This window comes from Paenibacillus algorifonticola, assembly GCF_050481745.1.
Taxonomy (GTDB): domain Bacteria; phylum Bacillota; class Bacilli; order Paenibacillales; family Paenibacillaceae; genus Pristimantibacillus; species Pristimantibacillus algorifonticola_A.
The window spans coordinates 1-57,671 of sequence record NZ_JBCNGR010000043.1 but is presented as its reverse complement, the minus strand read 5'-3'; the positions used below and the strand labels follow the sequence as shown (position 1 = coordinate 57,671).

Genomic DNA, 57,671 nt, shown 5'->3' with positions numbered 1-57,671 from the left:
TCTAGCACCCTTGGCGGCTCGCAGGAATTTGCAGACTATCGTCCTTATGCGCCAGGCGATGACATTCGCCGCCTGGATTGGAATGTATACGGCCGAACAGGCAGAGCGTATATGCGGCAATATTGGGATGAGCAGGAGCTTACGCTGCATGTGTACGTTGATGTATCTCCATCGATGAACTTTGGCGGCGAACAAGCAAACAAGCTGCGCTGCGCCTTGCAGCTGGCGGCCAGCGGCGGATACGCTGCGCTGTCAGGCGAGGACCGCGTTGCGGTCAAGCTGTTTGGCGGCACAGCTCCCGCAGAGCTTCCCTCGCTTCGCGGCAGGGGCTCCACTGCGCGTTTATTTCATTTTTTGGCGGCGGCACTGGAACGGGGAACGGAGAAGCCGTCTTTTCAACAGGGCGACGGGCTTAACCCTTCTATGACGGGTCTAGGAAGAGCAATGGAACAGCAGCCGGCAGCCCTGTCTATGAGGGAAGCTATTCAGCAGGCTGGTCAGCTTCCGCATCGTACAGGCGTCACTTGGGTCGTATCCGATGCGATGTATGAAGCGGGCATTGAGGAGATGCTGCTCAGCCTGCTTGCTGCTCGGCAGCAGGTTGTTTTTCTCCATTTATTGAGCCCAGAGGAGCTAAACCCAGCTTTGACAGGTGAACTGAATTTGCTCGACAGTGAACTCGGCACGGGCAAGGAGGTTGCTTTAGGCAGCCGTTTGCTCGAGCAATATCGCGTTACGGTCAATGATTACTGCAATCATCTTAAGAAGCTTTGCGCAGAGCGCGGAGCGCTTTATATTTTTATTGATACGAGCAAGCCGATGGAGCAAACGGTTCAGCATACGCTGCTGCGCGCTGGTGTGCTGCACAGTCATAGTTAAGATAGTTAAGTTTGAACGGGAACTGATGTGAGGAGAAACTTGCAACTTGGGTGAAAGGAGGAGGAGAAATGCAGCTGTTATCGCCGCTATCTGCCTTATTCGGCTTGGCGCTTCCAGCCATCGTTTTAATGTATTTATTCAAGCGCACGTATATGGACACCGAAATTGCGAGCCATATGCTGTGGAATCGCATGCTGCGCGAGCAGGAGGCGAATCGTCCATGGCAAAAGCTGCGTACCCGCCCGCTTATGCTGCTGCAGCTGCTCGCAGCTGCCGTATTAGTGCTGGCGCTCATGCAGCCGTATCTTACCGCCGATAGCCGCAGCGGCAGTCATACCGTCATCGTACTTGACCGCTCCGCAAGCATGACAGCGGCTATGCCCGGAGGAAGCTCGCAAGGCAGCATGCTGCACGCCGCTGTACAGCAGGCGGAGCTGTGGCTGAGCGAGCAGCCGAAAGGCGAGCTCATTACTTTGCTTGTAACAGGCGAGCAGCCTCGCATTATTTTGTCCAAGGAAACGGACCATGAGCTCGTGCTGCAGCAGTTGAAAGCCATAACCCCAGATTTCAGTACTCAGGACAACGTAGCGGCTTTATCACTAGCCGACTCGCTGCTTGCGAATGAACAAGGCGGACAGATTTTGCTTTTGTCCGATGGCAGGTGGCAGGATGCGGACTCCGTTAATCTGCTGACGCTTCATGCTAATCTTGAGCAATTCAAGCCTTCTGCCCCACAAGCTGGTAGCAATAATAGTGCTATTTCGTATTTTGGCATTCATGCGGCAGTTGGGGAGGATGGCAAGCGGGCAGGCGTAGTGACGCTACGCAACGACAGCGCTGCTTCCAAGCAGATTCAGCTTGCCGTATATGCGGATCGGGAAACGGAGCCCGCGGCGGCGAAGTCGGTCAAGCTTGAGGCTGGAGGCTGGATGAGTGTAGATATGAATGGCCTGCCGGAAGAGGCAAGCTATTATACGGCCAAAATCAGCGGAGCGACCGATGATTATGCGGCGGACAATATCGCCTATCAGTTTCCGCTTGTATCTAAAGCTCAGCAGGTGCTTTTGGCAACATCCGGCAACTTGTTTTTGGAAAAAGCGCTCCAGCTCGCTGGCGTAAAAACGATAAAGGTCGATCCAGCACAATACGTTCCTTCCAAGGAGCATGTTATGGATTTCGACTGGGTCATTATGGATGGAGACACAGCGAAGCTTCGTACGGACAAAAGCTGGCAGGAGTTATTTTCCTCCAAGCCCGTCTGGTATATTGATCATCCAGAAGCGACCGGGGAAGAGACGGCTTCGCCTGCGAATAGCAGGGTGGCGATAGCCGACCATCCCGTTACCGCCTACCTTTCATTTGAAGATACCCATATCGGACGGATGGTGAAGGTGAAGGATGCCGGGACTTGGGGAGAAGCTATCGTCACCTATGGCGGCATGCCTGCTATTTATGCAGGCTCGGTGCAAGGCAGGCCGCAGCTGCGCTTTGCTTTTGATATGCAAAGCAGCGATTTGCCGCTGCGGCCCGAGTTTCCCGTGCTAATTGTACAGGCTGCGGACTGGATGAGCGGTGGCAGTCAGGCTCAGCTAGGGACGGCGGATGCCGGAAGTGCGCTCGAGCTTGCTTTTTTAAATGAAACAGTAAGTGCCAAGTGGGAAATGATTGAAATTTTAGGCGGCTATAGCGAAAAATCGCTGCCTGACCGCAATCTGTCTGCGGCGCTTGCTTCGCAAGAACCAGCTATCGCCCCAGCGGTTCCGGGCTTGTACCGTTTAATGGAGCAAAACTTAGAAGGGGAAACGATCGGCCAGAGGATGCTTGCTGTAACAGCGGCTTCCTCCGAAAGTGCATCGATGTCTGCAACTGCCGATATTAAGCCGATTGCAGCTGCTTCCTCTGAGACAAGTCAAAATCAAGCTGATGCGAGAATCGCTGCGGGCAGCGTGGAGACGGCAAATGCTGCAAATGCTTTTGCCGCATGGCTCGCGCTGGCACTGCTGGCGCTGATGCTGGTGGAATGGGAGGTGTATAGGCGTGGGAATGCAGGCTGATTCACCTTGGGCGCTCCTTCTTCTCATCCCGTGGGCAGTGGCGGTGTGGTGGATGATTCAAGGTACGCTGCGGCTGCAGGGCAATCGTAAAAAGATAGCCATTGCGCTGCGCGCACTCATTCTGCTGCTGGTCATTGCGATTGCTGCTGGCGTGCAGCCATACTGGCGTGTCGAGCAGCGAAACGTTATTTTTGTAGCGGATCGTTCCGCATCCGTCAATGCCGATGCCTCTTTAGGCGAGTGGATTGCCAAAGCCTCGGCGGCGAAAGACGAAGGGGATCGGAGCGGAATTGTGTCCATCGGACTGGATGCGGTCATTGATAAGGTGCTCTCGACTGATGAGCTTCCAAGTGCGGAACGATATACGTTTCGATCAGGTGTGAATGAAAATTTCACGGATCTGTCTCAGGCGCTGCGGCTTGCGTCTGGCATGCTGCATGAAGCCGGTGGCGGAAAAATCGTGCTGCTCTCCGATGGCGCTGAAAACGCCGGAAGCATGCTGCGCCAAGCGGAGCTGCTAAAGCATGCTGGCATTGAGGTGGATGTCGTTCCGATAGCTGCCCCGCAGCGGGTGGACGCTTCGCTCGAAGCGATGGACGTTCCGCAAACACTGCGTCAGGGCGAGAAGTTTACGTTTGAGTTTACAATTAACAGCACATCATCTGGTACGGCCAAGCTGAGGCTCTATGAAGATAACCGTGAGCTTTCGACAAGTGATATCGTGCTGGAGCCGGGCGAAAATCGTTTTGCCCTGCAAAGCGCTGCGCTTGAACCGGGCTTTCACCGTTTCCGGGCCGAGCTGTATGCCGAAGGGGATGAACAGGGGCAGAACAATACGGCTTATGCTTTCAGCAGAGTTAGCGGCCCGCCCGCTGTGCTTATTGTCGAAGGCGTGCCGGACTCATCGGGCAATGTGGAGGCGGCTTTGAAAGCCTCACTCATTCGTTACGAGACGATTCCTCCTGAGCGGCTGTCTGTGCAGCTGGCTTCATATGCCGCCTATGACAGCATTATTTTAAATAATGTTCCGGCAACCCGCATTGCGGCAAAACCGATGGAGTGGCTAGGCAAAGCGGTCAGCGATTATGGCATTGGATTAGTCATGCTAGGTGGAGACAACAGCTTTGGCTTGGGCGGCTATTTTCAAACAACTATCGAGAAGGCGCTGCCGGTTTACATGGATTTGAAGGGCAAGCGTCAGCTTCCGTCGCTCGGCTTGATATTAGTAATTGACCGTTCTGGCAGTATGTCTGGCGGCAAGCTGGAGCTCGCGAAGGAAGCGGCGATGCGAACGATTGAGCTAATGCGTCCCGAGGATTCGGTAGGCGTAGTCGCCTTCGACTCGGCGCCGTGGTGGATCGTGGAGCCGACCAAGCTGACGAATCGGGACGATGTTTTGGGTAAAATCCAGGGGATTCAGGCTGATGGGGGCACGGAGATCTTCCCGGCTCTGGATACCGCTTACAACAAGCTGCTGGAAATGGATGCCCAGCGCAAGCATATTATTTTGCTCACCGATGGCCAATCGGCTTCTAATCCGGGATATGCTGCGCTGACACAAGGCATGGTCGACAATAAAATGACAATGTCTACAGTTGCAGTCGGAGATGGTGCGGATCAGGTGATGCTGGAGCAGCTTGCGAAGCAGGCAAAGGGACGGTTTTATTTTACAAATGATGAAAGCACGCTTCCGGCTATTTTCAGCCGTGAGACGGTGTTAATGTCACGAACCTATATTGTGGAGCAAAATGCTCCGCCGCTCATCGGGCAAGCCGGCAGTTGGGCGACGATGTGGCAAAATGGCTTGCCGGATTTGCAGGCGTACATTGCAACGACAGCGAAGGAAACGGCAGAGGTCGCGCTGCTATCCCCACAAGGCGATCCGATTTTGGCACGCTGGGCTTATGGCTCAGGACGAACGGTAGCCTGGACGAGCGACTTGACTGGAAAATGGTCACGGGACTGGGTGCAGTGGTCCGCCTTGCCTAATGTGCTCGCTGAGTGGATTAAATGGACGTTTCCCCAGTTCGAGAGCACGCCGTATTCCGCAACAGCGGAGCTGGACGGCCGCGAGGCGATGCTGCGCTTGCGCACCGAAGGCACTGATACGGCAGCGAAGCTGTCGGCTGTGGTCACGGACGAAACGGGCACTAGCACGACGTTGTCTCCGCTTCCCGCGGCTCCGGGCGAATATGCGGCAAGCCTTCCGGTGTCTGAGCCGGGCGTGTATTTAATGCAAGTGAGTGAACAGACCGCTGCAGCGGGAGCGGCAACGCCGAATACGGGCAGTGGCACGACGACAGGTTTTGTCATCCCCTATTCGCCTGAGTATCGATTGACGGGTGAAAATGGAGCAGAAGCACTTCAGCAGCTCGCGACCGCTACCGGCGGACGCCTGCTGTCGCTAGACGCGCCGCAGGAGGTTTACCGCTTCAATCCGGTAGAGTCAGGGCAGCCTTATGATTGGACGCGTGAGCTGCTCCTATTGATTTTGGCGCTGTGGCTGCTCGACATTTTGCTGCGCCGGCTGTCGCTGCCTTGGCAGCGAATCGGGCGAATGCTTTTGGCGAGGCTTGGATTAGCGGGCGGACGTTTGCAGAGGAAAGAGCCAGCCGCCGCAGTGCCGTCAGGTGCAATGAGCAGGCTGCAGCAGCGTAAAAGCCGCACCGCAGGCTTTTATGGTGAGCAAGCAGGCACAAGTGACGTGGCTTCCGCCTCGCCAGCATCTGGTCAGGCGAAGGGGGCTGGTGCAGACCTTGCTGGCGTGCAGCGAGCCGCGATCCATTCGTCGCAGACTGCTAGTGGCTCAAATCGAGACCAGGCTGTGCAGCCGGAAGGACAAGGCCAGGCTGGCAAGCAACATGACCGGCAGCATAAATTTGTAGGCACAAGCAGTCAGCCATCAGCTCCGCCTGCGAATCCAGAGACAAACCCAGCTGACGGCCAGGCGACGGTCAATCGTTTGCTTGCCGCGAAGAAGCGCGGCAAGCGGTAGCATTTTTGAAAGGCTGCTAGGCTAGAATGTTGGTTTTGTTTAGAGGAATGGACAATGGCGGCGTCGAAAGTTACAATGCACATAAACGATTTTTTTTGAGGAGCTGACGTAACGATGTATAACGAAATCACGCCGGAGCAAGTAGAGGCGCGTCTGAATAATAAGGAAAAGTTTCATTTAATCGACGTTCGTGAGCTTGAGGAGTGGGAAGAGGGACATATTGCCGAAGCAGCGCATTTGCCATTGTCTGAAATTCAGGAGCGTTTGGATGAGCTGCCTAAGGATGAAAATATTATTTTCGTCTGCCGCAGCGGCGGACGCAGTGGCAAAGTATGCGGCTTTCTCGCGCCACAGGGCTACTCCGTCACTAATATGACGGGCGGCATGCTCGCTTGGCCGGGAGCCATTGTGACTGGAGCGTAGCATAAACATTAAAATCAAAAGCAGCTCTGTAATCCGCCAACAAGCGGTTGCAAAGTTGCTTTTCTTTTTGGGTTGGTTTTCACTTTCTGCAATTCGGAAAAAAGGCATTAATCATGATATAATAAATCTTAAACGGAGCTGATCCTTCATGAATCTGCTAAATCCAAGAAATGATTTTTTGTTCAAACGTATTTTTGGAAGTGAAGAGAATCGGGATGTCCTGCTAACCTTTTTAAACCGAACATTTGATGAGGCTGGAAGGCCCCCCATTGAAAGAGATTATTTTGCTCAACCCCTATACAGATAAGGATTCTCCTCGCGACAAGCAGTCCATTCTAGACATTCGAGCCAGGACAACTGAGGGCGAAATAATTAATGTTGAAATGCAGCTTTTTAATAAATATGATACGGAGAAAAGAACGCTTTTCTATTGGAGTAAGCAATACTCTGGGCAATTGCAGGAAGGGCAGCCTTATAGCCAACTGAAACGGTGCGTGACTATTAATATTTTGAACTACGCCTTGCTGTCGAATGATTTGTATCATAACGTATTTCATCTACGGGAAGATCGAACTGGCATTTCACTAATTGACGATATTGAAATTCACTTTCTGGAACTACCGAAGCTAGACGAACAGGCCATTTCAATTGAGGAAGGCGGACTTGTGAACTGGCTGTTATTCCTGAAAGGTGCAGATCAATCCAAATGGGAGGTGCTAACGATGAATGAACCGGTACTAAAAAAGGCCATGGATACGCTGGAATTTTTGAGTCAGGATTTAGAAGCACGAAGACAGTATGAAGATCGCCAGAAGTTTTTGCATGATGAGGCGTCGATGTACGAAGCAGCTAACTCAAGAGGAAAGGCGGAGGCGAAAAAGGAAATTGCCACAAAGCTCCTTGCTCTTGGTGTTGAGCTTTCCGTGATCATCGAGGCATCCGGACTATCTGAGAAAGAAATAATTGATTTAAAGTCGTTGTAGTAAAAAATAGCGACGAGCCGACCCATTACGGTCGGCTCGTTTTGTCTTTTAAGGGAATGTTTTTACAAATAAAATCGTCAATTGATCTTTGTTTTATTTCCGACCTCATCCATCTCAATCAACTCACTCTTTTAGAGTGTGACAAGTTAGAGTGCAGGATCATCATCATCCAGTATCCGAAGGGTTTTAAACCACGCACTCCGTATGGAGTGCGACGTGGGCGCATGGCTACAATCACGATACACCGTGGTTTCAATCCACGCACTCCGTATGGAGTGCGACCATAAAAAATACGGAGGTGCCGGAATGGCAAACAGTTTCAATCCACGCACTCCGTATGGAGTGCGACGCTGCTATATGAGGTATTTGGCTACTATGATGACGTTTCAATCCACGCACTCCGTATGGAGTGCGACGCTGAAGCTTTTTGCTGTGCTGCTAGTGCATCCGTTTCAATCCACGCACTCCGTATGGAGTGCGACATTGTTTGATATACCGGCGAATAGCCCGTTGATGTTTCAATCCACGCACTCCGTATGGAGTGCGACTTGAGGCTCGTGAAGCTTTGCATAGGCTGGTTATGGTTTCAATCCACGCACTCCGTATGGAGTGCGACTAAGGAGCTACGTAAAAAGAAGGGCTTCACACAAGTTTCAATCCACGCACTCCGTATGGAGTGCGACATCACCACGGGCGACGAAATGCAGGTTTACATTGGTTTCAATCCACGCACTCCGTATGGAGTGCGACAGCGAATAATTACATAATTAATTCCATAATGGCATTAATGCTGCAATTTTTCAATAAAAATAATGCAATAAAAAAGGGATAAGGTATTGACTTTTACTGAAAGAGCAATTATTCGACTTAAATCGACAAAATCTGAGGTGCGAGTGACCTAGGGTTTTTATGTTAGCTTCACATTCGCACCAAAAATACGGTCTAGGTTTATGAGGTTTATCGAAATAAAAACGTATACGTATTCTGCTTACAAATGCGCTTCTATCTCTACTTGAAATAAGAGCTGCCATCAAAAATCAGCAACGCCTGCTCAACCCTGCTCACACCCTCTTTACGCTTGATCCATATGGTTAACCTCTGCCTGTACACATGTCAGCCCCCTACCGAACATATGATGATACAAAGGCTATAAATCAATATGAATTGATCTTCAAATATTGCGGGGCTGGTGTAATTGAATGGCGAAAGGGCGGGTGTGTCATTGGAACAGCGGCATAATGAGAGTAAAAAAAGCGTGACTTTGCAATATGCAGTGGGCGGCATGAGCTGTACAGCATGCGCGGCTCGAATCGAGAAAGCCGTGGGCAAAATGGAAGGCGTACAGTCGGTCGCCGTCAGCTATCCCGCAAGATCGGCATGGGTACAGTTTTTGCCTGAAAGCTTGCGCTCTGAGGAGATTATGGCGAAAATCGATCACATCGGTTTTCAAGCTTCAACAGCTGAGCACAGCAAAGAGCAGTGGAAGCAGGAGCGCAGCGCCCTCGGCATTCGGCTTATGATCTCGCTGCTGCTTACGCTGCCACTGCTTGCCGGGATGACCCAGCATCTCCCGCTGCTAAGCGGCCTTCCCATTCCGGCTTGGCTGCTGCATCCATGGCTTCAACTTGCGCTCGCTACAATCGTTCAATTTGTTATTGGGCTGCCTTTTTATATCGGCGCTTACCATGCGCTGCGTTCGCGGGCGGCGAATATGGACGTGCTGGTAGCGGTAGGGACGTCTACCGCCTATTTATACAGCCATTTTATTGTTTTTTCCCGCCTTCCGACTGGAGAAACGTTTACTGCTGAACATACGCTGCCGCTTTATTTTGAAACCTCTGCTGTCGTTATTAGCGCGGTGCTGCTTGGCAAATACTTGGAGATGACAGCTGCATCACGGGCGCAGGATGAGGCGGGCGGGTACAGTCAATTGGAGGTGCAATCCGCAACTGTAGAACGGGCAGGCCAGTGGGTCAGTGTACAGACCGCTTTCGTACGGGAAGGCGAGATTGTGCGCATTGCGCCGGGTGAGACGGTCCCGGTTGACGGCGTTTTAACGAGCGGGGAAACTGAATTGGATGAATCGCTGCTGACAGGAGAAAGCTTGCCGGTCGTTAAAAGGGCGGGAGACCGAATTTGGGCAGGAACAACGAATGTGGGAGCGATGCAACGAATCCGTACAACCGCTGCGGGGCATGCGACGTTGCTCAGCCGCATTAGCGAGCTGCTTCGTCAGGCGCAGCGCTCCAAATCTGCGATTCAGCAGCAGGTGGATCGGGTGGCCGCTTGGTTCGTTCCGGCGATGCTCGCCCTTTCGGCTTGCACCTTCGTGCTTTGGCTGGTGCTGCTGGACCCCGGCAATTGGCATCAAGCTTTCCGCTGCGGGGTCGCTGTTATGCTCGCCGCCTGTCCTTGTGCTCTGGGGCTTGCCGCGCCTATTTCACTCGTTATTGCTTCTGGCCGCCTGGCGCAGCAGGGCATTGTGCTGAAACAAGCCGGGGCGCTGGAGCGGCTCGCCCGGCTTAATACGCTGCTGCTGGATAAAACCGGTACGCTCACCGAGGGAACTCCACAAGTTAGCGCCTTGTGGGCTGCGCCAAATCAGACTCGCTCGGCTGTACTGCGTTTGGCCGCTGCCGCCGAAGCGGGTTCCACTCATCCGCTAGGGCAAGCGATAGGGCGTGAAGCGGGGCGAGTCGGTTTGACGCCGCCAAGCGCGTCGGAAACGGTTTATTTTCCCGGCAAAGGCGTTCAAGCGGTAGTGGAGCGAAGACGAGTTGCCGTCGGAAATGCAACCTTTGCCAAATCCGAGCAGTGGATAGCGAATGCAAAGGTCGCCGCAGCTTTAGCTGCTTTTTGCGCAGAACGGGAAAAAAGAGGAGAAACACTGTTATATGTAGCGGCAAATGGCCTGCTCATCGGGGCTATTTCACTTGCGGACCGGGTTAAACCTCATTCTTTTGCTGCTGTTCAGCAGCTTCAACGTCATGGACTGCAGGTGATGCTCGCAACAGGCGACCACCAAATTCCTGCCCTAAATGCCGCCCGCCAAGCAGGCATTACGCAAGTGTTCGCCGGATTGCTGCCAGAGCAGAAGCTGGAGCTGGTAGAGCAGCTTAAACGTTCGGGCAAGCGGGTCGGCATGGCTGGCGACGGCTGGAATGATGCACCTGCGCTTGCTGCTGCCGACGTTGGCATTGCGATGGGCAATGGTACGGAAGCGGCACTCGCCGCCGGACATTTAACACTGCTTCAGCCGCGCATGACTGCGATTGTTGATGCACTTGGCATAAGCCGGTTGACGGTGCGCAATATTAAGCAGAACTTGCTGCTTGCCTTCCTATATAACAGCAGTATTGTGCCGTTTGCCGCCGTCGGTCTGCTGGAGCCATGGATGGCAGGGGCAGCGATGGCGCTGAGCTCCGTGTCTGTCGTTGGAAATGCGATGCGGCTGAGTTATATTTTGCGGCGGCACAAGCATCTCGCTGCTTAGCGCAAGGTGGACAAATACGGAAAAACGATGGTATAGTTACTACGTCTAACCTACATAATGATGAGGGCCAGCGCCAAGCAGGGATACCGCATTTTCGGCACAGCTGCCGCGAATGCTTTTTTTATGCCTGATTAGCCTGAACGAGCCCTCCACATGGAGAGAACAAACCATTTTAGAGGAGTGTACACGATTAATGAAAGTTAAAATGAACCATATGCTGAAAACAAGCCTTGCCATTTGGCTGATTGCAACTCTAACGCTGCTTGCCGCTTGCGGCGGTACAGTAAACAATAACAAGGAATCTGCTGCACCATCTGTCGCACCTTCTGCATCTCCATCCGCCGAGACAGGCGCCGCATATCCGCTCACCGTAACCGATGCAATGGATACCAAGCTGACCTTTGAGCAGGCACCAGAAAAAATTGTAACGCTTGTGCCTAGCGAAACGGAAGTTGTGTTTGCTGTAGGAGCCGGCAAGCAAGTAGTCGGCGTGGATCAGTACAGCAACTATCCGGAAGAAGCGAATGATATTGAGAAAATTGGCGATATGACGACGAATATAGAAGCTGTCGTGAAGCTGAACCCGGACCTTGTGCTGGCATCCTCCAGCATGAATGGCGATGCGATTGCCAAGCTGCGCGAATTGAATATTCCGGTATTTGCCTCTGATCCGAAAACGTATGGCGAAACGATTGCCCATATTGAGGCGGTCGGCCAAATTTTGAACCGGGTGAAGGATGCCGAGACCGTTGCGGGACATATGCGCGACGTCATGAATCATGTCATGAATGCGGTAAAGGATGCGCCTGCGAAAAAGGTGTATTTGGAGTTCAGCCCTGGCTATACAGCAGGATCGGGTACGTTTTTGGATGAGCTGCTGACGATGGCGGGCGGTACCAATGTGGCCGGCTCGAAAGAAGGCTGGTATGAAGTCAGCGCCGAAGAGATCGTTAAGCAAAATCCGGAAATTATCATATATCCGGATATGAAGGTAAAACCGAACCCCATCGTTGCGGCGATTGACAGCCGGGCAGGCTGGAACGTTATTGACGCAGTGAAAAACAAGCAGGTTATCGCGGTTGTGGAAGATCCGCTCGTGCGTGTAGGACCGCGGCTTGCCGACGGTTTGCTTGAGCTGGCGAAGGCTGTTCATCCAGACCTCGTTAAATAGCGGATGAGACATCAATGGTTAGGCTATGGAGGAGCAGCAGTGCTCCTTCTTGCTGTTTCTATTATCGCGAGCTTGTCGATTGGCTCCGCAGGCATTTCCTTTACCGATGTGTGGGGCATTTTGCTGCACCAGCTGCCATGGCTTAGAGATCAGCCCGTTAGCTGGAGCGAAGGAGAAATTGCAATTGTGACCCAGGTCAGGCTATCCCGTGTGCTGCTGGCGGTGCTTGTAGGCGCATGTCTGGCACTGGCAGGCAGCGGTTTTCAAGGCGTGCTGCGCAATCCGCTGGCCGATCCTTATACGCTCGGGGTTGCTTCCGGCAGCTCGGTTGGCGCTGCGGCATTGATTTTATTCGGCTATCAGGCGGCAGTTGGCATTTGGACCATTCCAATCGTCGCTTTCATAACCGGAATTACGACCTTATTGGTTGTTTTCTGGCTGGCGCGCAGCTCGGCGGGGCTGCAGTTGGAAACGCTTATATTATCCGGGGTTATTATCCAAGCCTTTCTCGGAGCCTTCGTATCCTTTATGGTCTCGTTGTCCAACAGCGTAGTGAATCAGATTTTGTTTTGGCTAATGGGCTCGTTGGCGATGAAAAGCTGGGCGAACGTCTATATGCTTATTCCTTTTCTTATTATTGGGGTTATTGTGCTGATTGCCTATGCGCAGCATTTGAATGTTTTTCTGCTTGGCGAGGGGCAGGCGGCGCATTTGGGCATTCGGGTAGAGCGTACGAAGCTGATCGTGCTGGCTTGCTCGACGCTGCTCACAGCGGCTGCCGTATCAGTGGCGGGCGTGATTGGCTTCGTCGGCCTCGTCGTACCGCATGTGATTCGCTTGATCGTTGGGCCGGATTACCGCTTGCTCATTCCCCTATCTGCATTTGGTGGCGGCATATTTGTGCTCTGGGCCGATACGCTTGCTCGTATGGCACTTAGTCCAAAGGAGATTCCGCTAGGCGTAGTAACGGCGCTGATCGGTGCGCCATTTTTCGCATATTTGCTGCACCGGCGCAAGCGGCTGGAAGGAGGGGGATGATGGCTATCATGCTTGAAGCGCGTCAACTTGGCGCGACGATTCGCGGGAGAAATGTGCTGAATGACTTAACCTTTTCCTTTCAAAAAGGGTATACATACGGCATTATCGGCCCCAATGGCGTCGGAAAATCCACTTTACTGCGGCTGCTTTCCGGCGTATTGCCTCCTTCACAAGGTGATATTTTTCTGGCGGGGCGCAGCATGGCCGCCTATTCACGCAAGGAGGCAGCGCGCAAGCTTGCGGTGCTCCAGCAGGGCGTGCTCCCGCCGGTAGGATTTACGGTGCGTGAAGTGATTGAAATGGGACGCTTTCCATATCAAAATTGGTTCGGCAATGAGCAAGGCGACAGCTCGCCGATTATTAATGAGGCGATTGCTGCAATGGGGCTTGAGAAGCTGGAGCAGCGTACAATGGCTGAGCTAAGCGGCGGTGAACGGCAGCGCGTGGCGCTGGCAAAAGTGATCGTGCAGCAGGCGGAGGTTATTTTGCTTGACGAACCAACGACCTATTTGGATATTGGCTACCAAATTCAATTGCTGGATACGGTAAAGAGCTGGCAGCGTGAGCAGGGTATTACCGTTGTAACCGTGCTGCATGATTTAAATTTAGCCGCTTTATATTGCGATGAAGTGCTGGTGCTGCATAAGGGGAGTATTGCAGCTCTGGGCAAGCCGCAGCATATTTATACGACGGAGCTTATTCGCGAGGTATACGGCGCTGAAGCTTCAATTATGAATCATCCGTTAACAGGGGTGCCGCAAATTTTGCTTGCGCCCAATGTAAGAATAAACAATGGGGAGCTGGAATGAAGAGATGAAAGAAGAATTATGCATGCTGCTGGCGAAAGCAATTGGGAGAATCCCGGCATTTAATGAACAGGAAGCGGAGGCGGCAAGACGTCATTCCGACCAATTGACGAAGCCGCCGGGCAGTTTGGGCAAGCTTGAAGATGTTGCCTGCCAGCTTGCGGGAATTTCGGGTGAGCGCTGGCCAGATATGGAGCGCAAAGCGGTCATTATTATGGCTGGCGACCACGGTGTGTGCGAGGAGGGGGTCAGTGCATTTCCACAAGCGGTAACCCCTCAGATGGTGCTGAATTTCTTGAATGGCGGCGCAGCGGTCAACGTCCTTGCCCGCCAGGCGGGAGCTGACGTGTATTGCGTCGATATAGGGGTGAACGCAGAGCTTGCGCATCCGAAGCTTCTAAGCCGCAAGGTCATGTACGGAACTGCCAATATGGCGAAAGGGGCTGCGATGACGAAAGAGCAGTCCATTCGAGCTATATTGACGGGGGTAGAAGTCGTGGATGAGCTTTACGAAAAAGGCTACCGCGTCTTTGCAATAGGAGAAATGGGCATCGGCAACACGACGGCTAGCGCTGCCATTACGACCGTGTTGACAGGGCTTCCGCCCGAAGAAACGGTTGGCAGAGGAACAGGCATTAATGATGAGGCTTGGAAAAATAAAGTCGAGGTTGTTAAACGGGCTATCGCGGTTAATGCACCTGATGAACTGGATCCCTTCGACGTACTGATGAAGCTGGGCGGAGTTGAAATCGCTGGATTAGTAGGCGTTATTATTGGAGCAGCAGCGAACAGCTGTCCGGTCGTTATAGACGGCTACATTTCCTCTGTCGCAGCGCTAGTAGCTTCGCGTATTTCTGATAAGGCAAAACCAAGCATGATCGCGTCCCATCTTTCCTATGAGCAGGGTCATGCGAAGCTATTGAAGGCCGTTGGCTTAAGCCCAATGATTCATATGGATATGCGGCTTGGAGAAGGCACAGGCGCGGTATTATGCTTCCATTTTATCGATGCCGCATTAAAGCTCATGCAGGAAATGGCCACTTTTGAAAGTGCAGGGGTATCGAAAGCGTAGGTGAAGCTGAAATGGCAATGTTAGTAACAGGCGGTACGCGCAGCGGCAAAAGCTTATTCGCCGAGCAGCTCGCGATGAGGCTTGGCAAAAAAGGCATTTATATAGCAACAAGCCGCATTTGGGATGAAGAAATGGCTGAGCGCGTAAATAAGCACCAGCAGAGTCGCAGCTCGGGAGTTTTTGAATGGAATACGGTCGAGGAGCCGCTTGACCTTGCCAAATTGCTGGCGCAGCAGGCACAGGCAGCGGCAGCTATGGCGTCAGCCGGAGAACAGCCGCCGATCGTGCTCGTAGATTGTCTAACCCTTTGGTTGACGAACGTTTTAATGGCGGCGGAGGAGCAGGCGGGACAACCCGGCAAAGAAGCTGACGAGCAGCTGCATCGCCAGACGGAAACGCTCATTGAAGCGATTGCTGCCTATCCATATCCGCTCGTATTAGTAACAAATGAGGTAGGGGCGGGTATTGTGCCTGCTTATCCAATGGGTCGGAAGTTTCGCGATGAGGCAGGACGGTTGAATCAGCGGGTGGCTGCGGTTTGCGATAAAGTGTTTCTCGTAACGGCGGGCATTCCCATTGAGCTCAAGGCAGCGGCTTTCCGCTGGGAGCAGCTATGATCTTCTATTCCTTGCCGGACATGCTGTGGCTGATCGCTGCAGCTATTATCGTCGATTGGATCGTTGGCGATCCACAATGGCCTACGCATCCTGTCATTTGGATCGGCAGGCTTATTGCTTGGCTGGAGCAGAGGCTGCGAAGGAGCGATAAGATAGAGTCCTCCAAGCGCCTCAAGCTAAAGGGCGTCTTGTTAATGCTCATTACGTTGGCCGTTTCATATGGCGTCATGTGGGCAGTCGTCGCGGCCGCTTCGCTTATTCATTCTTGGCTCGGCTATGCAGTGACCATATGGTTTATATCGACGACTATCGCGGTCAAAGGGTTAAAACAGGCAGCGATGCTCGTTTATACCCCGCTTGCAGCTGGAAACCTTGAGGAAGCACGCAAATACGTCGGCTACATTGTCGGACGGGACACGGACAAGCTGGGTGAATCAGAGGCTGCCCGTGCTGCTGTGGAAACGGTGGCGGAAAATACAGTCGATGCGCTCGTATCGCCTATTTTTTTCGCATTAATAGGCGGAGCGCCGCTTGCTATGCTGTATCGGGCGACAAACACGCTTGACTCTATGGTCGGTTACCGCAATGATAAGTATATTGATTTTGGCTGGTGCTCGGCACGAACCGATGATGTGCTCAACTATATACCAGCGCGGTTGACGGGAGCTCTGCTCGCGTTCTCGGCGTGGCTGCTGCCGGGCATGTCTGCCGGCCGTTCGGTCGCAGCGATTCGCAAATTTGCCCATCGCCATCCGAGCCCAAACAGCGGCATTCCCGAATCGGCCGTTGCTGGTGCGCTCGGTATTGAACTGGGCGGACTCAATTATTATTTTGGAGAGCCTGGCGAACGTGCACGTATGGGAGAGCCCTTGCGTCCATTGTCCGCGCGGGATATCATTTTCACAACTAGATTATTGTATCTGGTAAGTCTATTACTTGTAGTTGGGGTGCTGGCACTATGGCTGTTCGTTCATTGAAGCTGCATGCTCAGGCGCTGGTCGCCGCTTTTCAATTTTTGACGAGAATTCCGGTGCCGTTAACCGTTCCGTTTGAGCCGCAAGTGTTATCGCGCAGCACAACTTATTTTTCGATTGCGGGCAGCATGATTGGCGGAATGATTACACTAGGCTTTGCTGCTGTGCAGAGCTGGCTGCCTGCTGGGCCGGGAGCTGTATTGCTGCTTGCATTGTGGCTCTCGCTTAGTGGCGCGCTTCATATGGACGGCTGGATGGACACGGCAGACGGTGTGCTGAGCCATCGCTCGCGGGAGCGGATGCTGGAAATTATGAAGGATAGCCGGGTAGGCGCTATGGGTGTCCTTGCTGCGGTTTTGCTGGTGCTGTTTAAATTCACCGTGTTATATGAGCTTCTTTATAATACAGAGTCTATATATGTGCTTCCATTGCTGGTCACTATACCGGCGTGGAGCCGCTGGTGGATGGCGGCGGCGATTGTCATTTGGCCGAGTGCCCGTGAGGGAGAAGGGATCGGTGCTTTATTCCAAGCGGCCTCGCTGCGGCATGTATGGTCGGGTTTTGTGCTGACCTTCCTGCTAGCCTGTGGGATCGGCCTGGCATTCGGGTTGCCGCTCAGCACATCAGCTTTCACAGCTGCTGGTGCTGCTGCTGTGACGATGGTGACAGGGACCGTCATTTCATTCTGGCTCGTCCGTAAGCTGGGAGGCTTGACTGGAGACACTTACGGCGCCCTGAATGAAGCGATTGAAGCTATATTATTGCTTGCACTGCTATTATTGACAATTCATTAGAAGAGGGGAATACGCACCATGCTTGAAAGATACGGACATGGCGGTGACCTGCGAACGGCAGAGGAAAATTTCGGACGGCCAGCTGATCAATTTGTCGATTTCAGCTCCAATATGAATCCGTTAGGCCCGCCCCCCATTGTACATAGGGCACTGCTTTCTTATTCGCAGCAGATTGGCAAGTATCCTGACCCTGCGGTACGCGGATTACGGGCGAAGCTTGCGAAGCTGCACGGCATTGACGAGCAGTGCATTTTAATTGGAAATGGTGCGGCAGAGCTGATCGATCTGACCGTTCGTGCTGTAAATCCTATTATTACTAGCCTTGCGTTTCCATGTTTCAGCGAATATGGCGACGCCGTTCATAAAATTAGCAGCGGCATTGCCCCGATCATGCTGAAGCCGGAAAATGGCTTTGAGCTGACGGAAGAGGCGATCCAAAGCATGACGACCGAGATGGAAGAGCCTTTTTATATGCTGGGCTCCCCCAATAATCCGACGGGCCGGCTTGTTCAACCCGCACTGATCAGGAAGCTGCTGGCTGGCGGCGCTACGGTGGTCGTGGATGAAGCCTTCATGGATTTTGTGCCTGAAGAAGCGGATTATTCGCTGGTGAAGGAAGCTGCCAGCAATGACAGGCTGTATGTCATTCGTTCTATGACAAAATTTTATGCGATTCCTGGCATTCGGCTCGGGTATGTGATCAGTACGCCAGAGCGGATTGCAGCGCTGCGGATGCTGCAGGTTCCATGGAGCGTCAACTCGCTCGCGCAGCTCATTGGAGAGGGCGTATTGGAGGATGCGGAATATGCAGAAAAGACGCTCAAGTGGCTTGATGAAGAGCGGCCGTGGCTCATTTCGCAGCTGGAGGGGCTCGGCTTTTCCGTAACGCCAAGCGAAACCAACTATGTGCTCGTAAGGATGCCGTCGCTGCCTCATCTAACGGCTGCTGCTTTGCAGCAGGAAATGGGCAGCCGCGGCGTGCTTATTCGCGATGCCTCCCATTTTGTCGGGCTTGATGACCGGTACTGCCGCTTTGCCATTAAGCTGCGCAGTGATAACGAAAAGCTGCTGAAGGCGCTGGAAGAATGCCTGGATGATTTTAAAGAAGATAGTAGGGATCAAGCATGAGTAAGCAATCAGAAAACAAGGCCGGGCTGACGATCATGGTGCAGGGCACCGCTTCCGATGTTGGGAAAAGCTTGGTGACAGCCGCATTGTGCCGGATTTTTAGACAGGATGGTTATGCCGTCGCTCCCTTCAAATCACAAAATATGTCGCTTAATTCCTACGTTACCTGGGATGGCAAGGAAATAGGACGGGCACAGGGGATGCAGGCTGATGCTTGCGGCGTGCTGGCGACGACGGATATGAACCCAATTTTGCTTAAGCCGACGAAGGAGATGTCTTCACAGGTCGTCGTTCATGGGAAGCCGCTGCGGGATTTCAGCGCGCGTGAATATCGGGAGAGCTACTTGCCGCAGGCTGGCGTTATCGTGCGTGAAGCGCTCGCCCGTCTGCGCAGCAGTCATGATATTGTCGTGCTGGAAGGCGCGGGCAGCCCTGCGGAAATTAATTTGAAAGATCGCGACATTGTCAATATGCGCATGGCCGCTTGGGCTGATGCGCCCGTTATTCTTGTGGCTGATATCGACCGGGGCGGTGTTTTTGCTTCGATTGTCGGTACGCTTGAGCTGCTGGAACCGCACGAGCGCGAGCGCGTATGCGGCTTCGTTATTAATAAATTCCGCGGCGATGTGGGACTGCTGCAGCCCGGAGTCGATTGGCTGGAGGAGCGGACGGGCAAGCCAGTGCTTGGCGTATTGCCTTTTTTGCCGGGACTTGCACTGGAGGATGAGGATTCGCTGTCGCTGGACCGCAAGCTGGAAGAGCAAGTAAAACAGCGGCCGGATACACTTGATATTGTCGTGCTGCGTCTGCCGCGCATATCCAATTTTACCGATGCTGATCCGCTTTACTTTGAAGCGGATGTCTCGCTGCGTTTTGTGGATAGGCCTGAGCAATGGGGCACTCCTGATGCGGTTATTTTGCCAGGCAGCAAAAATACGGTTGAGGATTTGCTGTGGCTTCGCGAAATGGGCCTTGCCCAGCAAATTACCGCGTTCGCTGAGAAGGGCGGATATCTCGTTGGCATTTGCGGGGGCTATGAAATGCTTGGCACGATGCTGCTTGATCCAGCAGGTGTGGAATCTGAGCATAAGGAAACACCGGGCTTTGGCTTTTTTCCTTTTGACGTAAAGTTTGCTGGGGAGAAGAAAACGGTTCGTGTAGAGGGGCATGCCCGTGCTGCCGCAGCTTGGCTGACCGAACAGCTGCCCGTTGAAGGCTATGAAATTCATATGGGAGAAATTTTCCGGCATGGCGTGCTGCGCCAGCCGTTTGCCATTCGCAGCCAATTGGCTGGTATAGAACCGCTGCAAGATGGCGAGCTTGCCTATGAAGGCGAAGGGGCATGCTCGGCGGATGGCACGCTTTGGGGCACGTTTATTCATGGCATTTTACATAATGATGATTTGCGTCGGTCGTGGCTGAATGACATTCGTATAGCGCGCGGCTGGGAGCCGCTTGCGGCAGAGCTTCGGTTTCGTGAAAACCGCGAAGAGGCGTTTGATCGTCTTGCAGAGCATACACGCCAGCATTTGAATATGCCGCTCGTTTATAAGGTGCTTGCTGCGGGCGGGGAACGGGGTAGTTAGCTTAAGTTTCAGAACTAGTAGGATGGAATCTATAGACAAAGAGCGGAAAAGGGAGTGGGAGAGGTCATGGAGGAGCAAGCTGCGCAGCGTTTGGGAAAGAAAAAAAGCTGGATCATTGCAGGCATTATGCTGGCATTTCTTGCCTTTTGCGCGCTGCTGCTTTACGGAATGATTCAGTCGATGCAGCAAAAGGGCGGAGCGGCAAGCGACGGCACCCAGCAGCCTGTTAATTACAGCTATGCGGCTGTGGAAGCGGCCAATGGCTTCATGCTGCATGTTCTGAAAACCCGGCCAGCCAACGTAAAGCCTCAATTGGTGCAAAATAATGTGGCGCTAACGCCGTATTATGGCATCAATGGCGGATTTTTTTATGAAAATTCGCTGCTCAGCATTGCCGTGGTCAACAGCCTTGCAGTCAATGAAGAGCAGGGCGAATATGGCTCCGGCAGCGAAAATGCCAAATATGCCCGCGGTACGCTCGTTTGGGATGGCGTGAAGGATCAGCTAAGCGTCCAAATCGCGAGCAAAGCATCCAAGCTAAAAGTTCAGGATCATACACGCTTCTGGGCACAGGGCGGCATTAGCATGAGCATCGGAAATGATGCGGGCTGGCTGGCGCAGGCACAGCAGGAAAATGCTCCTTTTCCCGATGACGCGCGGTTAAGGTCTGCTGCGGTATACGATCAGCTGGGCAATATTTATTTGGTAGTCAGCAGCACGAAGGGAAGTTTGGCTGCTTTTCGCGAAGCTGTTATCGAAAAGATTGGCGATAACAAGCTTGCTGGCGGCATCTTTCTCGATGGTGACGGCTCCTCGCAGCTGCGCAGCGCGGAGGCGACGCTTCAAGGCGATAGCCGTCCCGTTGTGCAAATGCTGCGCATTATGAAATAAGACGGTTTATTGAGGAGAAAAAGATGAATCAACTTCCGATTGATGCGGTTTTGCCGAAGCTGCTTGAGGCGCTGGCTGCTGGAAGCGGCGCCGTGCTGGTCGCCGAGCCAGGAGCCGGAAAGACGACGCGCGTGCCGCTTGCCCTGCTGAATGAGGCCTGGCTGGACGGCCGTAAAATTATGATGCTGGAGCCGCGAAGGCTTGCAGCCCGCTCTGCCGCCAAATATATGGCGGAGATGCTTGGAGAACAGGTAGGCGACACGGTCGGCTACCGCGTTCGTCTGGATACGAGGGTGAGCGCTCGGACCCGCATTGAAGTGGTGACGGAAGGCGTGCTGACCCGCATGCTTCAGGAAGATCCGGCTTTGCTGGACGTTGGCGTTATTGTGTTTGACGAGTTTCATGAGCGCCATTTGCATGGCGATCTTGGGCTCGCGCTTAGTCTGCAGTCGCAGGCGCTGCTGCGCAGTGATCTGAGGCTGCTGGTGATGTCGGCGACGCTTGCAGCAGGCCCTGTTGCAGAACTGCTCGGCGGAGCGCCGATCATTGAGAGCGCCGGAAGAGTATTTCCGGTACAGACGATCTATCGTTCCTCCAAAGTGGAAGGGCGCATCGAGCCGAGTGTTGCAAGTACGATCTTGCAGGCGCTTTCGGCAAATGAAGGGAATATGCTCGTCTTTCTGCCAGGCGTTGGCGAAATTCGGCGCGTTGCCTCTCTGCTGGCAAGAGAGGAGCGGATGAAGGGCGTAAAGGTGGCGGAGCTTTATGGCACGATGCCGCTGGAAGCGCAGGATCAGGCGATTGCGCCATCCGCTGCTGGCGAGCGCAAAGTTGTGCTGGCAACGGCAATTGCCGAATCCAGCTTGACGGTCGAAGGCGTGCGTATCGTCGTCGATGCAGGCCTGATGCGGGTGTCGCGGTTTTCACCGCGCACGGGCATGACGCGGCTGGAGACGGCTCTGGTGTCTGGGGCGTCAGCCGACCAGCGCCGGGGGCGCGCCGGAAGGCTTGCTCCTGGCGTCTGCTACCGGCTGTGGACGGAGCAGGAGCAAATGCATTTGCAGCCCTTCAGCCAGCCGGAAATGCTGGAGGCCGATCTTGCGCCGCTCGCGCTGGAGCTTGCGGTATGGGGCATCCAGCAGCCGGAGGAGCTCGGCTGGCTGGACCCGCCGCCGATCGGCGCGTATCAGCAGGCGCTGCAGCTGCTTGAGCTGCTGCAGGCTGTTGATTCATTAGGCCGGCCTACGGAGTCGGGCCGGCGAATGGCGAGGCTCGGGCTTCATCCGAGGCTCGGGTATATGCTGCTCCGCGCGCAGCAGTATGGCGCGGTGGAGCGTGCTTGCGAGCTGGCCGCGCTGCTTAGCGAGCGCGACCTGCTGCCGCAGCAGCGCAGCGCGGATGTGCAGCTGCGGCTGGATGCTCTGCACCGTGGCGCCGGTGCTGAGGTGGATCGCGGCGCCGTGCAGCGAATTCGCTCGCAGGCGCAGCAATGGAGCCGGCTGCTGGCTAGCGCAGCAGCCGGCGAAGCAGGAGCGGCCGCGCGCGGAGCAGCGGCTGCCGTGGCGGGCCAGCAGGACGCCGCGATGTCCTGCGGCGCGCTGCTGGCGCTCGCTTATCCCGATCGCATTGCGCAGCGGCGCAGCGATGGCAGGTATTTGCTGGCGAACGGCCGCGGCGCGGCGTTGCCGGAAGCCCAGCCCTTGTCGCGTGCAGCCTACCTTGTTGCGGCGGAGCTTGACGACGCCGGAACGGAAAGCCGTATCCGGCTGGCGGCTGAACTGACAGAGAGCGAGCTGGCATCGGCAGCTCGCGAGCAAATTCGGCAGGAGCGCGTCGTCGAGTGGGACGCGTCCGCCCAAGCGGTAAGGGCGCGTGAGCGCGTCCGGCTTGGCGCACTCCTATTGCAGGAAAAACCGCTGCCGAAGCCGGAAGCCGAGCTCGTCGCTGCGGCGCTGGCACAGGGAGTGCAGCAGGAAGGCTTGGCCTTGCTGCCGATGTCGAAGCAGGCAGCCCAGTTACTCGCCCGTATGCGGCTGATGAGGCACTATGACAGCAGCTGGCCGGATGTATCTGATGAGGGACTGCTGTCCACATCGTCACTCGCCGAATGGCTGCTGCCGCATATTCAAGGGATGAAGAGCAAAGCCGATCTGCAGCGCCTCAGCATGCAGCAGCTTCTGGAAGGCATGCTCACCTGGACCCAGCGGCAGGAGCTGGACAAGCAGGTTCCGACGCATATAACGGTGCCAAGCGGCTCGCGCATTCCGGTCGATTACAATGACCCGGAAGCGCCGTTCATCGCCGTCCGGCTTCAGGAGCTGTTCGGCATGAAGGACACGCCTCTGCTCGCAGGCGGCAAACTGCCGCTAACGCTCCAGCTGCTTTCCCCTTCGCAGCGTCCGGTTCAAGTGACGCGCGATTTGGGCAGCTTTTGGAGCCACGCTTATTTTGAAGTGAAGAAGGATTTAAAAGGACGCTATCCGAAGCATTATTGGCCGGATGACCCTTACGCGGCACAGCCGACGAATCGGGTCAAGCCGCGCAAGTAGCATGCAGGATTCATAACAATAGCAACAAGGAAAAGAGGGCTAGAAAATGTCGATGCAGCTTTTTATTTTATTTATACTCGCGATTAACTGCTGGACGTTTACGCTCATGTATCTCGACAAGCAGAGCGCCCGCCGCCAGCAAAGGCGCATCCCGGAGAAACGGCTGTTTACTTTGAGCGCTTTCGGAGGCGCGATTGGCGCCTATGCCGGAATGCGGGCATGGCGCCACAAGACGAAGCATCGCTCCTTCGTTATTGGCATACCGCTGCTTGTGATGTTGAATTTGCTTCTATTTGCAGCGGTATTCCACTATGTGCTTGACATCTCGATTTTTAAATAGCGCAACGGGCGCAGCTAGCTTTTTCAAAAATATAGGAAAGGATATGATTTTGTTATCCTTTCTCTATATTTCTCGGACTGAAACGCGCCGCGCCGCCAGAGGACGGCTTTCGGCCGTTTCACCTTGAAATATAGGAAAGCATGATTTCGCCATCCTTTCTCTATATTTCTCGGACTGAAACGCGCCGCGCCGCCAGAGGACGGCTTTCGGCCGTTTCACCTTGATTGGAAATAAGAAGTTGATTCCCGCTATTCTCCTATGGTATATTGACAGTTCGTTTTCCCACTATATTCTTAGGAGGTAACTGGCTGATATGACGGTTCAAAGTGCCTATCAAGAAGAGCAAGAGCGTTTAGCGCGCTCGCTTGAAGAAATACAATCACAGCTAAGCGCAATAGGCCCGCGCTACACAGGCGATGATTTTACGGAGCAAATGCTCGATTTGCAGCGAGAGGAACGGAAGCGGGGGCTGGAAATTGCTTTCCGCGAGCCGTATTTTGGACGAATTGATTTTCAGGAGCTGCCGGGTGACGCTAAGCAGGCGCTCTATATTGGCAAGGCAGGTGTAGCTAGAGAGGGCGGCAAGGAGCTAATCGTTATTGACTGGCGTGCGCCAATTGCCAGCTTGTTTTATTCTTTTACAGGCGGTGACGCGGCGGTTACCTATGATTCTCCTGATGGCGAAATCGAAGGTATCGTCTATTTAAAACGCAATCTGATGGTTCGCCAGGGCGAGCTTGTAAGGATGGTAGACAGCTTCACGCGTGGTCAGGAAGAAGAAGCGGTCACCGACGAGTTTTTGCTCTATCGACTGGGTGAAAATAAAGACAATCGGCTCAGAGATATCGTCTCGACGATCCAGCAGGAGCAGGATGCGATCATTCGTTCAGGACGGAGCAAGGCGCTGTTTATTCAGGGCGTGGCGGGAAGCGGCAAGACGACGGTAGCGCTGCACCGGCTCGCTTTTTTGCTCTATCAATATGCCGATCGGATGCGGGCGGAGCGTATGGTTATTTTTGCGCCTAACCGCATGTTTCTCGAATATATTTCCGGCGTGCTGCCAGAGCTGGGCGTAGGCGATATTCAGCAAACGACGTTTGCCGACTGGGCGCTGGATCTACTGGAGCTTGAAGTGCGAATGGATGATAAAACCGATACACTAGAATATTGGTTTGAGCATTATCGCAGCGCGGAGGAAATTGCAGAGGCGCCGGGACGCTTGAAAGGCTCGCTTGATTTTAAGCAGGCGATTGATGAGCGGCTCGAGCAGCTTGAACAAAGCATCGTGCCTTTGCAGCCATTTGAGCCTGTAGACAAGCTGGTGCTTATGCCGGAGCAAATGCTTGAATGGTATCGCACCGATTATGGCGAGGAGCCGCTGATGCGCAAGCGCGAGCGATTCGTCAGCCGGATTCGCCGATGGCTGGAATCCGAGCTGAAAATGCGCGGCATTCATGATAAAAAAGTTCGGGCCAAGGCGTTAACCCGCTTAAATGCATTAGCGAAAAAAATTCCGGCCTACACCGCGCCGAAGCTATATGCGTCTTTCTTCCAAGGCAAGCAGGCGATGGGCCTGGTGCCAAAAGCAATAGCGGCAGCAACGGCTGCCCGCCTGAAAGCGGGAACGATTGCGCCGGAGGATTTGGCGCCGCTCGCCTATATTCATTTGCGCCTGTTTGGGCTGCAAACAACGTCTTATGACCATATCGTCATTGACGAGGCGCAGGATTATTCGCCGTTCCAGCTGGAAGCGCTGCGTCTATGCCAGCAAACGCCGTCATTGACCGTACTGGGCGACCTGCAGCAGGGCATCCACGCCTATGCAGGCATTCATAGCTGGCAGGAGCTTACGGCGCTGTATGACGAAGAACAGACCGGATTTTTTGAGCTCAACCGCAGCTACCGCTCTACGATGGAAATTATCGCTTTCGCCAATCGGATTCTTGGTGCAATGGGGGCGGGCGTCAAGGCGGCAGTGCCTGTATTCCGGAGCGGAGATGCCGTGGAGCTTGCGCCAGCACAGCCAAGCGAGTGGATGGACATGCTGGAGCAAACGGTTCGGGAATGGCAGGCAGACGGCAGCTATCAGACGATCGCGGTAATTGGAAGAACGACGGAGGAATGTGCCATTATCCATGCGGCTTTGAATGCTGCGGGGGTAGAAGCTTCGCTCGTAGAACGGGGACAGCCTGAATACAGCGGCGGCTTGTCCGTCGTGCCCGCTTACTTGTCCAAAGGGCTGGAATTTGATGCGGTGCTCATTGCTGATGCCGGTGAGCTTGCTTATACCGATCAGGACGCCAAGCTGCTATATGTTGGTTGTACGAGAGCGCTTCATAAGCTAAAATTAGTTTATCAAGGCTCGTTTACCACGTTAGTAGCGGATGTTGCGGAAGGCGTGCAAGAATTATGACAGTATTAAGGCTTTTTCCGCAAATTCTTGACTTTAGCAGGCCTTGTAACTAAAATTGCTACAAGATGTATATACCTGTATTTTTTGAGGAGGACTAGAGCGGTAGTGACGAAAACAAAGAAAAAAGGTTCAAGCAGCAATCAGCAGCAAAGGCAGCAGCCGAAGAAAAATTCGAGCAGCTCGCTTATTTTTTTGACGATCGGTATTTTGGCGGTAATCGTCGTCATCGTACTCGGCATTAACAACCAGAACAAGCCGTTTGAATTTGACTATGCCGCGATGCCTGTGCAGGGCAGTGTAGATGCACCTGTCAAAATCGTTGAATTTGGCGATTACAAGTGTCCGGTTTGCCGTGATTTTTCGCAACAAATCAAACCTCAGCTGGAGAAAGATTACATTGAAACAGGTAAAGCCTCCTTTTATTTTGCGAACTATTCGTTTATCGGCAAAGATTCCGTGACAGCTGCACTCGCGGCGGAAGCGGTCTATCAGCAAAATAATGACGCCTTCTGGACTTATAACCAAGCGATTTATGATAATCAACAGAATGAAAATATCGAATGGGCAACGCCGGAACATTTGGTGCAGCTTGCAAAGGATGCCAAACTTCCAATCGATTTTGATTTGCTGAAAAGCGACATCGAGAATAAAACCTATCAAAAGCAGGTAGACCGCGATAACTCGCTCGTTCGTCCGCTTAATATCGGAGGAACGCCGACCGTCTTTGTTAATGGCAAGGCGGTTTCAAGTCTCGATTACGCAACGATCAAATCAACAATCGAGGCAGCTCTAAAATAAGGGGCCTTGATTAAAAAGGAGCCCGGTCAAAAATGACAACGCCACCCTATGAATCGTGGTTGAAACGTTATGCTTTATATTTCGCCTGGATCGTTACATTAGTAGCAACAGGCGGCAGCTTGTATTTTAGTGAAATTAAAGGGTTTATACCTTGTGATTTATGCTGGTATCAGCGCATCTTCATGTATCCGCAGGTCATTATTTTAGGTATTGCGACGTATCGCGGGGACCGGAATATCATTAAATACTTACTGCCGATTAATATAATCGGGCTTGCGATTTCCATTTTCCATAACTTCGAGATTTGGTTTCCGAAGGTAGGCGAGCTGGTGCCCTGCCGCTCCGGTATCCCGTGCAATTTTGACTATTTGAACTGGTTTGGCTTTCTGACGATTCCGATGATGGCCATGATCGCTTTTGTGCTTGTTATCGTGTTTCTGCTGCTGGCTCGCCAAAGCAATGAAGACGAAGAAGCAAACGAAAACTAACGCTATTCCGAAGCAAAGCCCCGAGGCGGAAGTCGCCATGCGGGGCTTTGCTTTTGCATATTGGGGATGCAGCATAAAGTGACAAGGCAGTGAACAAACGCCTATGGTTTGCTTCCCCTAATGTCTAATCCCTTAGTAATCGGCTAGCGAATGAAGGAAAAATGGGTTATCTTAAAAGTAGCAGGTGTGAAAGTATAAAGAGAGTAGGGAACACCATGATTGAAGTGGAGCAGCAGCTATATAAAGAAGCAGAGCAGTTCATCTTTACCTGTTATGCCGAGCTTGGCAAAAGTGAAGCGGAGGCTGAGCATCGTCTGGATGAAATCCGCTCTGAAGTTGAGCGTACAGGTTATTATGAGCATACATATGAAGAGCTCCAGCATGGGGCGAAAATGGCGTGGCGCAACAGCAATCGCTGTATTGGCCGTCTTTTTTGGCATACGATGGAGGTGTTTGACGCCCGTCAGCTCCACGAGGAAGACGATATCGCAGAGGCAATCTTTTCGCATATAAGCTATGCGACGAATGGAGGCAAAGTCCGCCCGGCGATTACGATTTTTGCAGCGAAGCAGGAGAAGAACCAAATCAGGCTGTGGAACCATCAGCTTGTTCGTTATGCGGGCTATGAGGATGGAAGCGGTGGTGTCATTGGCGATCCTGCATCGCTCTCATTTACGAAGGCTTGCGAGGCATTGGGCTGGAAAGGTGCGGGAACCAGATTCGATGTGCTGCCGCTTGTAATTCAGAAGCAGGGAGAAGAACCGAAGCTGTACGAGCTTCCGGAAGGGCTGGCGCTGGAAATTCCACTGTCGCACCCGGAGCTGGAGTCGTTTGCAGAGCTGGGTCTTCGTTGGTATGCGGTACCTTTCATTGCAGATATGCAGCTGGAAATCGGCGGTATTTCTTACACAGCAGCGCCATTTAATGGCTGGTATATGGGCACGGAAATCGGGGCGCGCAATTTGGCAGATACGGACCGTTACAATCAGCTGCCCATCGTAGCCAGGTTAATGGGACTGGATATGACGACGAATACGTCCCTATGGAAAGATCGGGCGTTAGTAGAGCTGAACACGGCTGTCATTCATTCGTTCAAAAAGCATGGCGCCAGCATCGTCGACCATCATACGGCTGCCGAGCAGTTCACTCGCTTCGAGAAGCAGGAGAAGCAGCAGGGACGTGCGGTTACCGGCCGCTGGTCATGGCTTATACCGCCGATGTCTCCAGCAACGACAGCGGTATGGCATCGGAGCTATGAGGATACGGAATTAAAGCCAGCTTATTTATATCAGGAAAAGGCGTATACAAGCGGAGGGTCATAAACGTGGATTTTATAATGGAATATTTATCCTTTTTCGTCATTGTTACCGAGGGAGAGGACAGCAGCTCCTCCAAGCGATACAAGCATTATCAGACGCTGGAGGAAGAGGACTATGAAGATAGTGAGATTAAGCGATTTTTGGACGGGGAATTTGCCCGCATCGTCAAACGCAAAGTAGAGCGCAACCCGAATTCGGAAAATGCGCCGACTAAAATCGGACGGTTCATGGTCGAGCCTGGCTATGAGCTGGGCAGCAATCAGAACTATAATTTGTTCCAGCGGCTGCGTGATGCGGACAACAAGGAGCGTTACATAGGCATTGCTGACGAGCTGGTGCATATTTATATGGATACGAGCGCGGTGCGCGGCGGTGCTTTTATTATTGCAAGAGCGAAGCTGAACACTTATTTTGATGAGCCCTTTTTATTCCTTTTAAAATGTGACTTTGAGCCGAAAATCGCCCGTATTTCCGATGAGCGCAATTTGATCTCTCAGGTGGAAATGGCGATTAGCGCCCGCAGTATCAAATCGATTCAATATCCGCATATGCCCGAGGAGGGGATACTTGAGCATTGGGAGCTGAAAATTCATCAGGCATCGCATGCCCGATACTTTGAAGATTTTCTGAAATATGTATCCTATGAGAAGCCGCTGCCGGAAGTGATGAGCGACCAACTGCTAGACATGGTGCAGCAATATATGGATGACAAGTGGGAGGGCGTGACGGAGAGCACCGAACGCCACGAGGAAGAAAATGCAATTGAAGTATGGGCCCACAGCGAGAAACGCGATATTCATGAATACTGGTCACAGGAGCAGGTGACATTGGCATCGTCAGCGCTTGTGGAGCAAAAGCCGGATTTGCCATTTACGTTCAAGCTGGACAGCGTAACGGTCAAGGGCCTTCTGGCCGAATTCGGTACAGCGCTGCATTTTGCCAAGCATAATGGCCGTTATGTTGTCGTCATTGAAGGGGATTCATTCCAGTTTGATAAAGGGATGTCGCCAATCGAGCTGCTGCAGCCGCCGGATTTGGTGGAGCTGCTGCCTGATATCGGGACGCACAAGCAAGAGAGCAGCGCCATTGAGGATTTGCAGCGTTATGCAGATGATCTGGCGAATGACCCGAATTACGAAGGCGAATAACAGCTGTAGTTGTATGTGCAAGCTATTTGGAACGCAATAAGGAATAAAAAGGAGGAGCAAGGATGGAAAAGCTGCTGTTTATTGAAATCGGCATGGGCTGCGACCTGCATGGTCAAGACGTTACGAAAGCGGCGGTACGGGCTGTGCAAAATGCGATTTATCGCAATTCGATGCCGGGTCTGCTTGAAATTTTGCCTGGCGGAACGCTGGATGCGATGAAGGTCAGAGTGCGCCTTGCTGTTCCATGCGACAAGGATCTGCTGGATATCGAGCAAGTGAAAGCGGTGCTTCCTTATGGAGCGGTGACCGTGGAGCTTGTGGACGGCGGCATGCTGACTACAAGCGGCATTGTGCTGCCGGATAAGGCGGATCGCAATGATTTGATTTATATTGTCAATGCTTCGGTCGAGGTAGGATATTAGGCAGTTTGCAAGCCAAAGGAACCAAAAGGACGCTAACGATAGTTGTTAGCGTCCTTTTGGTTATCATTGTTTAGAGAATAATGCGTTTAAATGGTAGCGATTGCATTGCAGCATTGAACTTCTAAAGCCGAACAATGTTATTGAACATATAGATTAATATGTCTCGTGCTAGTTCTTTTGTAGCTAATAAAATATGTTCTCGATGTTTGGTTTCATCAGCTTCATTTCTCATTATAGAATACTTAGCTGTGAAATTAACAATTTTGTTGAAGGTAGCACTCTTGAATGTTTGCTGTTGATATGCAATTAGTTGGGATAAGCTAGGGTAAATATCGAGCGGTGTACCGGTATCATGCAATAAAGCGTTAAGAATACATTTTTCAGCTATTAACCGTATTTCTATACGGCTTTCACTTTGTTCTACTCGATTTAGCTCAAAGGATAATGCCTTGAAGAGATCAATAAAATTATCTATATTTGTTTGGGTAAACGGAACAACCAAATAATGTTCCTGCTTCATAAAGCGAAATTTTGAGCGGCTATAAATGATGCGCAGATCTCGCTGTTGATTAATGCCTTCCCCATCAACGGCTTGCGTTAATTTTACAGCAAGTCCCTTATATGTTTCAAGAGCAGGCAGTACATAATATTCATGATTGAAGGGAAGCCAATCACGATCCTCCACATCAATATATTCCCAGCGGATAATTTCAGAGAAAAGATAGTTATTCGCCGAACCTACTAGTTCTATCCCATAAGCTTGTGTGTCTAGGAGATGCAGTGCCGTCTGATAATTATAAAAATCATTCTCATTGTAAGAGTAAACTCTTAATTTTTGAATGGGTTTGAAGGAAATAATATTTTGATCTTCCGAATCTAATGGAAAACATAATTGGTTCCTAAGAAGCACGACCTCTGTCCCGAAAAAAGCCTCCCTAATGACAGACTCTAGCTTGATAAACAGCAAAGGCGCTGTCGACTCATTTTGATGATAATTACTATAGTGACCGTAATTATCATCATGGATATAACAGTCAGATAAGGCTGCCAATATATTGAGATAGTCCTCACTGAATGAAATGGAATGACCAAACCTTACATGATAAAGGAACATTTTCGCTGCATTAGTTGATTGTAAGAAGAGTTTGAGATTCGATTTCAAAGAACTTTGCTTCCTGCGAATATATTGTGATGGATAAATGGCAGATCCGCCAGCCATATAATGCAAAATATCTATATAAGATGATTTAAATTCCGCATAGGTTAAATCTCCTCCTATTAGAGAAAAAATAACTTCACTGTATTTTTCGAAAAAAAGGTGAATGGAACTTTCTGTATCATATATACTAATAAACCAAGGTTCAAGCTTATTTTTCGCTAAATGTAACCAATGATACATTCTTTTTGTTAATATAATATAAATTAATTCTGAAGGTAAGTTGGCAAGTTTTTCTGTAATCAATTCTTTGAGTTTTTCTGAGTTAATGTCTAAACAATGTAAAAGTGTGTTGAGGTAAGGTTCTAGTTGGCTTATATTCCGATCTCTCTCATTTTCCAATTGAGCATAAGCTTGTTCGATGATTGTAAATAGCTCGGAGTTTAGTTCGTTATAGGGCTTAAACATAGCAGCTTGATCAAAGGATTTATTTACGAGAAATTGTTGATATTGACGAACAGCAGCTTCGAGCATTCGATAGACGGTATCTACAAGCTGGTCATGCTTTTCTACCAAGAATGTATTTCTATCTATATTTAAGTATTCCCGTGTATCTTTGAAGGCAAAATCAATCTTTAATTCGTCTGTGTGAAATATCATTTTGGCAAGTTTTCTGGCTAAAGGCAGATCAGTAACTTTAATTGATTTATAACTAATTTTAATTGATGAACCATTGTTGGGAGTTTCTGTTATAAATGAAGTGGGATAAAACCAAAGCGTATGATGGTTTTTTTTATCGTATACAACTATTTGCAACCTACTTGCATCAGTAAGTAAGCTTTCTACAGAACCTAATCCGGATATTTTTGTGTAATACAATTCGTTGTTACTATCATTTTTATTATCACTTAGTGTTACATAACTATGGCCCTTGAACGGAAGCTCAAAAAAGTTTGAATAAACGGGAATTTGAAAAAAAGATAGCTTATTATCTTCTTCTACAATTTCTAGTTGCTTAGCGTGCATGATGTAATCACGAACGACTGCTTCCATGTATTGGATTGTATAATCTTTTGGTTCAGCATTGAAAGATTCAAATGACAAGCTTGGTATATAGCTATCCTGCAGCAAATCTTGCTCATTGTTGATCTTAATGATAATCCGCGCACCGCGATTCAAAGCTTTCCCTCTGCCTTCAGCAGTATAATCCCACTTATCACTGGAAACATATCCACCTTTTTTGCCTGATTGAATAATAATTTCACGACCTAGCTCCTGATCCAACTCGGAGCGTGTTTGAATAACAATTTGATCAGTTACCTGAAAAACAGAATGAAGACCAATTCCAAAATTTCCAGTTGGTTGAAGCCATTGTGGCATGTTTTTCGTCTCTTTAATATAAGCACTATTTTTATCGGTTTTTTTTCCTACTTTCAAAATGCGGTTTTCAAAGTCTTTAACAGAAATCCCTGTACCATTGTCCTCAATGACCACAAAAAGCTCCTTATTTTCATTTCGGCTTGTCTGTGCAGTTCCTTGCATTAAGTTATTAAAAAGTTTTAATCCAATATGTTCTATAAGCTGTTCAGCCCCGTTATTTTTTTTAGCGGTATCATAAAAGAAAATTTTCACTTGATAGGCTGCCAAAGTTTCTTCTGCAAAATGATACGAGAAATTTCCATTGTGACTACTCAAGTTAAAATTACGGCTAAAATCTCTCCATAATTGCCTCTTTAAAGAGTCAAGTGAATTTTGAACTAGCTCTCGTAAAAAGATAAAGCGGTCATTATAGATATGTCTGCCGATAATAATATCGAATGCTTTCTCAGGTGGAAACTCCAGTTTCAGATCCTTGTCTTCGAATGGAAGCTCGCTGTTGCGACGCTTCACTTGATATTTAAATTTTGGCACAGTGCCAGATAGATCATTTGGAACAATTTCATACCAATGTTGTCTTAAATTATCTATTTCGTGTTCAATCCATCTCATCCATCTCAATGCTTCAAGCCGAACGTTAGTGTCCTCGCTAACTGAAACAACCTCTATAAGCTCTGGAGTGATGAGAAGTTCCTCAACCGAATTATGTTTGTCATAGTGGGTACGACTAATTTCATTAAGACTAATTCCAGTAGAATTAATAGCTAGTTCATCAAAGCGGTTGTTGTCCATATCCATTAAATCACCGATGCGAAGCATAACAGCAATAAAACGTGGGTGAATCATATCGCCCAAACTGCTGCTTTGTTTATAAGGTAAGTTATTTAAAAGATCAAGAAATTCGTCATTATGTGAAGAACAAATGATGGAAAGCAAACGCACAATGCGTTTAGGAATAAATTGACCTGCATCTACGAAAATATCCAAATCCTTTAGATTTTTTCTGATTCGTTCCGCACCTTTCTCGCCATGGGATCTTCTGAAATATTCTGCATAAACGATACGAACATGCTCAACCAAATCAAGGATATATTCATGGTGGTTTAAATGGGATTGATTAATACCAGCATAGAATTGCTTCACAAACGCAGCAGAATCATCTATTTCAGCAAAATCCTCTAAAAATGAAACGAACTCCTTTGTCATCCAAGCTTGGCGAATTTCACTATTTGTCAAATACATTCCAATGTCATGTAAATAAGCTGCTAATAGAATAAGAAAAGTATCTGATGCTGAAAGGGATTCAATACGTTCCTCCCCAAGCAAAAGTTCTATGGAGCTAACGATACAAGCGCTATGTGAAACACCGTGTTTGCTAAAATGAGGAAAATGCAATTTTACACTTTCCAATACTTCGCATATTTGATGTTTATTGAATTGATATGCCTCAAGCAGAATTTGGTAGTTTTGATCATTGATGCAATGTGCTTTCAGATGACGTTCTAGCGTATATCGTGTTTTAAGCAACAACTTCAGCCCTCTCACATAAAAGTATAATATGATATTATGTTACATGATTATCCAAAATTCGTCATTCCTTATTGTAATTTTCTTTGTAATGATTTTCGCCGTTCATGGAAACAATAGGGCATAGTCCAAAATGGCAGAGGAGATTCGGCATGATTTGGAAGCTGACGGTATTTGTAATTTTGCTTATTTTAACTGCTTTTTTTGTGGCGACTGAATTTGCTGTCGTTCGTTTGCGGGCAAGCCGGGTGCATCAGATGGTAGCGGAAGGCGCGAAAAACGCGGCTGCGGTAGAAAAGGTCATTACCAATTTGGACGGCTATTTGTCGGCCTGCCAGCTAGGGATTACGATAACTGCGCTCGGGCTCGGCTGGCTTGGCGAGCCGACGATTCATGAGGTGCTGCATCCGCTGCTGCATCATTGGGGCATCGTGGGTGATTTTGCCGATGTGCTGTCCTTTATCGTTTCCTTTAGTCTTGTGACCTACCTGCACGTCGTGCTTGGCGAGCTTGCGCCGAAGACGCTGGCCATTATTAAGTCTGAGCAAATTAGCCAGTTTACAGCACCGCTCATCATTTGGTTTTATCGGCTTTTTTTTCCGTTCATCTGGCTGCTGAATGGATCAGCAAATGGGCTGGTGCGATTAGTCGGCTTCAAGCCGGCTACGGAGCATGAGGCGCATTCGGAGGAGGAAATCCGGCTTATAATGTCCGAAAGCTACGAAAGCGGCAAAATCAATAAAAGTGAGCTTAGCTATGTGAATCGGATTTTTGAATTCGACGAGCGGCTGGCGAGGGAAATTATGGTGCCGCGCACCGATATGGTGTGTCTTTACAGCGATAAGCCGCATGATGAAAATGTCGCGACCATCAAACGCGAGCAATATACGCGATTTCCAGTGGCGCAGGGGAGCAAGGATAATATTATCGGCGTTATTAATACGAAGCAGTTTTTTATGCATTATGTGGATCAGAAGACGACCGAGGTAAGCTCGCTCATGCAGCCGGTCATGTTTATGCCGGAGGTTATGCCAATTAAAAAGCTGCTGCGAACGATGCAAACGGAACGTGTGCATATGTCGATTTTGCTCGATGAATATGGCGGGACATCGGGGCTGATTACGATTGAAGATATTATCGAGGAGATCGTAGGCGAAATTCGCGATGAATTTGATGCGGATGAAGTGAAGGAAATCGACCAGCTAGGGGAGGGGAGGTTCATGGTAAATGGCAATGCGCTCATTAGCGAGGTGAATACAGCGACGGGAAGCCATTTAGAAAGTGAGGAGGTGGATTCCATAGGCGGCTGGCTGTTTAATCGTATGCCCGACCTCCCTGTAGGGGAGGCATGGACATTTGCGGAGCTTACATTCATCATTCGCGAGAAAGAGACGCATCGCATTCGCAAAATCGAAATTATCGTCTCCAGCTCGTTATGAGAACCAGCCTGCAACGACGTTATACAAGCTTTCCAGCCGGGTGAGCAGTTTGTTCGTTTTTCGCCCATGCTGCATCAGGTTTATAGCCCAGTCCCAGTCCACGAGAAAATGAATGACGGTCACGACAATGATCATGAAAACGATGGCGAACGTAATAATAAAGGCGGCTTGCAGCCGAAAATAAAGCAGCAGCCGCTGCGCCAGCTTGAGCATCGCATTTTCATCCGAATGGCCAGCAAGCTTGCCTACCTGTTTCCCTAGGAGGAACAAGACGAAGGCGATGCTGATTTCCAGCAGCCCGGCTATCGTTCCGAGGCCAAATTGCAGCAGGCTGGCGAAGGTTTGAAACAAGCCGAATAACATCGTTAGAGCAGCCGTTATTTTTACCCAAAACGCGAGCTTTTTCCATGTGCTGCTTAATTGAGCGGTAATATCCGGTTGCATAATCGCTTCGCTCTCGGTGGGCGCAAGCAGGTTGCCTTCTCTTTTATGGAGTGGGCTATTTGGCATGTTTTCTTGCTGATTCAATGGTGCAGGCTCCCTTCTTGGCATAAGTTGCAAATATCACACCACTAATACGGAAGGCCCTGAGGGCAAGTTGCAAAAACCAAGCTTTCGCTGTCGAAAATCTGGGACTTGCTGAGCAAGACTTAGAGGGAGTCATGTGTTACAATAATAGAGTTTATTTCAGATTGGAAATTAGAGATTAGGATGCAGGAGGCAGGAGAATGGTGGATTTATTAAATGCGATTCTGATGGGAATCGTGGAAGGTTTGACGGAGTTTCTACCTGTATCATCGACAGGGCATCTCATTTTACTCGCGGATTTACTTAACTTTACAGGAGACCGTGCGAAAACCTTTGAGGTCGTCATTCAATTTGGAGCGGTGCTTGCCGTACTGGTGCTTTATCGCAAAAGGTTCTTGAAGCTATTGAACTTCAACTTCTCCAAATCATCCGGGATGAACGTGCTGCATATTGCGCTTGCTATGCTTCCGGCAGGTCTAATCGGTGTCGTATTTCATGGATTTATTAAAGAATATTTGTTTAGTACAACAACGGTATTGGTAGGGCTCGTCGCAGGAGGTATTCTCATGATCTTCGCTGACCGCATTAAGCGGAAAGTAACGGCTGAAGAATTGGATGACCTGTCGTACAAGCAGGCCCTTGCGATTGGCTGCTTCCAGGTGCTGGCGCTATGGCCGGGCTTCTCGCGTTCCGGTTCGACGATATCGGGGGGCATGTTTTTCGGGGCAAGCCAGAAGGCTGCTGCAGAATTTACGTTTATCGTATCGGTGCCGATGATGGCGGGAGCAAGCGGTATTGATCTGATTAAAAGCCGTGAATTTCTGACCATGGCGGATATGCCGTTATTTTTGATTGGTTTCATTTCAGCGTTTATCGTAGCCCTTATTGCTGTCGTTACCTTTATTAATTTAATCAAAAAGCTGCGTTTATCTTGGTTCGCCTACTACCGCTTTGCGCTCGCCATCGTGTTTGCTTTTATTATTTTGTAGTCGGTGCCACGACAAAGCAGCAGCTTAAATCAATAGGAGACTCTCTTCGGCCTTTGGAGGCTGAAGGGAGTCCTTTTTTATGGTTTCGCGGCAAGCGTCTGCGTAAAGCTGAAGGATCGTTAAAACGCCCATCCAGCTCCTCCTAGCTGGCGCACGTTCTAACGGGGGGCGGCGCCATGCCAGAATAGTTCTACAAGCTCACGCGCCGTTTGTTTGAGTGAAGTTTCATCATTGACAACTTTTTTACGGTTGCGGATGCTCAGCATAGCGGTATAGGCATTGGCAAGCAGCAGCGGGTTGCCTGGAACCAGCTCTTTTTTATCCATCGCCTCTTGAAAAATGTCAGCGAGCAGCTCATGGAGCCGTGATTCTCCGGCACGAATTGTTAACGTTTGCTCCTCTGTGAGGCCTGAAGCCGCTTCGCGCATCATCGTTTCAAAGTCGACATGGGCGTTCGCCATATGCCGTTCAGCGACAATAAGCAATCGGTCCTTAAGCTCTCCGGGACCGGTAATGATTTTACGCGTTTGCTGATAAGCTATATTTAAGACGAATAAAATCGCCTCGGTAAAAAGCACGGCTTTATTATTGAAATAGTAGTAGACGCTAGCCTTGGTAACGCCGGATGCTTTGGCAACGCCGTCGAGCGATACTTTCTCGAAGCCAAGCTCCATAAATTGATACGATGCCGTAAATAAAATTTTGTCCATCGTTTGAGCGGTGCTGCTGCCTTTTGGACGGCCAGGTTTGCGCTTTTCTTGTTCATCTACCATGTCGTGACCCTCCATGTTCATGTAATTGTAATAAAAGCAGTTGATTAATTAACCTTCGAGTATATATAATTAATTTAGGCTTCAAAATCTATTTTAAACGAAATGGCTGAAGATGTGAAACGGAGGATGGGAATAATGCTGGGAAAATTAGGCAGTGCGGTTGCGGGTCGCCGTACACGCTGGATCACCGTAATCGTATGGATCGTGCTTGCAGGGGCTTTAACGATGTGGCTTCCTGCTGTTGGTGGGCAAGAGAAAAATAATGCGCCCAATCTGGAAACAGACAGCCCGTCTGTGCTTGCAGATCAATTAATAAAGGATAAATTCCCGAATGGGGCTGGTGTTCCCGCCTTGCTCGTATGGCATAGGGATGCCGGGCTTTCGGAAGAGGATTATGCACTCATTCAGAAAACATCGCAGCTCCTCAGCGAGCAGCCGCTGCCAGAACAAGGGGAGCTTTTGCCGCTGCATCAAATGCCAGCTCCTGCGCTTGCAAAACTGGCATCGGAAGACGGCGGCACGCTTGTTCAACCGATTACATTTGCAGAAAATGCGGATACGGAAATTTTGCGCAGCAATTTGGAGAAAATGCAAGAGCTTGTTAAAGAAGCGGCAGGCGGCACGAGCCCGTTTGACGCGCCAACAACTGGTGTTGACGCGCTGAGTGCAAGAATCAGCGGTCCCGTGGGCATTCAGGTGGACGCATCGGCATTATTCAAAGGAGCAGATGTATCGCTGCTGATTGCTACGGTGCTGATTGTACTTATTCTATTACTGCTAATTTATCGTTCACCGATTTTAGCAGTCGTTCCGATTGTAGGTGTAGGGTTCGCTTATTTGGTTACGAGCCCCATTCTCGGCTGGCTCGCATCAGAGGGCTGGATTACAGTAGATGCCCAAGCCATTTCGATTATGACGGTGCTGTTGTTTGGTGCAGGTACAGACTACTGCCTGTTCTTTATTGCACATTTCCGCCAAGAGCTGGAGCGGGAAGACAATAAGATGACGGCGCTCAAAATCGCCTTCCGTGATGCATCAGGAGCGATTGCGATGAGCGGCTTCACGGTCGTTCTGTCCTTGCTGGCGCTGCTTGCCGCCAAATATGGTGCTTACCAGCGTTTTGCTATCCCATTCAGCTTGTCTATTTTCATTATGGGCATTGCCAGTCTGACACTTGTGCCTGCGCTATTGTCCATTATGGGAAGAGCTTCATTTTTCCCGTTCATTCCTCGCACCGAGGGTATGCAGCAGCAGCGGGCAGAGAAGCGCAGCAAGCCATTTCGTCCGCGCCGCCAAGGCAGCAAGCTAGGCACAGCAGTAGGAAGCCTTGTCGTGGCGAAGCCTTGGACCGTTGTTATCGTGAGCGTTATTTTTCTCGGTGCGCTGGCTGGTTTTGCTCCACAGGTTAAGTTTACGTATGATTTATTGTCTTCCTTTCCGAAAGATATGCCGTCGCGTGAAGGCTTTGATACGATTTCTACAGCTTTCACACCAGGCCAATTGGCTCCTATAACCGTGGCGGCTCAAACCGAGGGAAAACCAGTAGAGCTTGTTGCCAGCCTTTCGGATATGGATCTCGTTGATTCCGTATCGGAGCCGGTTCAAAGTGAAGCGGATCCCCATTTGCAATCCGTTCAGGTAACGCTAAACATTAATCCTTACTCGCAGGATGCCATGGATCTGGTTCCGCTTCTTCGCGGAGCAGCGGAGGAAGCGCTGGACAAAGCAGGCGTGCAGAGCGCGGCAGCCAAAGTATGGGTAGGCGGACAGACAGCAACGCAGCATGATTCGCAGCTGTTGACCGATCGGGACAATAAAGTCATTATCCCACTCGTCATTGGGATGATTTTAGTGCTGCTCATCGTATATTTGCGCTCCATCGTTGCAGCCCTTTATTTAATTGCCACCGTATTATTGTCATTTGGTTCTGCTATAGGCCTCGGCTGGATTATTTTGCATTACGGGATGGGTGCAGAAGCGATTCAAGGAGCGATTCCGCTGTACGCCTTCGTATTCCTTATTGCCCTAGGAGAGGACTATAACATTTTTATGATTTCGAGCATTTGGAAGAAAAAAGCGAAAATGCCGCTCAAGCAAGCCATTCGCGAAGGTGTCGCAGAGACTGGCGGCGTCATTACGTCCGCAGGGTTGATCCTTGCTGCTACGTTCGCGGTTCTAGCGACGCTGCCTATTCAGGTATTGGTGCAGTTCGGCGTCATTACAGCGATTGGTGTGCTGATGGATACGTTTATCGTAAGACCGTTCCTCGTTCCAGCCATTACGACGCTGCTTGGCAAAAGAGCCTTCTGGCCGGCTAGGGCAGAGCTGGTGGGAGAAGAACAAAGCAAGTCTGGCAAGCAAAGACAAATCGTATAAATCGCAGTATTATTTGCAGCTGCAAAGCGCCTTTCTGTCTGGTCGGCATGACCAGGAGAGAAAGGCGTTTTTTATTGTGCTGCTAATGATATGTACAGGTATGAAAATTCCACGGGACAAGCTTCCGTTCTGGGCGCACAGGAATAAAATGAGGGGAAACGAAAAGCGCAAAGGAGGTTCACCAAAATGAGAAAGAGGTTCCTTCGTCTAATTTTTATGGTAGTCCTGTTTATTGGAATAAGCCTCTGGAGTTCCGCATCGCTGTCCGTGTCCGCAGCAGATGTGTGTACACCTGCAAATAATGAGCAGCAAACGAATACTGCCGCCTCATCGCCAACCGACTCCACCTGTAGTGAACATGCTGGTCATGAGGCTCCTGATCCGGCTGCAACCGCTCCCGGGGATCAGTTAACCGATGAGCAGATCGGGTGGCTGCTTACAGGTGTCATTGCTTTATTTCTCATAATCGTCGTCATATGGCGCCAGCATGCCTTCAAGTCGAAGCGTTAGCTGCCAAGGGAGTGGCGCAGTTCAATGATAGGGCTGCATCGTTATGCCGCAGACGCGAACAATAGCCATCGTGCGTTTTAGCTATCTGCGGCCTCATGTTTTATTTTTCTATAAAATGATGGACAAGCTTAATGATAAGACGAAATGCAACCGTTTGGAGGCATCTGCCGTATAAGTAGTGCTCTGTGCAAGACAGGCGGAAAGGAAGAGATTAAACATGGCCATTCGTTCAGGAAAAAGCATACTTTTAATCATTGGAATGTTATTATTAGGAGGATGCTCGTTATTTGAGGAAGCCAAGCAGACGGTCAATTCCGTATCAAACTCGGCTGAATATGTGACGGGAGCAGCAACGTACATGCAGACGCTGACAAGCTTCAGCGAGCAGGCGACGCAGCTTGCGGAGCAAGCCGTAAACGATGCGGGTGCACGCGCCGATTATAAAGAACAGCTGGTAGCTGTGCAGGAGTCCATCAAGCAGTTTGGCGAGCTGCACGCGCCGGATTTTGCCAAGGACGTCCATCAGTCAGTGGTCGATTATAATTTGAAGCTGCAGGAGAGCATTGACACGGTGCTGAAGCAGATCGAAGACGGCAAAGCATTGATTGACGCAACGGAAATTCCAAATACGATTAACAAAATCAACGAGCTGTTAAATCAAGTGAATCAACTTCAGCAGCTGGTGTCGTAACGGTAAAGAGAGGAAGAATGGAAGATGAAAGTAAACATTTTGCACGCAAGCATGACGAACTCCAAGGAATCCGGTTTCGTAGGCAAGGTTCATTTTGAAGTAGAGGGCCAGACGAACCAATACGAAATTACCCTTCACAGCCGCAAGGCGACAGAGTGGGGCTACGGTTTGTTTTTTCTGAATGAATCGGGCAAGGAAGAAGATCTTCTAGCAGTTGAGGATGAACTGGAAGAGGATGATGAGCTGTTTGATTCCCTCGTGAAGGCGGCTTGGGAAACGCTTGAGAAGAAATAAACCACTTCGTTGACAAATAGAGCTGGCGTCAGCCTGGACATGCTGTCCGTGCTTGCGCTGGCTCTATTTGCATCTTGGCTGAAGGCATAAACGCACTTGTCGATCATACAATCTAATGTTATCATTAAGATTACAATTTAATAGGAAGGGAATAAGTGTCAGCAGGCGTGCAAGGCGCCCAAGTTGACTTAATAGGGAAGTCGGTGAGAGACCGGCGCGGACCCGCCACTGTATGAAGCGTCCTAACGCTTCAAAGCCAGGAGACCTGCTTATTTCAACAACACTGTAAACCTACGTGGATATTAGGAGGGTGTTAGAGATTGGATGGCCCTTCGCTGTCTGCGTTTAACAAGGACATTGGTCTTTTCAAGCATTTCTAACACGTATCGTTAGAGGTGCTTTTTTTTGTTGGATAGAAATTGTAAATTGCTACATAGAAGGAGTTGGGCATCAATGAGTGAAGCAGGCGTCGGCAAGCTGTTAATTATCGGATTCGGCCCAGGGAGCTTCGAGCATATTACGAAACGCGCCCGTGAAGCGATTCAGGAGAGCGATATTGTCATCGGCTACAACACGTATGTCGATTTGATTCGGGAGCTAATCAGCGATCAGGCGATTGTGCGTACGGGGATGACTGAGGAGGTCAGCCGTGCGCAGGAAGCGGTGCGCCAAGCGGAGAACGGCAAGAAGGTTGCCGTTATATCAAGCGGCGATGCGGGCGTATACGGCATGGCTGGGCTCGTGTATGAGGTGCTGATTGAGAAAGGCTGGAAGCGTAATGGCGGGGTAGAGGTTGAAGTGATTCCCGGCATTTCTGCCATTAACTCGACAGCATCCCTGCTTGGCGCGCCGATCATGCATGATGCTTGCACGATCAGCCTAAGCGATCATTTGACGCCTTGGGAGCTGATTGCGCGCAGGGTAGAAGCGGCCGGACAAGCGGATTTCGTCATTGCGCTTTATAACCCGCGCAGCGGCAGAAGAACGCGGCAAATCGTAGAGACTCAGCGTATTTTGCTCAAATACCGCTCGCCAGATACACCGGTAGGCATTGTGAAAAGCGCGTACCGCGACCGTGAAGACATTGTCGTGACGACGCTTGCTCATATGCTTGACCATGATATCGGCATGCTGACAACAGTCGTCATCGGCAACTCGACGACCGTCAATTATGATGGGCTAATGATTACGCCGCGCGGCTATCAGCGCAAATATACGCTTGGCGAAGGCGCGCAGCCTTTGAAGCCCCACCAGCGTCTGCAAGAGAAGAATGAGCCGTGGGCGCTTCATACGGCAGGAATGCCTGAGCTTCCAGCGGACGGGGGCTATCGTGCGGATGATTATGACGCGGCGGACCAGCTGCTCGAGCGGGAGGAGCCGCAGGCGGTTGTGGCAGATGAACCGAGAAATGTTAATGGACAGGGTGGCGGAGTGGCGGTTGCTGCAGCGCCCCCGGTTGCGCCCGTGAAGCCGGCACCAGCCCCGATAAATACAGCCGTTTCTATGAGGGCAGAGGCTGCCCCGGTACCGGCAGTATCGCCTCTGCATTTGGCGATGGAAGCGGTGCTCCTGAATGATCGCAGCAAGGGTATCGAGCCTAGTGCGGCGTTTGGCGCAGTATCGAGCCCAATGCCTGTGTTTGTACAGCAATCGGTGCTTGAGTTTGCCGTAAGCCCAGGTGTCGCGACAAAAAACTTTACGCCCCAGCAGCTCGTAGCATTGGCGCAGGCCGTTGGCGAGAAAGGCTCGATTGAATATACGCCGCATCATCATCTGCTGGTGCGGATTCCGACTTCTGATCCAGATAGCGTGACGGCAAAGCTGCGGGCGGATGGCCTCAGTCTTGCTCCGATCGGTGATGTTTTACAGCTGAAGGCTTGCGATTTTTGTAATCTGGAGAAAGCGGAATCGGTGCCTTATGCCGATGAGCTGCAAGAGAAGATCGGCGGCATGGCCATGCCGAAGGAGCTGCGTGTCGGGTTCAATGGCTGCGGCATGGCTTGTTATGGCGCAGTTAACGAGGATATCGGCATCGTGTATCGCCGTGGCAAATTTGATTTGTTCCTCGGTGGCAAAACCGTCGGCCGCAATGCGCATGCCGCACAGCCGGTTGCCGAAGGCATTGCAGCTGAGGAAATCGTGCCACTAATTGAACGCATTATTACGCTTTATAAATCGGAAGGCCATCCGAATGAGCGCTTTCATAAATTTTTCAAACGAATGGGACAAATAGAAGGCTATCGCTATCAGGAGCTGCCTGTTTTTCATATCGAAGACGCATTGTGCGGAGACTAGCGACAGCAAGGGAGATGAAGGAAGATGGATGCGGTTTTGTTTGTAGGGCACGGAAGCCGGGATGAGAGAGGCAATGAAGAGGTGCGCGAGTTTGTCGCCTCTGTAGCATCAACACTGAAAGCAGATTTGGTAGAGCTGTGCTTTCTGGAGTTTGTCACGCCGACGATGAAGCAGGGCTTTGATAGTTGTGTATCAAAAGGGGCGACCCGAATCGCCGTTATTCCGATTACGTTATTTTCGGCAGGGCATGCAAAGCTGCATATGCCAGCAGCAATTGATGAGGCAAAGCTGCGTTACCCAGCTGTAAATATTATTTATGGACGTCCAATTGGCGTCCACGATCAGGTGCTGGAAATTTTGACCTCCCGCCTTGGCGAAGCGGTTGCAGCAGAGGAAAGCGAGCTTGCGGATACGGCTATTTTGATCGTCGGCCGGGGCAGCAGCGATGCGGATGCGAACAGCGAGCTGTTTAAAATTTCCCGCTTGTTCTGGGAACGGCTTAAAGTGAAATGGGTCGAAACCGCCTTTATTGGCGTTACGGCGCCTTTAATGGATGAAGGAGTGGAGCGCTGCCTCAAGCTGGGCGCGCGCAAAGTCATTATATTGCCTTATTTCCTGTTTACCGGCGTACTGATTAAACGGATGGAAGTAGCGATGGAGCAATATACGGCTGCTTATCCGGATACGGAATTTGTGCTTGCAGAATATTTCGGCTTCCACCCGCTGCTTAAAGAGATTTTGAAAGACCGCGCCGCAGAAGCGCTGCAAGGCGAAGTGAAGATGAACTGCGATATGTGCCAGTTCCGCCTGCAGGCGATGAAGGACCATGATCATCATCACCACCATGATCACGATCACGACCATCACGACCATCACCACCATGATCATCATGACCACGACCATGGTCATGAACATCATGCACACGACCACGGGCATGACCATCATCACGATCATGAACACCATGCGCATGATCACGAGCATCATGAGGGTCATACGCACGAGCATAATCATGAGCACCATAACCACGACCATGAGCACCACGAGCATCTTGAAATCGGTGAGCTTGCTGCTGATGATGATGCCAAGGAAGAAGCGCAGAAGAATAATGATCCGTCCAAGGCGGCTACGCTTGTCGGGGAGGGTTAGACGATGATTTTTATGCTATGTGGAACGAGCGATGCGAGGGAGCTCGCCGTACAAATTAAGGCGCAGGGCTACAGCGTGCTGACGTCGGTCGTGACCGAAAGTGCGGCAGGCAGCTTGAAGGAAGCCGGACTTGACGTGCGAGTGGGACGGCTAACCGCAGATGAAATGGCAGCTTACCTGAGGGAAAATCAGGTACAGGCCGTCGTTGATGCCAGCCATCCCTTTGCCGAGGAGGCGCATCGCAATGCGATGGCGGCGGCCGAGCAGGCATCGGTGCCTTATATTCGCTACGAGCGCGAGAGCCTTACCTTTGACGGACAGCCGCTAATCCAGTATGCGGATGATTACGCCGAAGCAGCCGAAATGGCGGCTGCCAAGGGCGGCGTCGTGATGCTTACGACCGGCAGCAAAACGCTGCAGGTTTTTACCGAGCGACTATTGGGCTTGCCTAACGTGACGCTAATCGCCCGCATGCTGCCGCGCCTCGACAATATGGAGAAATGCGATGCGCTGGGCTTGCCGCAAAAGCATATCGTTGCAATGCAAGGTCCATTTTCCAAAGCGCTCAACCGCGCCCTTTATGAGCAATTCGGCGTAACGCTGATGATTACGAAGGAGAGCGGCAAGGTTGGCTCTGTGGATGAGAAGCTGGAAGCGGCGCTTGAAATGGGTATTGAGACGATTATTATTGGGCGCCCTAAGCTTGCCTATGGGCATGTTTTTTCGCGCTTTGACGAAATAAGTGATACATTAAAGGAAATGTTGAAATAAATAATCGTTAGATCAAGATTGAAGGAGCTGAGCGAAAAATATGGATTTTATGACGGATTTTAAACCGCTTACTGTACAGCCGCAGGAAATTGAAGCACGCAGCTTTGAAATGATTACCGAGGAGCTTGGGGAGCACCCGTTCACGGATGAGCAATATGCCGTTGTTCAGCGCGTTATTCATGCTTCGGCAGACTTCGAGCTGGGACGCAGCATGATGTTCCATAAGGATGCGGTTCAAGCGGGCATTAAGGCGATTCTCGCAGGCAAGCCTGTAATTGCCGATGTCCAGATGGTTCAGGTTGGAATCAGCAAGCCGCGCATTGAGAAGTTTGGCGGCGACGTGCGCGTATACATATCGGATGCAGATGTAATGGAGGAGGCGAAGCGCCTCAATACGACGAGGGCGATTATTTCCATTCGCAAAGCGATTCGTGAAGCGGATGGCGGTATATATGCGATTGGAAACGCGCCTACAGCGCTGCTGGAGTTAATTAGACTGGTGAAAAATGGCGAAGCCAAGCCCGGCCTTATCGTTGGGGTGCCCGTCGGCTTCGTATCGGCAGCAGAATCGAAGGAGGAGCTTGCCAAGCTGGACATTCCGTTCATTACGAATCTCGGACGAAAGGGCGGGAGCCCGGTTGCCGTGGCTGCGGTTAACGCGATTTCCCTGCTGGCCGAGCGCCAAGTGTAAAAAGCGTGGACAAGAAAGAGGATAAGCCGCTTCGCCATGGCTATACGACGGGCTCGTGTGCGACTGCTGCTACGAAAGCGGCGCTGACTGCGCTGATTTTGCGCGAGCAGCAGACCGAGTCGGAAATTGTGCTGCCGATTGGCGAGCGTGTCACTTTCGCCATTGTTAGCTGCGAGCTGACTGGCGATGCCGCAAAAGCCGAAGTGATTAAGGATGGCGGCGACGATCCGGATGCTACGCATGGCGCGAGCATTTTTTCGGAGGTCAAATGGCATGACGGTGAAGGCGTTATACTTGATGGCGGCATTGGTGTTGGCCGGGTAACGAAGCCCGGTCTGCCCGTGCCGGTTGGCGAAGCCGCCATTAATCCGGTGCCGCGCCGCATGATTCACGAAGCGGTGGAAGAGGTGCTGCGCTCGTTCGAGCTGGAGGGGCGAGGCGTAAGCGTCGTCATTTCTGTGCCGGAAGGCGAGCGAATCGCGCTCAAAACGTTGAATGGTCGCCTTGGTATTCTGGGCGGTATTTCCATACTCGGGACGAGAGGCACCGTTGTGCCGTTCTCTACCTCAGCATACAAAGCGAGCGTCGCGCAAGCGATTAATGTCGCAGCCGTCAGCGGCTGCGACCATCTTGTTTTATCGACAGGTGGCCGTACGGAAAAGTTTGGGATGGAGCTGTACCCCGATTTGCCGGAGGAGGCCTTTATTGAGATGGGCGATTTTATCGGCTTCTCGCTCAAAATGGCCCGAAACAAGCATATTCGCAAAGTAACGCTTGTCGGCATGATGGGCAAGTTTTCGAAGGTGGCGCAGGGCGTCATGATGGTGCATTCCAAAAGCGCGCCAGTCGACTTCGGCTTTCTCGCCGAAATAGCGGAATATGCAGCTGTTCCCGAAGGGCTTGTGGAGGAAATACGCGGCGCGAACACCGCTTCACAGGTTGGCGATATGATGCAGGAGCGCGGCATTGATGCTTTTTTCGAACGAATGAGCGAGCTGTGCTGCTATCATAGCAAGAAGGAAGCGGGCGGACTGCTGATCGTTGAGACGGTCATTATATCGATGAAAGCCCAGCTGTTAGGCAGGGCTGAGCAATAGCGTTCTCAAATGCATGTAAGCTGCTTGGCAGCAAAGGATCGGGGGAGATAGAGCTTGGGGAACAAAATCAAAATGATCGGCATTGGCGATGATGGAGCGGCAGGCTTGCCGTCGCTTTATGAAGGCTGGATTCAAGAGAGTGAAGTACTGGTTGGCGGCGAGCGCCATTTAGCCTTTTTTCCACAATATGCGGGCGAGAAAATGGTCATTAAAGGCGGCCTGGCTGACCTGGCAAAGCAGCTGCAGGCGGAGAGCAGACGTACGGTCATTCTCGCTTCCGGCGATCCGTTGTTTTATGGCATTGGCGGTTATTTGGCCGGCAAGGTGGAGCTGGACATTTATCCGGCGCACAGCTCAGTGCAGCTTGCATTTGCGCGAATGGGCGAAAGCTGGCATGATGCGCTGCTGACAAGCGTTCACGGCAAGAGCATCAAGGGGCTGGCGCAGCGTATCGACGGCAAAGCGAAGATTGCGCTGCTGACCGACGATAAGAACAACCCCAGCGTTATTGCCCGCTACTTGCTCGACTTTGGCATGACTGAATATAAAGCTTTTTTGGCTGAAAATTTAAGTGGAGCGGATGAGCGCACGGGGTGGTATGAGCTGGGCGAGCTTGCGGAGGCGGAATTTTCTCCGCTGAATGTATTGATTTTGAAGCGTGTAGGGACGAGCCCCTCGTGGCCGCTAGGTATTGCCGATAGCGAGTTTGCCCAGCGCAAGCCGGACAAAGGGCTGATTACCAAACGTGAAATTCGCGTGCTCAGCCTTGCGGCTATGCAGCTCAGGGAGACGAGCACGGTTTGGGATATTGGCACGTGCACAGGTTCCATGGCGATTGAGGCAGCACGAATTGCCCGCCAAGGCGACGTCTATGCCATCGAGAAGAACGAAGGCGATCTTGCCAATTGTGTGGAGAACGCCCGAAAATTCAGGACCGATCTGACGACGCTACTGGGACGTGCGCCTGTTGGTCTGGACACGTTTGCCGATCCCGATGCCGTGTTTATCGGCGGCAGCGGCGGCGAGCTGCGCGAGCTGCTGCATATTTGCTGCACGCGGCTCAAGGAAGGCGGACGCATCGTCGTGAATGCGGCAACGATTGAGACGATGGGCAAAGCGATGAGCGCTTTTGAGGATGAAGGCTTTAAAACCGATATTACCCTCGCGCAGCTGTCGCGCAGCAAACCGATACTCGATTTAACGCGCTTTGACGCGCTTAATCCGATTTTTCTAATTACGGCTTGGAAGCAGCCAGAGATACTCACCGAGGAGGAAAGCGGCAATGACTAAGCTCGGCAAATTATATGGAATCGGAATCGGACCGGGGGACCCGGAGCTGATTACGGTTAAAGCTTTTCGGCTTATGAAGGAATGCCCGGTTATCGCGTACCCGCGCAAAAAGATGGGCGCCAAAAGCTACGCGCTGACGATAGCTGAGCTGTATGTGAACGCAGCGGAGAAGGAAATGCTCGGACTGACCTTTCCGATGACGAAGGACCGCGAATCGCTGGAGCGCCAGTGGGAGAAGACGGTGCAGCAGGTATGGCAGCCAATCAGCGAAGGCCGCGATGTGGCGTTCGTTACGGAAGGCGATCCCATGATCTACAGCACGTATATCCACTTGATGCGGCTTATGCGCGAGCGTCACCCTGAAGTGGAAATGCAGGCAATTCCCGGCATTTCTTCGTTTAATGCGTCGGCTTCCCGCCTTGGCATTCCGCTTGCCGACGGCGACGAGCATGTGGCGATTGTTCCGGCAACGCCAAGCTATGAAGCGATGCGTACAGCGATTGAGCGCCACGACTGTGTCGTATTCATCAAAGTTGCTAAGGTGCTGGATTTGATGCTGACTGTATTGCGCGACTTGAAGCTGATTAAAAACGCATATGTGTTAACGAAGGTTACATCGTCTGAGGAGCAGGTATGGATGGATGTTGAAGAGCTGCAAGGGCGCGAGCTTGAATACTTGACATTAATGGTGGTGAGAAAATGATTGTGCATATTATTGGTGCGGGTCCCGGCGATCCGGATCTCATTACGGTAAAAGGGCTCAAGCTTCTGCAAGCGGCAGATGTCGTCATGTATACCGATTCGCTCGTTAATGAAGAGCTGATTGCGAAAGCGAAGCCCGAAGCTGAGGTGCTGAAAAGCGCAGGCATGGATTTGGATGAAATGGTTGGCATCATCGTAGACCGGGTAAAGCAGGGGAAAAGCGTAGCCCGTATTCATACAGGCGATCCTGCGATGTATGGGGCTATTTTGGAGCAGATGGTGCTGCTTAAGCGTGAAGGCATCCATTGTGAAATCGTCCCAGGCGTAAGCTCGGTATTTGCTGCCGCTGCTGCGGTTGGCGCTGAGCTGACGATACCTGACCTGACGCAAACGGTCATTTTGACGCGGGCCGAAGGACGGACACCTGTTCCGGAGCTGGAGAAGCTGAAGGATTTGGCGGCACATCGCTGTACGATCGCATTGTTCCTCAGCGCTACGCTGACGCGCAAAGTCGTACAGGAATTTAAAGATGCCGGCTGGGAAGACGAGACGCCGATTGCCGTCGTTCGCCGCGCGAGCTGGCCGGATCAATTAATTATCCGCACAACACTTGCCGAGCTCGACAATGCGATGCGAGAGCACGGCATTCGTGCGCATGCGATGATTTTGGCCGGCTGGGCGCTTGATCCGGAGCTGCACAACAAGGACGCGCACCGTTCAAAGCTGTATGACAAAACGTTCACGCACCGCTTCCGCAGAGGAGTGAAGCCGGAATGAGTGCGATCATTCAGCTGGAGGAAGGCATCATCCCGGAAATTCGCCAGAAGCACGAATACGCAGTAGTTGCCATTACGAAGCATGGCGTGCAGACGGGCAGAAGGCTGCTGGAAAATATGGGCGCAGTCGACTTGTATTATATGGGCAAATTCGAAGCAGGTGATGAACAAAGCCGCGGCATTCAGCTGTTTAATGGCTCGGTGCGCATGCTGTTTCCGGCCTTGTTTCCGAAATATAAAGGAATTATTTGTATTATCTCACTTGGCGCAGTTGTGCGAATGATTGCTCCATTGCTGCAGGACAAGAAGAAGGACCCAGGCATCGTCGTTATTGACGATAAGGGCGAGCATGTCATCAGCGTGCTGTCTGGCCATCTCGGCGGAGCGAATGAGCTGACGTGGGAGACGGCAGCGGCTATTGGCGCACGTCCAGTGCTGACGACGGCATCGGATGTACAGCGTACGCTGCCTGTCGATTTGTTCGGCCGGCGCTTTGGCTGGGAGTGGGAAAGCGATGCAAAGCTGACACCTGTCAGCGCCGCTGTCGTCAATGAGGAGCCCGTTGCTATTGTGCAGGAGTCGGGCGAGCGGAACTGGTGGATGCATGAAACACCGATGCCTCCTAATCTGGTCGTTTACGACTCTATTGCCGCAGCGGAGTCGGCCGCACCTAACGCGGCGCTCATAGTCACACATCGCCTGTTGGAGGAGGATGAGCAGAAGCTGCTGGATAACGGCGTGCTCTATCGGCCGAAGGTGCTGGCGCTTGGCGTTGGCTGCAATCGGGGAACGTCAGCAGAGGAAATCGAAGCGGTTATCGCTTCCGCATTGGAAGGAATCCGGGCTTCGATTCGAAGCGTCAAGGCGATCTGTACCATTGATCTCAAAAAGGATGAAGAAGGGCTCCTCGCGGTATGTGCCAAGTATGGCTGGCCGCTGGTGACATATACGCCTGCGGAGCTGAACGAAGAGGAAATAAGCGAGCCTTCAGAAACGGTATTTAAATTTACTGGAGCTTACGGAGTAAGCGAGCCTGCAGTAAAGCGTTATACGAAAAACAACGAGCTGCTTCTGGGCAAGCAAAAATCCGGCAATGTCACGATCTCGATTGGACTTATTCCATTCGAATAAGCCGTGCAGCACAGCTTTTTTGAAAATATAGGAAAAATATAGGCAAGGATATGATTGTTCGATCCTTTCTCTATATTTCTCGAATGAAACGCGCTGTGCCGCCAGAGGACGGCGATAGCCGTTTCACCTTGCGCAAGTCCTTAACGAAAGGAATTCTCACGATATGACGATAGCAACGCAAAAAAGAATCATTATTGCCGGAACGGGCAGCGGAGTTGGCAAAACGACGACCACCGTCGGGCTGATGGCTGCTTTAGCGCGCAGAGGACTAGCGGTACAAGGCTTCAAGAGCGGGCCGGACTACATTGATCCAACCTATCATACGGCGGCGACAGGACGGCAGTCACGCAATCTGGACAGCTGGATGTGTCCGCCCGCTACGGTGAAGGAAATATATTCGCGTGCTGCTAGCACGGCGGATATATCAATCATTGAAGGTGTAATGGGTTTATATGATGGCAAAAATCCGCTTTCGAACGAAGGCAGTACCGCTGAGCTTGCCGTGCTGCTTGACTGTCCCGTGCTGCTGGTCGTCAACTGCCAAAGCATGGCTCGCAGTGCGGCAGCTATTGTGAAGGGCTTTCAGGCGCTGGATGACCATGTGCGCATCGTCGGCGTCATTGTGAACAAGGTGGGCAGCGACAGCCATTATGAGATTGTGAAAGCGGCCATTGAGCAGGAGTGCGGCATTCCAGTCGTCGGTTATTTCAAGCGCAGCAGCGAGCTTCATATACCTGAGCGTCATTTGGGCCTAGTGCCTTCAATTGAGCGGGGCGAGCTGTCGCCTTTATTCGACCAGCTGGTGGCGATGTGCGAAGCGACCGTTGATCTTGAACACGTGCTTGCGCTAGCAGAAGCGCCGGTCATTCGTGAAGCAGCAGCGGGTACTTCCATATTCGAGAGGAGAAATCCCGAGGGCAGCGTGCGAATGGCGGTTGCTAAAGACGCGGCGTTTCATTTTTATTATCCGGATAATCTTGAGCTGCTCGAGGCGTATGGTGCCGAGCTTGTATACTTTTCGCCGCTTGCAGGGGAAGCTGTGCCGGATGAAGTATCAGGCTTGTATATTGGAGGCGGCTTTCCAGAGGAATTTGCCGAGCAGTTGGCGCAGCAGCGATACGTTCATCAGTCGGTGCAGGACGCTATTGCTGGAGGCATGCCAACGCTTGCCGAATGCGGCGGTTATATGTATTTAACGGAGCAGCTTACCGATACGAGCGGCAATAGCTATGCGATGGCTGGCGTGCTGCCAGGAAGCGTAGTCATGCAAGGCAAGCTTGCCGCGTTGGGCTATCGGGAGGCAAAAGGACTGGGTGCTAATTTTCTGCTGCCGGAGGGCGACGAGGCGCGCGGGCATGAATTTCATTATTCGGTTTATGTGCCCAGTACCGATCGTGAAGGATTGGAGCCGGCCTACGAGACAAAGGGCAGACGCGGCGTGAAGCAGGAAGGGGCGCAGCTAGAGCAACTGGTCGCAGGCTATACGCACTTTCATTTTGCCTCAAATCCGGTGATGGCAGAGCGCTGGATTGCTGCATGTATGGCCTATGCTGACCGTAAAGCATAATTTGCGCTGAAGCGCTTACGCTTTTTGAAAATATAGGAAAGGATAAGAATTCCCGATCCATTCTCTATATTTCTTCGCGAAACGGAAGCTTTGCCGCCAAAGGAAGGCGACAGCCGTTTACGCTTGAAATATAGGAAAGGATAAGAATTCCCGATCCATTCTCTATATTTCTACGCGAAACGGAAGCTTTGCCACCAAAGGAAGGCGACAGCCGTTTACGCTTGACCATTTTAAACATTTCGTAACTTTTTAATGTATTGTTTCCGCTATCATAGTAACGATGAGTGACCTAAACATATAACCGGGGGATGTCCAATTACTATGATGGATTTTCAATATAAAATAAATCGTTTAAGACAATGCGAGTCTATTTGCTACACGATATGCCTTAAGCTATTGCAGGACGAACAGCAGGCGGCGAAAGCGGCGGAATGGCTGCTCAAGCGCCTGTTTACAGACGAGCAGTTTTGGAAAACGTCCGATTCAGCCAGGGATCGGTATATTTTTCGTATCGCAAGCAATGCTTATTTAAATCAATCACAGATGCGCTCCTTTATGAAAACTTCATAAGGGGCGTGTTTGTTGTTAAGGGAAGGAAGCAGAGCGACTATGATTAAAACAGGCAATACACGCAGCATTACTATCGCACTGTTCGTAGCGACCTTTCTGGCAGCGATCGAAGGGACGATCGTCAGTACGGCTATGCCGAGCATAACGCGCGAGCTGCAAGGAACCCAGCAGTATAGCTGGGTTATTTCGATTTATTTGCTTGCTACGGTCGTCACGACGCCGATTTATGGCAAGCTGTCAGACTTATTCGGCCGCAAAAATATGTTTATGATTGGGGCTGCGATTTTTTTATGCGGCTCAATGCTGTCAGGTCTTGCGCAGACGATGACGCAGCTTATTATTTTTCGCGCGATTCAAGGGCTGGGGGCTGGTGCGCTCACGACGATTCCTTATACGATAATCGGTGATTTATACGCTTATGAGCAGCGGGCGAAGGTACAGGGCTGGATGTCGAGCATTTGGGGAATAGCTGGTATATCGGGTCCTTTGCTTGGCGGTCTGTTAGTCGACTATGTCTCGTGGCGGGCGATATTTTATATGAATTTGCCATTTGGCATTGTCGCGATGTTTCTGCTGGGCTCTACTTTGAAGGAAGCCTATGAGAAGCGGAAGCGATCGATTGATTATGGCGGAATTGGAACGTTTGCGCTAGGCATGTTCTGTTTTCTCTATGCCTTGACCCTTCTTCGTTCAGAGACGGGCGAGCAGGGTGCCAGCTATACGGAGATCGGGCTGCTTTTTGCAGGGGCTGCGGTGCTGATGACGCTATTCTTCTACATTGAGAAGCGTGTGCAGGAGCCGCTGATACCGCTTGTTTTGTTCAAAAACCGCACCATCAGCATGGTGAATTTGCTCAGCTTTTTGCTATGCATCGTCAATGTCGTCATTATTTTTTATTTGCCGCTCTGGCTGCAAGGCGTATATGGAAAAAGCGCTACTTATTCCGGTTTGGCGATGATTCCGCTTTCGGTCAGCTGGCCGCTCGGCTCGATTCTCGCAGGCACATGGATTTCGCGACTTGGGCTTAGAAACATAACGCTAATCAGTGCGTTTTCCCTCTTATTGGGAAGTTTGGGCTTTATGTTCCTGAATGCCACGACGCCGATAATGTGGTTTATGCTGTATATGTTTTTAACGGGCTTAAGCTTTGGGCTTGCGCTAACCAGCTGCACCATATCCGTGTCATCCGCTGTCGAGCGGCAAATGCGCGGTGCTTCGGTTGCAACGAATAACTTTATACGCACGCTTGGCCAGACGATCGGAATCGCTTTATTCGGCCTGCTGCTGCACACAGGCAGCACGAATATCATTGATCCGCTATTGCTGGAGGAAAGCTTGCACCAGATCTTTACGATTGTGGTCGTTTTGTCCCTCGTCATAGGTGCAGTATCGCTAGCATTACCACGTATTTCTTCTGCAGAACGACAGGAAACGAAGCACGCTTCTTAAAATATTTGTCATAAATAATAGGCGGAGTGCAACTTTTCAGATTATATTGCGTCCAAACTTTTGGCGGATATGTAGAGAAATCGCAATTTATTTTGGAAAAGGAGATTCACATGCTTAAAAAAGTCAGCTTATTTGTACTCGTATTCCTTTTTGTCTTTACCTTGACTGTGCCGATTCAGGCGGAAGCAGCGCAAAATGTCCTAGGTCAAGAGCAGCTCGTTCTGCTTCAAAAGTCGAATAAAATGTATCACAATGGCACGCTGTATACAGCTACGCAGCCGGTAACCGAGCTGAAAGGCACGACGTACGTTTCGGCGCGCTCGCTCGCAGAGCGGCTCGGCGGCAAAATCGTATACGACAAGGTAGCCAAGGAGTATGTGCTGACGACAGAAAAAAACGTGCTTCGTTACGCCATTGGCAGCACCTCCTATAATGTGAACGGAGCAGTACAGAATTTTACTGGAGCGCCGTATAACTTGAAGGGAACGCTGATGATTCCGCTTCGTACGCTGCTGCAGCCGCAGGGCATCACGATGAAGGTGAACAAGGCGGAGAAAAAAATTACGCTGACGTGGACAGTAAAGATCGCGCCGGTCGCAACTTTTACAGTAAGCCCTAAAGTCATTTATGCGAATGAAACACAGGTGACTTATACGAACCAGGCGAGCAGCAGCACGCCCATTGTGGACGAGCGTTGGGAAGGCAATTTGTCGATGTTTGACCAGCCGGGCATGTATACGGTAACCCATTGGGTGCAAGATTCGGATGGCGTCTGGAGTGAACCATATTCCGTAACGCTTGAAGTGCTTCAACCGAATTTGCCGCCAGTCGCAAAGTTTGTCACCAACAAAACGAGCTATATGATGGGCGAGCCGATAGAATATACCGACCTCAGCAGCGACGAAGAAAATGCGATTACGAGTACCAGTTGGACGAATAAGGAGCAAGGTTTTTTCGAGCCGGGCCCGCAGACCATTTCCTTGAAAGTAACGGACAAGCACGGGGCAAGCAATGAATATTCGCTCTCCATTATGATTGAAGATCAGGAGCTGTATTCCAAACAGGATTTTGGCATGTTATTTACGCCGCCGGGAGAGCGCTTCTCGATTAATGGATCTTCCATTCTGAATTTTGATGTGATTCCTTATTCATTGACAGAGTATGGACAGCAAACGCTGCTTCGCAGCAACAGTCCAGAGCGAATTGTCAATGAAGGCGTGTATTATACGGATTCAGCTTCGGGCAACGTTCGCTTGATGTCGCATAACGTAAACAATCGACTAAACAATGTGCGCATGTACATCGTCGCCACGAACGAGACCAATCAGGAAGCGACAGTTCAGACACAGCGCGTCGGTATTGGCGGTCCTGCGCTGTATGTATCGGCAACAGGAAAATCTTCCATTAGCAAATATTTGACCTCGCGCATGAATCCGGTCATGAATGATATTACAACGATTCCAGCGGGCGAGAGCCGTCTTATTTTGAAGCAGCTCAGCGATTTGAAAATTTCGCCGGACCGCGTATTGACAATGATGGCGGATGTTTCGACTTCCGGTCCAATTAAATTCAGCTACGTCATTATTGATGACGGCAAGGATGTTCTGTCCGAGCTGCCGCTGCTGCCGTATCTGGAGCCGGATGGCATTCACATTCGCGGTACATTCGAGAAGGCGGATCGTACGATCAACCTGACCCAGCCAGTAGGAGCGGAGCCAGGCCGTATGGTATTTGGCGATAAAGTCGTGGATACACGCCTTACAACGATTGATAAGCTTACAGGTGCAACGATTTACAATGAAGGAAATTACGGCGTCGTATACGTCGTGAAGCTGTTTAATGTACAGCCTAATACGCTCATTGCCTTGAACCCGCGTGGCGGACATTACGGCGGTGCCTTCCTCGTCAATAACAATGTTGTTCTGACGACGAATAACTCCTTTCTAGCGAATAATGGTGAAGCGGGTGTTCTGTACCGGACGGGAAGCTCTTCAGAAGCGGTAACGATTGTATTCTCGCCGGCATCCGGTAGCAACTTGCCAATCAATTTGCTGTTTATGCCAATGCCAGAGAAGAAAAGCTAGCATCTACAACAAGCAAATATCTACAACAAGCAAATTCAAGCAAAAGCATCATTGTGTTCAC

General features: G+C 51.0%; 45 protein-coding genes, 1 pseudogene, 1 CRISPR repeat array and 1 riboswitch (1 of these 48 running past the window's edge). Of the genes and pseudogenes, 43 read left to right on the top strand and 3 right to left on the bottom strand.

Annotated features, from left to right (window positions below):
- The 24 genes and pseudogenes from ABEW34_RS28595 to ABEW34_RS28480 form a co-directional block, all read left to right on the top strand.
- A protein-coding gene (locus tag ABEW34_RS28595) for a DUF58 domain-containing protein (protein WP_430164170.1) crosses the window boundary here: on the top strand, positions 1–879 show its 3' portion. Its footprint begins 162 nt before the window's first position; only the last 879 of its 1,041 coding nucleotides appear in the window; the start codon falls outside the window, past its left edge; the stop codon is at positions 877–879.
- 68 nt (positions 880–947) lie between these two features.
- On the top strand, positions 948–2,933 hold the full coding sequence (locus ABEW34_RS28590; protein ID WP_430164167.1) for a vWA domain-containing protein: 1,986 nt from the start codon (positions 948–950) through the stop codon (positions 2,931–2,933).
- Positions 2,923–5,928 carry a VWA domain-containing protein gene (locus ABEW34_RS28585; RefSeq protein ID WP_430164179.1) on the top strand — a complete coding sequence of 1,002 codons (3,006 nt, stop codon included), beginning with the start codon at positions 2,923–2,925 and terminating at the stop codon, positions 5,926–5,928. Before ABEW34_RS28590 ends, ABEW34_RS28585 begins: the two co-directional genes overlap by 11 nt.
- Before the next feature lie 114 nt (positions 5,929–6,042).
- Complete coding sequence (locus ABEW34_RS28580; protein WP_430164164.1) at positions 6,043–6,351, top strand: rhodanese-like domain-containing protein; 309 nt, start codon at positions 6,043–6,045, stop codon at positions 6,349–6,351.
- A gap of 148 nt (positions 6,352–6,499) precedes the next feature.
- A pseudogene (locus tag ABEW34_RS28575) lies at positions 6,500–7,334 on the top strand (Rpn family recombination-promoting nuclease/putative transposase).
- Positions 7,335–7,517: 183 nt separating this feature from the next.
- Positions 7,518–8,084: a CRISPR direct-repeat array (repeat unit 33 nt; unit sequence GTTTCAATCCACGCACTCCGTATGGAGTGCGAC).
- A 472-nt stretch (positions 8,085–8,556) separates the two neighbouring features.
- The gene (locus ABEW34_RS28570; protein ID WP_430164161.1) at positions 8,557–10,827 is read left to right on the top strand and encodes a heavy metal translocating P-type ATPase; all 2,271 of its coding nucleotides are present in this window, start codon (positions 8,557–8,559) and stop codon (positions 10,825–10,827) included.
- Positions 10,828–11,020: 193 nt separating this feature from the next.
- Entirely contained in the window at positions 11,021–11,998 is a 978-nt protein-coding gene (locus ABEW34_RS28565; protein ID WP_430164158.1) for an ABC transporter substrate-binding protein, read from the top strand.
- A gap of 3 nt (positions 11,999–12,001) precedes the next feature.
- Positions 12,002–13,036 carry a FecCD family ABC transporter permease gene (locus ABEW34_RS28560; RefSeq protein WP_430164155.1) on the top strand — a complete coding sequence of 345 codons (1,035 nt, stop codon included), beginning with the start codon at positions 12,002–12,004 and terminating at the stop codon, positions 13,034–13,036.
- Positions 13,037–13,044: 8 nt separating this feature from the next.
- A complete protein-coding gene (locus ABEW34_RS28555) occupies positions 13,045–13,845 on the top strand; it encodes a heme ABC transporter ATP-binding protein (protein ID WP_430164176.1) in 801 nt (266 codons plus the stop codon).
- Positions 13,846–13,849: 4 nt separating this feature from the next.
- A complete protein-coding gene (gene cobT / locus ABEW34_RS28550) occupies positions 13,850–14,914 on the top strand; it encodes a nicotinate-nucleotide--dimethylbenzimidazole phosphoribosyltransferase (RefSeq protein ID WP_430164151.1) in 1,065 nt (354 codons plus the stop codon).
- Between the two features lie 11 nt (positions 14,915–14,925).
- Complete coding sequence (cobU, locus tag ABEW34_RS28545; RefSeq protein ID WP_430164148.1) at positions 14,926–15,531, top strand: bifunctional adenosylcobinamide kinase/adenosylcobinamide-phosphate guanylyltransferase; 606 nt, start codon at positions 14,926–14,928, stop codon at positions 15,529–15,531.
- A complete protein-coding gene (cbiB, locus tag ABEW34_RS28540; RefSeq protein WP_430164145.1) occupies positions 15,528–16,508 on the top strand; it encodes an adenosylcobinamide-phosphate synthase CbiB in 981 nt (326 codons plus the stop codon). Before cobU ends, cbiB begins: the two co-directional genes overlap by 4 nt.
- The gene (gene cobS / locus ABEW34_RS28535; protein ID WP_430164142.1) at positions 16,490–17,299 is read left to right on the top strand and encodes an adenosylcobinamide-GDP ribazoletransferase; all 810 of its coding nucleotides are present in this window, start codon (positions 16,490–16,492) and stop codon (positions 17,297–17,299) included. Before cbiB ends, cobS begins: the two co-directional genes overlap by 19 nt.
- Positions 17,300–17,317: 18 nt before the next feature.
- A complete protein-coding gene (locus ABEW34_RS28530; RefSeq protein ID WP_430164139.1) occupies positions 17,318–18,427 on the top strand; it encodes a pyridoxal phosphate-dependent aminotransferase in 1,110 nt (369 codons plus the stop codon).
- A complete protein-coding gene (locus ABEW34_RS28525; protein ID WP_430164136.1) occupies positions 18,424–20,013 on the top strand; it encodes a cobyric acid synthase in 1,590 nt (529 codons plus the stop codon). Before ABEW34_RS28530 ends, ABEW34_RS28525 begins: the two co-directional genes overlap by 4 nt.
- Positions 20,014–20,079: 66 nt before the next feature.
- Positions 20,080–20,904: a hypothetical protein gene (locus tag ABEW34_RS28520; protein WP_430164133.1), complete on the top strand. Its 825-nt coding sequence runs from the start codon at positions 20,080–20,082 to the stop codon at positions 20,902–20,904.
- Positions 20,905–20,927: 23 nt separating this feature from the next.
- Positions 20,928–23,453: an ATP-dependent helicase HrpB gene (hrpB, locus tag ABEW34_RS28515; RefSeq protein ID WP_430164130.1), complete on the top strand. Its 2,526-nt coding sequence runs from the start codon at positions 20,928–20,930 to the stop codon at positions 23,451–23,453.
- A 46-nt stretch (positions 23,454–23,499) separates the two neighbouring features.
- On the top strand, positions 23,500–23,793 hold the full coding sequence (locus ABEW34_RS28510; protein WP_430164127.1) for a DUF1294 domain-containing protein: 294 nt from the start codon (positions 23,500–23,502) through the stop codon (positions 23,791–23,793).
- Positions 23,794–24,106: 313 nt separating this feature from the next.
- A complete protein-coding gene (locus tag ABEW34_RS28505; protein WP_430164124.1) occupies positions 24,107–26,206 on the top strand; it encodes a HelD family protein in 2,100 nt (699 codons plus the stop codon).
- Between the two features lie 105 nt (positions 26,207–26,311).
- Positions 26,312–27,004, top strand: a complete 693-nt coding sequence (locus ABEW34_RS28500; RefSeq protein ID WP_430164121.1) for a DsbA family protein — start codon at positions 26,312–26,314, stop codon at positions 27,002–27,004.
- A gap of 32 nt (positions 27,005–27,036) precedes the next feature.
- A complete protein-coding gene (locus tag ABEW34_RS28495) occupies positions 27,037–27,492 on the top strand; it encodes a disulfide oxidoreductase (RefSeq protein ID WP_430164118.1) in 456 nt (151 codons plus the stop codon).
- Positions 27,493–27,707: 215 nt separating this feature from the next.
- The gene (locus ABEW34_RS28490) at positions 27,708–28,814 is read left to right on the top strand and encodes a nitric oxide synthase oxygenase (protein ID WP_430164115.1); all 1,107 of its coding nucleotides are present in this window, start codon (positions 27,708–27,710) and stop codon (positions 28,812–28,814) included.
- Positions 28,815–28,816: 2 nt separating this feature from the next.
- A complete protein-coding gene (locus ABEW34_RS28485; protein ID WP_430164112.1) occupies positions 28,817–29,959 on the top strand; it encodes a DUF3900 domain-containing protein in 1,143 nt (380 codons plus the stop codon).
- Positions 29,960–30,021: 62 nt separating this feature from the next.
- Complete coding sequence (locus tag ABEW34_RS28480; protein ID WP_430164110.1) at positions 30,022–30,381, top strand: Lin0512 family protein; 360 nt, start codon at positions 30,022–30,024, stop codon at positions 30,379–30,381.
- Between the two features lie 121 nt (positions 30,382–30,502).
- Here the strand turns inward: ABEW34_RS28480 and ABEW34_RS28475 are convergent, their stop codons facing one another.
- A complete protein-coding gene (locus ABEW34_RS28475) occupies positions 30,503–34,444 on the bottom strand; it encodes an HD domain-containing protein (RefSeq protein ID WP_430164108.1) in 3,942 nt (1,313 codons plus the stop codon).
- A gap of 149 nt (positions 34,445–34,593) precedes the next feature.
- On the opposite strand from ABEW34_RS28475, the gene ABEW34_RS28470 reads away from it, so the two are divergent.
- Entirely contained in the window at positions 34,594–35,880 is a 1,287-nt protein-coding gene (locus ABEW34_RS28470) for a hemolysin family protein (protein ID WP_430164105.1), read from the top strand.
- On the opposite strand, the gene ABEW34_RS28465 is transcribed toward ABEW34_RS28470, so the two are convergent.
- Positions 35,875–36,408: a hypothetical protein gene (locus ABEW34_RS28465; RefSeq protein WP_430164103.1), complete on the bottom strand. Its 534-nt coding sequence runs from the start codon at positions 36,406–36,408 to the stop codon at positions 35,875–35,877. The two genes, ABEW34_RS28470 and ABEW34_RS28465, sit on opposite strands and share 6 nt — an antisense overlap.
- A gap of 200 nt (positions 36,409–36,608) precedes the next feature.
- Between ABEW34_RS28465 and ABEW34_RS28460 the strand changes: the two genes are divergently transcribed.
- Positions 36,609–37,397 (top strand): undecaprenyl-diphosphate phosphatase, encoded by a 789-nt coding sequence (locus ABEW34_RS28460; RefSeq protein WP_430164100.1) that lies wholly within the window; start codon positions 36,609–36,611, stop codon positions 37,395–37,397.
- 158 nt (positions 37,398–37,555) lie between these two features.
- Here the strand turns inward: ABEW34_RS28460 and ABEW34_RS28455 are convergent, their stop codons facing one another.
- The gene (locus ABEW34_RS28455) at positions 37,556–38,170 is read right to left on the bottom strand and encodes a TetR/AcrR family transcriptional regulator (protein WP_430164098.1); all 615 of its coding nucleotides are present in this window, start codon (positions 38,168–38,170) and stop codon (positions 37,556–37,558) included.
- 135 nt (positions 38,171–38,305) lie between these two features.
- Here ABEW34_RS28455 and ABEW34_RS28450 point away from each other — a divergent pair, with 135 nt between their 5' ends.
- From ABEW34_RS28450 to ABEW34_RS28370, 17 genes are all read left to right on the top strand, one after another.
- Positions 38,306–40,546 (top strand): MMPL family transporter, encoded by a 2,241-nt coding sequence (locus ABEW34_RS28450; RefSeq protein WP_430164095.1) that lies wholly within the window; start codon positions 38,306–38,308, stop codon positions 40,544–40,546.
- 186 nt (positions 40,547–40,732) lie between these two features.
- Positions 40,733–41,056, top strand: a complete 324-nt coding sequence (locus tag ABEW34_RS28445) for a hypothetical protein (protein ID WP_430164092.1) — start codon at positions 40,733–40,735, stop codon at positions 41,054–41,056.
- Between the two features lie 217 nt (positions 41,057–41,273).
- Entirely contained in the window at positions 41,274–41,747 is a 474-nt protein-coding gene (locus ABEW34_RS28440) for a DUF6376 family protein (RefSeq protein ID WP_430164089.1), read from the top strand.
- Between the two features lie 24 nt (positions 41,748–41,771).
- Positions 41,772–42,041 (top strand): hypothetical protein, encoded by a 270-nt coding sequence (locus ABEW34_RS28435; protein ID WP_430164086.1) that lies wholly within the window; start codon positions 41,772–41,774, stop codon positions 42,039–42,041.
- A 136-nt stretch (positions 42,042–42,177) separates the two neighbouring features.
- A riboswitch (cobalamin riboswitch) is annotated at positions 42,178–42,328 on the top strand.
- A gap of 166 nt (positions 42,329–42,494) precedes the next feature.
- Complete coding sequence (cobJ, locus tag ABEW34_RS28430; RefSeq protein ID WP_430164083.1) at positions 42,495–44,336, top strand: precorrin-3B C(17)-methyltransferase; 1,842 nt, start codon at positions 42,495–42,497, stop codon at positions 44,334–44,336.
- 24 nt (positions 44,337–44,360) lie between these two features.
- A complete protein-coding gene (locus ABEW34_RS28425; protein ID WP_430164080.1) occupies positions 44,361–45,482 on the top strand; it encodes a sirohydrochlorin chelatase in 1,122 nt (373 codons plus the stop codon).
- Between the two features lie 3 nt (positions 45,483–45,485).
- Positions 45,486–46,253 carry a precorrin-6A reductase gene (gene cobK, locus ABEW34_RS28420; protein WP_430164077.1) on the top strand — a complete coding sequence of 256 codons (768 nt, stop codon included), beginning with the start codon at positions 45,486–45,488 and terminating at the stop codon, positions 46,251–46,253.
- A gap of 40 nt (positions 46,254–46,293) precedes the next feature.
- A complete protein-coding gene (locus ABEW34_RS28415) occupies positions 46,294–46,944 on the top strand; it encodes a precorrin-8X methylmutase (RefSeq protein ID WP_430164075.1) in 651 nt (216 codons plus the stop codon).
- Positions 46,945–46,949: 5 nt separating this feature from the next.
- Complete coding sequence (locus ABEW34_RS28410) at positions 46,950–48,041, top strand: cobalt-precorrin-5B (C(1))-methyltransferase (RefSeq protein ID WP_430164072.1); 1,092 nt, start codon at positions 46,950–46,952, stop codon at positions 48,039–48,041.
- Between the two features lie 54 nt (positions 48,042–48,095).
- Positions 48,096–49,331 (top strand): precorrin-6y C5,15-methyltransferase (decarboxylating) subunit CbiE, encoded by a 1,236-nt coding sequence (gene cbiE, locus ABEW34_RS28405; RefSeq protein WP_430164069.1) that lies wholly within the window; start codon positions 48,096–48,098, stop codon positions 49,329–49,331.
- Positions 49,324–50,034, top strand: coding sequence for a precorrin-2 C(20)-methyltransferase (cobI, locus tag ABEW34_RS28400; protein WP_341282591.1), 711 nt, complete (start codon positions 49,324–49,326; stop codon positions 50,032–50,034). The genes cbiE and cobI overlap by 8 nt, the downstream gene beginning before the upstream one ends.
- Positions 50,031–50,810, top strand: coding sequence for a precorrin-4 C(11)-methyltransferase (gene cobM, locus ABEW34_RS28395; RefSeq protein ID WP_046233158.1), 780 nt, complete (start codon positions 50,031–50,033; stop codon positions 50,808–50,810). Before cobI ends, cobM begins: the two co-directional genes overlap by 4 nt.
- Positions 50,807–51,940 (top strand): cobalt-precorrin 5A hydrolase, encoded by a 1,134-nt coding sequence (locus ABEW34_RS28390; protein WP_430164065.1) that lies wholly within the window; start codon positions 50,807–50,809, stop codon positions 51,938–51,940. The genes cobM and ABEW34_RS28390 overlap by 4 nt, the downstream gene beginning before the upstream one ends.
- 163 nt (positions 51,941–52,103) lie before the next feature.
- Positions 52,104–53,507: a cobyrinate a,c-diamide synthase gene (locus ABEW34_RS28385; RefSeq protein WP_430164063.1), complete on the top strand. Its 1,404-nt coding sequence runs from the start codon at positions 52,104–52,106 to the stop codon at positions 53,505–53,507.
- A 321-nt stretch (positions 53,508–53,828) separates the two neighbouring features.
- Positions 53,829–54,077 (top strand): hypothetical protein, encoded by a 249-nt coding sequence (locus ABEW34_RS28380; RefSeq protein WP_099520586.1) that lies wholly within the window; start codon positions 53,829–53,831, stop codon positions 54,075–54,077.
- A 39-nt stretch (positions 54,078–54,116) separates the two neighbouring features.
- Entirely contained in the window at positions 54,117–55,526 is a 1,410-nt protein-coding gene (locus ABEW34_RS28375; RefSeq protein ID WP_430164060.1) for an MDR family MFS transporter, read from the top strand.
- 110 nt (positions 55,527–55,636) lie between these two features.
- On the top strand, positions 55,637–57,610 hold the full coding sequence (locus ABEW34_RS28370; RefSeq protein WP_430164057.1) for a copper amine oxidase N-terminal domain-containing protein: 1,974 nt from the start codon (positions 55,637–55,639) through the stop codon (positions 57,608–57,610).
- Positions 57,611–57,671: the final 61 nt, after the last annotated feature.

Excerpts from the sequence above, each read along its gene's own strand:
- ABEW34_RS28590 (WP_430164167.1), top strand. The coding sequence starts at position 948 with ATGCAGCTGTTATCGCCGCTATCTGCCTTATTCGGCTTGGCGCTTCCA.
- ABEW34_RS28585 (WP_430164179.1), top strand. The coding sequence starts at position 2,923 with ATGCAGGCTGATTCACCTTGGGCGCTCCTTCTTCTCATCCCGTGGGCA.
- ABEW34_RS28580 (WP_430164164.1), top strand. The coding sequence starts at position 6,043 with ATGTATAACGAAATCACGCCGGAGCAAGTAGAGGCGCGTCTGAATAAT.
- ABEW34_RS28565 (WP_430164158.1), top strand. The coding sequence starts at position 11,021 with ATGAAAGTTAAAATGAACCATATGCTGAAAACAAGCCTTGCCATTTGG.
- ABEW34_RS28560 (WP_430164155.1), top strand. The coding sequence starts at position 12,002 with ATGAGACATCAATGGTTAGGCTATGGAGGAGCAGCAGTGCTCCTTCTT.
- ABEW34_RS28555 (WP_430164176.1), top strand. The coding sequence starts at position 13,045 with ATGCTTGAAGCGCGTCAACTTGGCGCGACGATTCGCGGGAGAAATGTG.
- cobT (WP_430164151.1), top strand. The coding sequence starts at position 13,850 with ATGAAAGAAGAATTATGCATGCTGCTGGCGAAAGCAATTGGGAGAATC.
- cobU (WP_430164148.1), top strand. The coding sequence starts at position 14,926 with ATGGCAATGTTAGTAACAGGCGGTACGCGCAGCGGCAAAAGCTTATTC.
- cbiB (WP_430164145.1), top strand. The coding sequence starts at position 15,528 with ATGATCTTCTATTCCTTGCCGGACATGCTGTGGCTGATCGCTGCAGCT.
- cobS (WP_430164142.1), top strand. The coding sequence starts at position 16,490 with ATGGCTGTTCGTTCATTGAAGCTGCATGCTCAGGCGCTGGTCGCCGCT.
- ABEW34_RS28530 (WP_430164139.1), top strand. The coding sequence starts at position 17,318 with ATGCTTGAAAGATACGGACATGGCGGTGACCTGCGAACGGCAGAGGAA.
- ABEW34_RS28525 (WP_430164136.1), top strand. The coding sequence starts at position 18,424 with ATGAGTAAGCAATCAGAAAACAAGGCCGGGCTGACGATCATGGTGCAG.
- ABEW34_RS28520 (WP_430164133.1), top strand. The coding sequence starts at position 20,080 with ATGGAGGAGCAAGCTGCGCAGCGTTTGGGAAAGAAAAAAAGCTGGATC.
- hrpB (WP_430164130.1), top strand. The coding sequence starts at position 20,928 with ATGAATCAACTTCCGATTGATGCGGTTTTGCCGAAGCTGCTTGAGGCG.
- ABEW34_RS28510 (WP_430164127.1), top strand. The coding sequence starts at position 23,500 with ATGTCGATGCAGCTTTTTATTTTATTTATACTCGCGATTAACTGCTGG.
- ABEW34_RS28505 (WP_430164124.1), top strand. The coding sequence starts at position 24,107 with ATGACGGTTCAAAGTGCCTATCAAGAAGAGCAAGAGCGTTTAGCGCGC.
- ABEW34_RS28495 (WP_430164118.1), top strand. The coding sequence starts at position 27,037 with ATGACAACGCCACCCTATGAATCGTGGTTGAAACGTTATGCTTTATAT.
- ABEW34_RS28490 (WP_430164115.1), top strand. The coding sequence starts at position 27,708 with ATGATTGAAGTGGAGCAGCAGCTATATAAAGAAGCAGAGCAGTTCATC.
- ABEW34_RS28480 (WP_430164110.1), top strand. The coding sequence starts at position 30,022 with ATGGAAAAGCTGCTGTTTATTGAAATCGGCATGGGCTGCGACCTGCAT.
- ABEW34_RS28470 (WP_430164105.1), top strand. The coding sequence starts at position 34,594 with ATGATTTGGAAGCTGACGGTATTTGTAATTTTGCTTATTTTAACTGCT.
- ABEW34_RS28460 (WP_430164100.1), top strand. The coding sequence starts at position 36,609 with ATGGTGGATTTATTAAATGCGATTCTGATGGGAATCGTGGAAGGTTTG.
- ABEW34_RS28455 (WP_430164098.1), bottom strand. The coding sequence starts at position 38,170 with ATGGTAGATGAACAAGAAAAGCGCAAACCTGGCCGTCCAAAAGGCAGC.
- ABEW34_RS28450 (WP_430164095.1), top strand. The coding sequence starts at position 38,306 with ATGCTGGGAAAATTAGGCAGTGCGGTTGCGGGTCGCCGTACACGCTGG.
- ABEW34_RS28445 (WP_430164092.1), top strand. The coding sequence starts at position 40,733 with ATGAGAAAGAGGTTCCTTCGTCTAATTTTTATGGTAGTCCTGTTTATT.
- ABEW34_RS28440 (WP_430164089.1), top strand. The coding sequence starts at position 41,274 with ATGGCCATTCGTTCAGGAAAAAGCATACTTTTAATCATTGGAATGTTA.
- ABEW34_RS28435 (WP_430164086.1), top strand. The coding sequence starts at position 41,772 with ATGAAAGTAAACATTTTGCACGCAAGCATGACGAACTCCAAGGAATCC.
- cobJ (WP_430164083.1), top strand. The coding sequence starts at position 42,495 with ATGAGTGAAGCAGGCGTCGGCAAGCTGTTAATTATCGGATTCGGCCCA.
- ABEW34_RS28425 (WP_430164080.1), top strand. The coding sequence starts at position 44,361 with ATGGATGCGGTTTTGTTTGTAGGGCACGGAAGCCGGGATGAGAGAGGC.
- cobK (WP_430164077.1), top strand. The coding sequence starts at position 45,486 with ATGATTTTTATGCTATGTGGAACGAGCGATGCGAGGGAGCTCGCCGTA.
- ABEW34_RS28415 (WP_430164075.1), top strand. The coding sequence starts at position 46,294 with ATGGATTTTATGACGGATTTTAAACCGCTTACTGTACAGCCGCAGGAA.
- cobI (WP_341282591.1), top strand. The coding sequence starts at position 49,324 with ATGACTAAGCTCGGCAAATTATATGGAATCGGAATCGGACCGGGGGAC.
- cobM (WP_046233158.1), top strand. The coding sequence starts at position 50,031 with ATGATTGTGCATATTATTGGTGCGGGTCCCGGCGATCCGGATCTCATT.
- ABEW34_RS28390 (WP_430164065.1), top strand. The coding sequence starts at position 50,807 with ATGAGTGCGATCATTCAGCTGGAGGAAGGCATCATCCCGGAAATTCGC.
- ABEW34_RS28385 (WP_430164063.1), top strand. The coding sequence starts at position 52,104 with ATGACGATAGCAACGCAAAAAAGAATCATTATTGCCGGAACGGGCAGC.
- ABEW34_RS28380 (WP_099520586.1), top strand. The coding sequence starts at position 53,829 with ATGATGGATTTTCAATATAAAATAAATCGTTTAAGACAATGCGAGTCT.
- ABEW34_RS28375 (WP_430164060.1), top strand. The coding sequence starts at position 54,117 with ATGATTAAAACAGGCAATACACGCAGCATTACTATCGCACTGTTCGTA.
- ABEW34_RS28370 (WP_430164057.1), top strand. The coding sequence starts at position 55,637 with ATGCTTAAAAAAGTCAGCTTATTTGTACTCGTATTCCTTTTTGTCTTT.